Source organism: Acrocarpospora pleiomorpha (assembly GCF_009687885.1).
Classification (GTDB): Bacteria; Actinomycetota; Actinomycetes; order Streptosporangiales; family Streptosporangiaceae; genus Acrocarpospora; species Acrocarpospora pleiomorpha.
This window is the reverse complement of the sequence record NZ_BLAF01000006.1, coordinates 207,529-265,199: the sequence shown is the minus strand read 5'-3', so window position 1 is coordinate 265,199 and position 57,671 is coordinate 207,529. Positions and strand designations below refer to the sequence as shown.

Genomic DNA, 57,671 nt, shown 5'->3' with positions numbered 1-57,671 from the left:
TGCACCCGTTCGCCGCGCTCGTACGACCGGATGAAGAGCGCGCCCGCCGATTTGGCCAGGATCGGGGCCTGCCGGATGTCCCTGGCCTGGAAGCCGCGCGACTCGCGGGCGACCTTCATCCGCCGCATGGCGTCGAGCACCACGTCCAGGTAGCGGAGCATGAACGTGGCGATCTGCACGAGCAGCTGGGGCATGCGCAGCCGCTGGGCGCCCAGCAGCATGCTGCGGGGTTCGGTGGTGGCCGCGAGCAGGATGGAGGCGATCACGCCGAGGGTGGCCTTGGCGAGGATGTTCCAGCTCGCCCACAGGCCGTCCACGCTGAGCGAGACGCCCCAGATCGTGATGCGCTCGCCCAGGCCGATGACCGGGATCGCGAACGCGAACAGCACGAACGGCAGCTCGACCACCATGCGCCGGAGCACGAACCCGGGCGACACCCTGGCGACCACGGCGACCGCCGCCAATAGCAGGAGATATCCGCCGAAGGCGAGGAATCGTTCTCTTGGCGTGGCCACGACGACGATCGCGAACGCGGCCACCGCCAGCAGTTTGCACTGCGGCGGCAGCCGGTGCACGAGGGTGTCCCCCGGGCGGTAGAGCTGGTGGTGGTGTCCGGTGCCCACTTACGTGGTGACCTTCCGCCTTCGCCGGACGAGGTGGGCGATGCCCAGGCCGACGGCGAGCGTGATCAGCACGCCGAGCACGCCCGCGACCCCGACCGGGATGCCGCCGACGTCGCCGTAGTCGGCCAGCGCGAATCCGCCGAACAGGTGGTCGCTGGCCTGGCCGAGGAAGCCCTTGTCCTCGGCGACCCTCTCCAGACCGTCGGGGGAACTCGACGCGAAGAAGCTGACGATCCCCGCCAGCAGTAGCGAGACGATTCCCGCGCCCACCAGGAACGGCCGGATCGGCTTGGCCTCAGGCCCCTGCGGCGCTTCCACGACTCGCTCGCCGTCCGCCGTTCTGAGGACGAGGGGCCTGGTCAGGCCGCGTGCGCCGTACACAAGATCGGGGCGGACGGCCAGCACGCTGCTGACCGTCACGGCGGTGATCAGCCCCTCGCCGATGCCGATGAGCACGTGCGTGCCGCCCATGGCGGCGGCCACGGCGCCCGCGTCGATCGGCGCGGTCCCGCCGATCGCGAACAGCGCCGCGAAGGCCAGCGCCGAGACCGGCACCGACACCAACGCCGCCACGAACGAGCCGGCCACGATGGCCGCCCGGTTGGGCGCCACCCGCACGATCAGCCGGAAGATCCCCCACGCGACGGCGGCCGTCACGATCCCCATCAGGGTGATGTTGATGCCGAGCGCGGTCAGCCCGCCGTCGGCGAAGAAGAATCCCTGCACGAGCAGGACAACCGCCACGCAGAGGACCGCGGTATACGGCCCGACCAATATCGCGGCCAGCGCACCCCCGAGGAGGTGACCGCTGGTCCCCGCCGCGACCGGGAAGTTGAGCATCTGGACGGCGAAAATGAACGCGGCTACCAGCCCCGCCATCGGCGCGGTGCGATCGTCAAGCTCCTGCTTGGCGTTGCGCAGCGCGACACTCACCCCGGCGGCGGCCACCACGGCCGCCCCTATCGACACGGATGCGGTAAAGAACCCATCGGGCACATGCACGGCCATACCTCCGCGTACTTCTGAACCTTGCCCCCACAAGGTTAGAGCAGTTGCAAATAATTCGCATTAACGACGGACGTACGTACGGTTCACAGGCGGATTCTTCGGAAGGCGCGGCGGGCGAGGGTGAAGAGGGTGGCGCGGCGGACCGAGGTGCTCAGGCGGTGGCTGACCGCGGTCGCGTAGGGGCGGGTGGTCCAGCGCGTGGTGCCCTGCCACCAGGTGCGAGCGCGCTCCAAGCTTTTCGGTTCGACGACTTTGACGGGAAATCTCGCCATCGGTCCGCCCATGTCGAGTTCGAGGTAGGCGTCCCAGATCCCCCGGCCGAGCGGGCTGGTCTCGGCGGCGAAGGCCCGGGAACCGGTCGCGACGGCTTCCTCGTAGCGTTCCCTGCCGGTCCGGCGTTCCCGCCAGACCAGGCGCCGTACGGCTGCCGCCCCCGCCCGCCCACCCACCATGACCTGCCCTTCGATCCGAAACCTCCGCTCCACCCACTCGGTCCGGGTCAACCGCACCGACGCGGGCACCCGAACGACATGTCCCCCCACGTCCAGGCTCAGATTGCCGTACGGCCGGGTCAGGTACGGCAATGCCACCACCCCACCAGTGAATCGCGGCACGGGCCGGGTCGACCGCCGGTCCCGATCGGCGCCGAGCCGGCCGAGGCGGCGGATGCCCTCGCATTCGACGGCGACGAAGACGTCCCAGATGCCGGTAGCCAGGTCGGCCACGTCGATGGTGGCGCTGAACAGATCGGCGACCCGGGTGACGGGGATCCGGCATTCGGCCCGCTGGGAGCGTTCTTTCAGCAGCAGCCCGACGGTTCCCTCGAACCCGGACAGTTTCACGCTGCCGGAGATCTGCAGGCGGTCGCCGGTCCACTCCAGGGACGTCAGGCGGCGGCGGAGGGGGGCGGCCTGCACGCGCGCGAGCCGTACCAGCCGGTCGGGGTCGGTCAGCGAGGCGAGGCGGGTGTTGTCGGCGGCGCTCAGCCGGGCGCGGACGCCGTCGGTCAGCCATTCCTGGCAGAGGTCGGCCACCTCGACGGCGATCTTCTCGCGCGCGGACTCGTCGGCGGCCAGGAACGGCTCCCCCAGCTGGGCGAGCACGTCAAAGGTGAAATGCCGCAACAGCAGGTGATCGCGGAGCGGCCCTGGCGGCACATGCTGGATCATGCGCGCGATCGGGATCCTGGCCATCCGCAACCAGGCGAGCGGCTCCCGGCTGCCCGGCTCCTGCATGACGCTGGAACCGTCCTCCCGGTCCATCAGGTGATAGCAGTCGTAGTCGGCGACAATGGAGATCACGTCGGCATGGCAGTACGCGTGCACCGCGAACTCCATGTCCTCCCCGACCCGCAACGACTCGTCGAAACGGATGCGATGCCGGTCCAGCATCGTCCGGCGGAAGAGTTTGAAGACGTTCAAGCTGTTGTAGACCGTGCTGCCCTGCAACGTCACCCGGTCGGCGTTGGCCCGGAACATGGACGCCGGAGCCTTCCGGCCATGCCCGACGACCTTCCCCAGCACGATGTCCGACCCGTTCCGGTCCGCCGTCGCGAGCATCTTCTCCAGGGCGAACGGCCCCAGGTAGTCGTCGGCATCGCAGAAGAACACGTAGCGCCCGCGGGCCCGCGCCAGCGCACGGTTACGAGCCGAGCCCGGCATGCCCGTATGGTCCTGATGGACGACAGTGATGGCGGGATGATGCCGCGCGTACAGCTCCAGCAGCGACCGGGTGTCGTCCGTGGAACCGTCATCCACCACGATGATCTCTTTGCTGACCCGCTGGACCAGCAACGAGGTCAGGCAACGATCAAGAAAAGCCCGGCAGTTGTACGCAGGGACGAGCACACTGACATCAACGGGGTAGTCACTTAGCGCATCCATTGCGTTTCATTATGTAACCCATCGCAGCTCAGCAGGGCCGTCTTGACGATTTCCACACGCGAGGCGCTCCCGCTCAGCCCTCCTGGCGGTCCCCCGTCACGCCAGGGATGTCGAGAACGTGCCGCCCGTTCCGACATCCTCCATGAGAGGCCCATCGAGGGCCCGCCGACGAGGAGCCATCCATGAAGTATCTGCTGCTGATCCATGTCAACCCCGCCGCCCTGGACGCGCTCTCCGAGGAGGAGAGAACCGCCATCTTCGCCGAACACGACGCTTTCACCGCTCTCACCAAGGAGTCCGGCGAACTGGTCGGTTTCACCGCTCTCGCCGACCCTTCCAGCACCACCACCGTCCGGGTGCGGGACGGCGTTCCCGCCGTGACCGACGGCCCGTACGTGGAGGCCAAGGAGTTTCTAGCGGGTTACTACGTGATCGACTGCGACAAACCCGAACGCGCGACGGAACTGGCCGCCATGATCCCCGACGCCCGGCTGACCGCGATCGAAGTCCGCCCGGTCATGAACACCGGCGGCACCGAGATGTGACCGGCCGCGGGCCCCTGACACCCTGGTCAGGGGCCGCATCGTCGCGGATGGTCAGAGGCGCATATTTCCGGACATGTCGTCTCGAGGGGCCTCGGACGCCGTCTTCCGCCGGAGCCGTCGCCGGCCCACGATTCCTCCCGAAACCGCCAGCAGCACCAGGATTCCCGCGATCGTGTACCAGAGCCCGGCGCCGGACTCCTCGCTCTCGATCGGCAATCCCAAGGTCTCCAGCCGGTCGGAGTGGGCCGCGCAGACCACCGGCCGGTCGCTGCTCTTGTTCGAGGCGCAGGCCACGACCGTCAGCCGTTGCATCTGCGGGGCCTGCGGTCCCACCTGGGCGGTCACGCTGAACTCGGCCTCCTCCCTCCCCGACAGTTTCTTGCTCCACTCGATCCGCTTCGTCGAGGCCGTGGCCTCAGGAGTCGTGGAGAGCACTTCGAGCCCTGGCACCGTGGTCTGGAAGACCCGCAGTTCCGGCGTTTCGGTGTCTCCGGTGTTGCTGATCTTGATCGTGTAGGTGAGCCGGTCGCCCTGGCGCACGCTGGTTTGCCCGTTGTCGATGGAGATGTTCAGCGGGAGCGTGGCCTCGGGCTCACGCGCCACGGACGCGTGGGCCGCGCCCATCCCGGACTGGGCGGCGATCAGCGTGACCGCCACCGCGACGTGGGCGCGGGACACGCGCCGGCGCGAATCCCGTGTGCCGGCTCTCCGGACACAACTGACCCGAAAGACCATTTAAACAATACCTTTGACTAGAAATACTCTCGCACATCGGCGCCGCCGTGCGCGAATAGGACGGGCCAATAATAGGCCGGTGGATGAGAATCCACCGGCCCTGAAGAACGCCTTCGATTAAAGAGTGTTCGTGACGTAGTTGAGCGTGACGGTGTAGGTGTCCGGGCGGACGAACGGAATGGTCATCCGGTAGTTATTGGTGATCGCATCGCCCCCCTCGGCCGACGCCGACGCCTTGCTGGCCACCACGAGCGGCGTTCCAAAGGTCAGCGGCGCGAAGGTTCCCGCCTGGGCCGGGCCGTCGACCTGAAGGAGGTTCGCCGGGATGGTGTCGGTGTTGCCGACGATCCCCCCGGTGAGGTTGGCGGCGGCCGGAGCGACGGTGACGTTGTAGCCCGCGAAGTTGTTGGTGGTCACCTCCATGGAGACCGGAGTCCCGCCGGTTGTGGGTGTCTGGCCTGGCGATCCCGTCAGGGTGAACGATGCGGTGAGGTCGGTCAGCGTGATCGAGGAGGAGACCTCGATGTTGGCCGTCGTGTTCCCCGTGTCGGTGTCCGCCAGGGCGGGGGACACTACCGACTCCAGCGCTCCCACGGTCAGCACGCCGGTCAGAGCCAGAGAAAGGCACACAATACGCGCATTCCGCATTGTTGACATATCGACTCTCCTTAGAGTTTTCATTCCAGCCGGGATGATCACCGTACCGAGTGCCAGGCAAACCTCTTTTATGAAGACGTTAAGGCGGCAATATCAGTCATATCGCTACATGGAGAATCTCTGTCATTGTGTGCTGGTGATGTAGTCGAGGCTCGCCGAATAATTCCCGGATGGGACGAATGGGATATCGATCTCATAATCGGTGCTCAGCGGATCGCCGTGTGGTGCCGATGGGGTGGACTGATCGTGCACGGAGACCGGCTCGGTGCTGGAAAGCGGGCTGAAGGGGGTCGTCCCGCTCTTCCGTACCTTCAGCGCTGAGATGGGGATCGTGGCGGCGATTCCGGGCGCGGTGAATTCCGGCGAGGCGGCGCTCACGGCGACGTTGTAACCGCCGGGGCTGTTGGTGATCACGGTCATGGTCACGGCGCCGTCCCCGCGCACGGTGGCGGCCGGGACGCCCGTCAGGGTGAAACCGCTGGTGAGGTCGGCCAGCGCGAGGCTCTGCGCGATGACGGGGACGCTGCTGGCGCAGCGGGGGTCGGTGCCTTCGTCCGGGCAGGTGCTCCCCCGGGTGTCCGAGCTGACGGTGTTGACCAGGGTGGCGTTCCCGCCGCTGGGGCTGGTGGTGACGCTGTAGGTGATGGTCGCGGTGGCTCCGACGGCGAGGTCGCCGGTCCAGGTCAGGGTGGGCGCGTCGTAGTCGACCGTGCCGCTGGTGGCCGACGCGTCGTTGTTGTACGTGGCGTCGTCCAGCACCCCGCCCAGCGCGTCGGTGAAATCGGCCCCGGTATAAGGGGCTTGTCCGGTGTTGGCGACCGTCACCGTGTAGGCGACCCTGCCGCCCGCGACGATTGTCCCGACGTCCGCCGTCTTGATGATCGTGAGCGCGGGGACCAGGATCGCGACCGTGGCCGTACACGCGGCCGGGCAGGTGTTGCCGGGCGTGGTGGAGGTCACCGTGTTGAAGATGAACGCGTCGCCTGGATAAGGATCGCGGATGGTGACGGAGTAGGTGATCGTGGCGGCGGCGCCGATGCCCAGGTCTCCCGTCCAGGTCAGGTTGGGACTGGTGTAGTCGACATCGCCGACGTTGGTGGCCGCGTCGTTGTTGTAGGCGGCATCGTTGAGCACACCCGTGAGCGAGTCGGTGAATTCCGCCCCCGTGTACGGCGTCTGCCCCGAATTGGTGACTGTCACCGTATAAGTCACGACATCACCCGGCTCAGCCGTCGCCACATCCGCCGTCTTGACGATCGTCAGCTGCGGCTCAAGGATCTCCACTGTCGTCACACACGACGGATCACCAGGACAGTTGCTCCCCTCCGTCGTGGAAGTGACCGAACTGGTCAAATTCCCGCTCGCCGGATCGTTCACCGTCACCGACGCGGTCGCGGTCATCGTCTCCCCCACCGCCAGCGCACCCGACCAGGTCACCAATCCGGCCTCGTCGAACGCCAAACCTCCCGAACTCGCCACCGCGTCATTGTTATAGGTCGCCTTCTCCAACGCCTCCGCCAGCGAGAACGTGAAGCCCGCCCCCGAATACGGCACCTCACCCGAGTTCGTCGCCGTCACCGTGTACCGCACCACACCTGTCGGAATCGTCGTGGTGGCATCCGCCGTACTCGTCAGGGCCAGGGTGGAGACCGGCACGGTGCGCGTGCAGCGAGGGTCGGAACCAGCGGCCGGGCAGTTGCTGCCCGCGCTGGTCGAGGACACCGTGTTGATCAGGCGTTTGTCGCCCGGGTCCGGCGATCGCACGGTCACCGAGTAGGTGATGGTCGAGGAGCCGCCGGGGGCGAGCGCGCCGGTCCAGTTGAGGTCCGAACCGGAGGGTGAGACGGCTCCGGTCGTCGCGGCGGCGTCGCCGGTGTAGACGGCGTCGTCCAGCACGCCGGAGAGCGAGTCGGTCAGCGTCGCCGCCGGATAGGAGGTCTGCCCGGTGTTGGTCACCGTGATCGTGTAGCCCACGGTGGCGCCTGGCGTCGTCGTGGCGGCGTTCGCGTTCTTCACGATGGTCAGCGCGGGCGTCAGGACGGCGACCGTGACCGTGCAGGCCGAGTCGGGGCAGTTGTTCCCGGCGGCCGTCGAGGAGATCACGTTGATCATGATCTTGTCCCCGGGGTCCGGATCGCGGACCGTGACCGAGTAGTTGATCGTCACCGTCGCGCCGACGGCGATGTCGCCGGTCCAGGTCAGGATCGGGCTGTCGAAGGAGAGGCTTCCGGTGGTCGCGGTGGCGTCGTCGTTGTACACGGCGTCGTCGAGCAGGCCCGCGAGCTGGTCGGTCACGCTGATCCCGGTGTACGGCGTCTCGCCGGTGTTCTCAAGCGTGACCGTGTACGCGACCGTCCCGCCGGGAACCGTCGTCGGCGCGGCGGCGGCCTTGGTGATCGTGAGCCCGGGGATCAGGACCTGCACGCTGGCGGAACACCGCGGATCGGAGTTACCGGTCGGACAGTTACTCCCGGGCGTGTCGGAGATAGAGGCGACGACTACGTCCCGGTTGCCGTCGTCAGGATTCTTGACGGTGAAGGAGGATGTCAGCGTGACCGTGGCGCCGACCGGGATGTTGCCCGTCCACACCAGTCCGGTGGGACTGATCGACAAGGTCCCGGAGGTGACCGTCTCGTCCCCATTGGGGATGACATCGTCCAGCAGATCGTCGCCGTTGTAGGCGACGCTGATTCCCATGTACGGGGTCTGGCCGGTGTTGGTGAACGTGCTGGTGAACTCGATCACTCCGGCCGGCGTGGTGGTCGTGACGTTCGCGCTGTTGTCGATGGTCAGGTCGGAGACGGTGACCGTGTCCGTACAGCGCGGGTCATCGCCGCCCGAGGGGCAGTTACTCTGCGGCGACGTCGAGGTCAGCACGTTGGTCAGGATCTCGTCTCCGGTCGCCGCGGTCTTCACGGTCACCGAGTAGGTGATCGTGACCGAGCCCTCGGCCGGAACGTCGCCGGTCCAGGTGAGGTCGGGCGCGGTGTAGCCCACAGTTCCCGCGCCAGCGGCGGCGTCGTTGTTGTAGTCGGCGTCGTCGAGCACCCCGGTCAGCGGGTCGGTCAACGTCGCGCCGAGATAGGGCGTGGCAGCGGAGTTGACGACGGTGATCGTGTAGCTGACGACGCCGCCCCGGACGGTCGAGGTCACATCGGACGTCTTGCGGAAGGTCAGAGCGGCCGCGTCGGCGACGGCGACGGTCACCGTACACCGGGAATCGGACGACCCCGACGGGCAGTTGCTGCCCGGAGTGGTGGAGACGGCCGTGTTCGCGAGGTTCCTGTCACCGAGGTCGGGATTGTTGACGGTAACCGTGTAGGTAATGGTCGCGACCGCGCCAAGCGCCAGGTTCCCGCTCCAGGTCAGCGTGGGAGCCGTGTAGCCGACCGTGCCCACGTCGGCGGCGGCGTCGCCGTTGTAGACGGCGTCGTCGAGAATGCCGGACAGGTCGTCGGAGACGTTGGCGGCGGTGTAGGCGGTCTGCCCGCTGTTGGTGACCTTGAGGGTGTAGGTGATGGTGTCGCCGTCCACCGCCGTCTCCTGGTCCGCGGTCTTGACGATGGTGAGCGCCGGCGTGAGGACGGTGACACTCGCCGAACAGGCCGGGTTGCCCTGTCCCGGCGGGCAGGTGCTACCGTCCGCGTCCGAGCTGACCGTGTTGAACACCAGCTTGTTGCCCGGATCAGGGTCGCGCACGGTCGCGCTGTAGGTGATGACTGCGGTGCCGCCCACCGGCAGGTCGCCGGTCCAGGTCAGGATCGGGCTGGTGAAGTCGAGGGAGCCGACGGTGGCGCTCGCGTCGTTGTTGTACGTGGCGTCGTCGAGCAGCCCCGACAGGTCGTCCCTGGTCACGGCCCCGCTGTACGGCGTCTGCCCCGTGTTCTCCACGGTCACCGTGTAGTTGATTGTTCCGCCGGGAACCTGGGTGGCCGTGTCCGCGGCCTTGCTGATGGACAGCTCGGGTTGCAGGACGTCCAGCCGGGCGGTACAGCGGGGATCGGAGCCGCCGCTGGGGCAGTTGTTCCCCGGGGCGGCGGAGACGAGCGTGCCGGTGAGGACCTTGTTCCCCGGGTCCGGATCCTGCACGGTGAGGCCGCCGGTGACGGTGACGACGCCGCCTACCGGGATGTTCCCGGTCCAGGTGATACCGGTGGGCCCCAGCGTGAGCGTGCCCGTGCTGGCGACCTGGTCGCCCAGGGGGACGGCGTCGTCCAGAACGTCACCGCTCGCGGCGAAGACAGTGATTCCGGTGTACGGCGTCTGCCCGGTGTTGGTGAAGGTTGCGTTGAGCCGTACCACCGAGTCGGGGGTGGCGGTGGGTTCGGCGAAGCTCTGCTCCAGGATCAGCCGGGACAGTCTGACCGTGGTCTGGCAGCGGGTGTCGGTGCTTCCCGCCTGGCAGTTGTTGCCTTGCGCGGTCGAGGTGAGGGTGTTGGTGAGCAGCCCGTCGCCCGGATCCAGAGCGCGAACGGTCACGGTGTAAGTGATGGTCGACGAGTCCCCGACGGCCAGGTCGCCGGTCCAGGTGAGCGTGGGCGCGTTGTAGTCGACCGTGCCGCTGGTGGCCGCCGCGTCGTTGTTGTACGTGGCGTCGTCCAGCACCCCGGCCAGCGGGTCGGTGAAACTCGCTCCGGTGTAGGGGACCTGTCCGGCGTTGGTGACCGTGACGGTGTATTCGACGGTGCCGCCTTCCGTGACCGTCGAGGTGTCTGCCGTTTTGGTGAGGGTGAGAGCCGGGACCAGGACGGTGACGAAAACCGTGCACCGGCTGTCGCTACTCCCGGCCGGGCAGGTGTTGCCTGGCGTGGTGGAAGTCACCGTGTTGGAGATGAACGCGTCACCCGGATAGGGATCACGGATGGTCACGGTGTAGGTGATCGTGGCGACCGCGCCGATGCCCAGGTCGCCGGTCCAGGTCAGGGTAGGCGCGCTGTAGTCGACCGAGCCGCTGGTAGCCGCTGCGTCGTTGTTGTAGACCGCGTCGGTCAGCACCCCGGTGAGCGAGTCGGTGAAAGCAGCCCCCGTGTACGGCGTCTGCCCCGAGTTGGTGACCGTCACCGTATAAGCCACGACATCACCCGGCTCAGCTGTGGCGACATCTGCCGTTTTTTCGATCGTCAGCTGCGGAACAAGGATCCCCACCGTCGTCGCGCACGCCGGATCACTGCTACCTACCGGACAGTTGTTCCCTGTCGTCGTCGAGGTGAGCAAAGTGGTCAAATTCCCGGTCGCCGGGTTGTTCACCGTCACCGACGCCGTCATGGTGGCCGTCTCCCCCACGGCCAGCGCACCCGACCACGTCAGCGACCCGGCGTCGAACGTCAAACCCCCCGAAGTCGCCACCGCGTCATTGTCATAGGTCGCATTCCCCAACGCCCCCGCCAGCGAGAACGTGAAACCCGCCCCCGAATAGGCCGCCTCACCCGAGTTCGTCGCCGTCACCGTGTACCGCACCACACCTGCCGGAACCGTGGTGCTGGAATCCACCGCGCTCGTGAGCGTCAGTTGCGGGACGCGCACCGGGACGGTTCTGGTGCAACGCGGGTCGGTGGGGCAGTTGCTGCCCTCGCTGGTCGAGGTCACCGTGTTGGCCAGGCTCTTGTCGCCCGGATCCGGGGATCGGACCGTGACCGAGTACGTGATGATCGCGGATGCGCCCGCCGACAGGTTTCCGTTCCAGCTGAGGATCGGGGCGCTGTAGGAGGCCGTACCCGAGGTGGCGGCGGCGTCGGCGTTGTAGGTCGCGTCGTCGAGCACGCCGGACAGCGGATCGGAGAAGTCGGCCGCCGGGTAGGCGGCGCCGCCTGTGTTGGTGACCGTGATGGTGTATTCGACGGTGTCACCTGGGGACGCTGTCGACGGGTTCGACGTCTTCACGATGGTCAGTTCGAGCAGGCCGACGCTCGCCCGGCAGCGGGAGTCGGTGCTGCCGGACGTGCAGTTCGCCCCGAGCGTGGGCGAGGTGACCGTGTTGGCGAGAGTGCCGTCTCCTCCGGATTCCACCGTCACGGAGTAGGTGATGGTGGCGACGGCGCCCGGGGCGAGGGTGCCCGTCCAGGTCACGTTCGGGTCGTCGTACGCGGCCGAACCCTGCGTGGCGGCCACGTCGCCGTTGTAGGTGGCGTCGTCGAGCACGCCCGTCAGCGGATCGGTGAAGGTCGCCCCCGTGAACGTGCTCGGCCCGGTGTTGTTGACCGTGATCGTGTAGTTGACGGTGGTGCCCGCCGCAGCCGCCGTCTTGTCGGCCGTCTTGGTGATGATCAGCGGACCGACCCCGACGACCAGGGTGACCGCCTTGGTGTCGCTCTGGTCGTTGGCATCGGTGACCCTGACCGTGAAGGGGTAACTCCCGGCGGTCGTGGGTGTGCCCGACAGCAACCCTGTCGCCGAGTTCAGCGTGAGACCGGGCGGCAACGTGCCCGAACTCACCGACCACACGAACGGCGCCGTACCCCCCGAAACGGTCAGCTGATCGTTGTACGGCACGCCCACTTGCCCGCCCGGCGGCGCGGGAAAGTTCAGCGTCGGGCTGGCGACGACGACGAGCGTCACCGCTCTCGTGTCGGCCTGGTTGCCGGAGTCGGTGATCTTGACCGTGAAGGGGTAGCCTCCGGCGGTCGTCGGAGTGCCGGAAAGCAGCCCTGTCGCCGAGTTCAGCGTGAGACCGGGCGGCAACGTGCCCGAACTCACCGACCACACGAAAGGTGCCGTACCTCCAGAAAAGGTCAACTGGTCGCTGTAGGACACGCCAGCTTGCCCGCCCGGCGGTGGGGGAAAGGTCAGCGTCGGATTGGCGTTGGGGGTCACCGCGCCGGACGGTAGCGAGGCGGGGCCGGGACCGGCCAGGTTCACGGCTGTCACCGTGAAGGTGTAGGCGGTTCCGGGGGTCAGGCCGGTGATGGGCTCGGTCGTGGCGGTGCCGGAGAAGGTCTGCGTCGGCTGGGCCACCGCGCCGATGTAGGGCGTGACCACGTACGAGGTGATCGGGCTGCTGCCGTTGGCCGGAGCCGTCCAGGTCAGAGTGGCCGAGGCGTCCCCGGCGGTGGCGGCGGTGATGGTCGGCCTGCCTGGAACCGTATAGGGGACGACGGCGTTGGACTGCGCGCTCGCCGTGCTCGTGCCGATGGCGTTGGTGGCCTCCACGGTGAAGGTATACGAGCCGCCTGCCGTCAATCCGGTCAAGGTCCGGGTGGTCGTGGAGGCGTCGAAGGACTGCGGCGCCTGCGCGACCCCGCCGAGGTAGGGCGTCACGATGTAGCCGGTGATCGGGCTGCCGTGGCTGCTGGGAGCCACCCAGTTCACGGTGGCGCTGGTGACGCCCGCCGTCGCCGTGGGGGCGGCCGGGGTGGCGGGTTTGTCGGTGTAGACGAAGTTCGCGGCCCCCGCGACGCCCTGCGTCACCATGGTCACGGTCACCGTGTCCGCCGACGCGCGGGCCGGCATCGAGGAGATGTTCAGGGTGCCGTTGGGATTTACAGTGAAACATCCGGCCGCGGGACCGGAGGGGCAGGGCAGCAGGGTGACGGGCGTGCCGACGCGCTGCTCGGCCACGGTGCCGATCTCGATGGCGGTCGCGCCGGTGATGTTGGAGCCGCCGACCGTGACGGCGATCCCGCCCGCGATCGTGCTGGTGGCGGGGGTGACGGTGATGCCGGACGGGGTGGCCGGAATCGTCCCGGCGGTCGTCGTCTGCGCGATGGCGGGGTTGGCGTCGTTGGAGGACGCGACCGCGATGGAGGAGGACTGGATCAGTGTGGGCGTGACGCTGCTGCCGGTGACGATGCCGACCACGGTGATGGCGGGCAGGGTCGTCCCGGCGGCGAACGGGGTGGAATTGTTCGTACAGGTGATCTTCTGCCCGGCCGGGGCCTGGCACGTCCAGCCGCTCCCGAACGCGCCCACCGGCACGACACCCGTCGGCAACGTCTCCGTCACCGAGATCGGGGACGTCTCGTTCTCGCCGGAGGCGCCCACCCCGGCGACGACCGTGTAGGTCACCGGATCGCCCGGCTGCGGAGACGATCCGTTGTAGCTCGTCTGGGCGACGGTGAGCCCGGGGACGGGGTTGAAGCTGACCACCTTGGCGCTGTCGATCTCGTGGAAGTCGGTGAGAGAACCCGTCGAGGCCACCCAGCCGAACGCGAGCTGGCGGGGAATGCCGGCGGAGGTGGTCCAGGTGGAGGACGGGTAGAGGGAGGGCGGGACGGAGGGGAGAGCGCCGTCCAGCGTCCTGGTGCTCCCGCCTACGGGCGTGAACACCACCTTGTACATGCCGGAGGCGACGGTGAGGCCCGACGCGGTGACGATGCTGGCCGCGGTCGGATTGATGACGATCTCGACGGGCACCTGGGCGGCGGCCCGGTTGGCGCCGCGCAGGGCGACCGCCGGGGAACTGGTGGTGGTCGCGGTGCTGTTGATCGCGCAGTAGCCGACCGTGCCCGCTCCCGGGCCGCGCACGACCACCTGGCCCGGGACCCGTTCGCCTGTCGTGCTGATGTACGCCGGATTGGTGCAGCCGCTCCCTTGATAGACGCTGTTGCTGAAATTTCCGTACACGTCGAAGCCGAAGCCGAGGTAGGCGTTCGCCAGACCGGGGCCGCCCGCGTACGACGAGTAGCCCAGCGCGCCGCCGCTGCGGCCGATATTGGCCGGAGACAGGGGGTTGGCGGGATCCACGGCCGCGACCATGAACGTGAGCCCTTCGGCGGAGGTGCCGCCGTACTGGTAGGCGTTGAACGTCACATCCAGGCCCGCCGAGGTCGGCATGCTGATCGCGCCGAAGAGGCCGCCCTCCTGGTTCGTCGAGTTGCCGGTGAGGCGCAGCGTGCCATGCCCGGTCGCGTCGGTGTTGGTCGTGCAGCTGTGCAGGCCGGAACCGGTGTTCCCGGTCGCGGTCAGGCAGGCCACATTCGTGCCGCTCTGGCCCGTGGGCAGGGCGGGCAACGACACCGGGAAGGCGGGGACCGGCGTGTTGGTCTTGAACGGCTGGTTGAACAGCATGGTTCCCGCCGCGTACGCGACGCGGTCCGGCAGGTCGGCGAGGGTCGCGAGCAGACCCACGGTGAGCGCCTGGGCGGCCAGGCGGCGGAGGCGGTACCTAGACATGGGTGTCGTTGTCAGTCCCGTTCAGGGCGATCGCGGCGGCGAGTACCCGGGCTCGGTAGCGGCGCCGTACGAACCAGGCGAGCAGGAACGCGGCCAGCAGGGCGGCGAGGCCGATGCCCAGCAGGTGCAGCGGGAGCACGATGATCCGCACCGTGCGGGTGGAGTCACCGGCGGACAGGGTGGCGTGGCAGACGCACATCAGCAGGGGGTCCCAGCGGGTGGCCACCTCGCGGGTCGCGCCGCGCACCACGGTGAAGTCGGGGAACGGCACGGCGGAGCCGCCGACCTGGGCGTGCAGGCGGGAGGACGCGCGGAAATCCCGGTGTACGGTGCCGGTGCTGCGAATCCTCGCGGTGAGGGGCACGGGGCCGCCCAGCACGAACTCCGGCGCCTGGAGTCCCGCGATCTCGACCGAACTGTCGACAGGGCCGGGGACGGTGACGAAGACCGGGGTGGCGATGCCGCGGTTGATTCTGATGTTCGCCGCGTTCTGGGCCGCGGGGACTTTGAAGATCAGCGCGAACTGGTGGTCGCCCGGTTCGGGGTCTGGGGGCATCTTGACCCGGACGGTCACCGTCCGGGTCGTGCCCGCGGCCATCCGGAAGTTCGCCGGCTCGGCGGCCGCCCAGGCGGCGGCCGCGTAGGACGCGTTCGGCTGGAAGTTCAGCGCGCCGTTCTCGCCCGCGGTGAAGTCGGCTTTCTCGACGGTGACGTCGAACGCTGAGCGGCCCTTGTTGGTGAGCTGGAAACGCTGGGCGGTGGTGGTCGTGCCCGCCGGGATGACCAGGCGGGTGGGGCTCACCTGCAGGGAGAAGTTCGGCTGAGGTGGGGTGTGGGCGAGGGCTGGGGCCTCAGCCCAGAAGAGGCAGAGGACGCCGCCCATCGCCAGCCAGCGCCCGGCACATCGAACGGTGCGGTTCAAATTAGACGCTCCAGAGAGTGATCAGCTCTAGAACGTAGCTATTTGATCACCAAGGGGCTTGCTCGGGTGCGGTCGTGGATTCCCTTTGGTGTCTCTCGAAAGGGTATGGGGGCGGGAACTTTTCGCTCTAAAGGCCGTGGATCGGGCGTGGGGGTTCCGCGTGAATGGCAACTGGCTGTGACATCTACCACCAACTGGGTAAATCCACCTGGAAACGAATTATCCGTTGATGGATTACGAACGTGGACAGTCGTTTATTTGGGGGAATAATGGGTGGGTGGAGGATATCTTCGGCGGTTGGTGTGGGGATGGTGCTGCTGTTCTGGGTGCCTGTGGCGTATGCCTCCGTCGCCGAGGGAGGACCGGACGGCGGGCAGGAATCGTTCTCGACTTCCACGGAGGTCTCAGTACGCGTCCTCCCGCCCGGCGGCGCTTCACCCTCGCCTGGCCCTCCACCGACCGGCCGCGATTCGCACGATCCTTCGACCTCACGAGACCTTTCGCCTACTGACTCGACCTCACGTGACAGTTCGTCCACCGGTGGCAACTCGACCTCACGTGACGCTACGTCCGCCGGTGGCGATTCGACCTCGCCTGATCGTCGATCACCTGGGGGCGGTGCATCCCGCCATGATCCGGACTCACCGCACAGCGGTCCTGGCAGTTCGCGATCATCTGGATCCGGCCTGCTGCCATTCACCGGCACACATGGCCTCACGGTCCTGATCTCAGGCGGAATCCTAACCGTCCTGGCAGGAGCCCTGCTCGCCTTGATCTCGATACGCCGAAACGGCGCCGAATAACGGCGAGCAACCATTCATTCCGCTAGGCGTTAATGGGAACGCCCACGACGGCGTTCCCATTAACCTAGAACGGCCAGCCGGCCGAATTTCCCCGCTCCAGCAGGGGGATCAGCTTGAAGGTCGCGTCCGACATTCCACCGAACTCGTGCCTGTTGGCCTTACCCGTGGGCATCGCCGCGTGGCGGTAACCCTGGAGGTTGAAACCGTACATCGGGATGTGCTTCGGAACGGCTTCGGTGACATTGCCGCCGTACCCGTTCATGGTCTGCATGTCGGACAGGATCACGACGCGGTCGTGGCCCTGGTAGGTGCGGCGGATCGACTCGGCGATCTGGGTGCCGTGCCCCACCTCGCCGATACGACCGCAGAACCTGCCGACTTCCTTGAGCACGGACGCGCCCGCGTTGATCTTGTGCAGGAACACGCCGTCGGCGAACCCGCACAGGTCCACCTGCTCGCCCTTCGCCGCCAGCGTGACACCGAACAGGGCCGCCGCCTGGACCGGAGTCACGGTCGACCTGGCCGAGATCGCGCCACCGCTCATCGACGCGGACGTGTCCACCAGCACGAGCGTACGCCCGCCGAACGTCGGCACATTCTGGGTGGCCAGCGACAGCGCCTTGTCCAGCGCGTAACCCCAACGCAGCGACGGAGCCGCCTGGTAGGCCGAGTAGAACCGGAACGGCAGCTGCCGCGACCGCGCCACCTCATCCGGGTCGGAGAGCTTCGCGATCACCCCGTTGGCGACCTCATCACTGATCCCCGCTTCGTCGAAATTGCGCAGGTTACGCAGATTGGCCATGTAGCCCATGGACGGCAGAATCGCCTCCCATGCCTGGGCGTCCATCGGCCCCTGCAGCCAGCCCGCCAGCGCCTCCCAGGTGATGCCCGCCGCCGCGAGCCGCTCCGGCTCGGAGAGCACCGCTCGCCGCTCCCCCACCGGCAGAGCAAGCAGCTCGGCACGGGCGCGGAGCATGCGCAGCGCCTCCGGAATCGGCTTGTCACGGCCATGCCGGCGGTCGAGCGCGTGCGCGAACAGGTCGCCCTGCCAGCTCACCTTGTCGGCGTGCGGAGCCGGGTGCACCAAATCGACGACGTCACCGAACCGGAAACCCTTGGAGTCGCTGTCGTACTTCGCCAGGTTCCGCTCGGAGTAGAGCCGCCGCACCGCGTCGGCGACGCCGCGCTTGACCGGCTTCGGGATGGTACGGCCATAGCGGGACGTCCAGTAAGCGAGCGCCTCACCCGGCTCGTCCGCTCGCTGGAGCACGCCATCGACCAGCTCCCGGTTACCCCCGTGCAGACCGGCCGCCAGGCGCGCCCGTACCGACTCCAGCGCCGCGACCACCGGCGCGGACCGCATGTTCGCGGTGCCACGCAGCCACGGCAGGAACCGCGACATCCAGTCCACGTCCTCCACGGCAACCTGGTGGACCAGCGCGCGGAACCGCTCGTCACGGGCGCCCGCCTTCTCGTAGAAGGTGTCCTCGCCGACCATGTTCGAAATCGCGAGAAGGAAGAGCTCGCCCTTGGCGTCACGTACGTATCCGGGCGCGCCCTCGTGCGTGAGACCGGTCGGATTGGCCTCCGTGGTAACCGGACTGAACACGGCCGCCTGGGCCTTGCCGGAATTGAACTTTGACATGAAAGGGCCCCTTCCTTAAAATGGGGAGAGGCCCAATCTTCAGAAGTCGTGCCCGAGATCAAGGCGGCGACGGACACTAAGCGCTCTACCAAACTGAGCTACGTCCGGCGGGAGGGCCGGGCGGCAGGATTCGAACCTACAACCTCTCGATCTCGAATCGAAGGAACCGTAGCCTGCGCACCGGGCACGCTGCTGAGATTGTGCCTCTCCGAGATCAGAGTGCCAGCGGTTGTCCGGGTTCTTCACACCCCTCGGCCAGACCCGAAATCCGGATCCACCCGAGCGGGCGTGAAGAAGTAACCGCAAACGACGCACCGGAGAGGTGCATATGAAGTTGTTCACCACGCCAATATCGGCGCGATGAGCTCCGCCAGCTCTTGGCAGGAATAAGCAACCGGAACTTTCGCGCCTGAAGCATTTCCTACGTTATCCGGTTCCCTGCGACATCACATCTGAATATTGCGCCACCCTTTGGAGGCGCTGCGACAGTGCGCCTTTCATGCTCTACAGCTTCAGGTCGAGCCAGACGAGGCGGTGGTCGGAGCTGGGGAAGGGGAAGACGCCGGAGAGGCGGGACAGCGGGTCGGTTGAGACCGGCCAGAAGACGCCTCCGCCTGTTGTCTTCAGCCACTTGGCGGGGAGCACGTAGTCGGCCCGGAGGTTGCCTGGCGCCGTGTCCGCGAAGTCCGCCGTGTCGTACTTGGGGTCGCCGGTGTGGGTCGCGTTCGCTCCGCCCTGCAGGGCCGACGCCTCCGCGGCCCCATCGCTGGAGGGCGTGAAGCGACTGTTGATCTTCGGGTGCTCGAGCAGCTGCTGGATCGCCTGGCCGTAGCTGTCGCCGTCGTTGGGGTCGGCGTTCTCGTCGCCCGCGATCACGAAGGCCTCGCCGGGCTTGAGCCCGCCGCGCCGGCCGCGGTCGTCGTAGATGTAACTGTGCCCGGGACGCACGTAGTCGGCCCAGAACCGGATCTCGTCGTGGTTACGCCGGCCGTTGCGGTCCTCCGCCCCGTCGAAGGTGGGCGGCGTCGGGTGGCTGACCAGGAAGTGCACCGACTGCTTGCCGATCCGGATGGGCAGGTCCCAGTGGGTCTTGGAGGACAGGCGGAACACCGCGAGCTCCTCCGCCGAATACCAGTCGGCGGGTGCGGCGGTCGCGGCGTCGTCCGGCAGGAGGGCGCCGGGCATGTCCTTCCAGAGGAACTTCTGGAAGGTCCGGGCGTTCCGGAGGTCGATCGGGTACTTCGAGTAGACCACCAGGCCGTACTGGCCGGGGAAGTTGCCGAAGCCGAGGGCGTCGTCGCCGTAGCCGGGGGCGCCGGGCGTGGTGACGGTCGCGCCGTTGTTGTTGAGGTCGAAGCCGGAGGCGATGCCGGTGTTGCTCGGCGCGGTGAAGCGGTACCGGTACGAGATGGGTTTCGCGCCGCCCTGCCCGACCGACAGGTAGTTCTGCTCGAAGAGCCGCGCGGCCGTGCCGTTCTCGTCGTAGTCGAACTCGTTGATGAGGACCACGTCGGGCCGCGCGCGCTGGATGATCTCGGCGATCACCTTCGCCTGGGTGTTCGCCGGCGTGGACAGGTCGCGGACCAGGTCGCCTTCCGCGTTCCGGTTGAGAGACGCGTTGAAGGTGGCGAAGCGCACCTTCTCCGAACCTTTGGTGCGGTGGCCATTGTCCGCGGTGGCCGTACCTGCCCACAGGGGGGCGATAGCCACTGCCGCGGCGACGGCCAGGACACGCCGGAAGATCATGATTACTCCTACGATTGGATTCAGGCGGATCATGGCATTTATGGCCATAGGCACCTATGGCCCGAATCCTCAACAACCCCCGTGACAAATTGGCAACCGTATGGCAACCGCCAGCCTGCGAGTTCCTTGCCGGTCGCCCTTCGCCACGACTACAGCGAGAGATCAGAGCACCACAGAGACAGTTTTTTGTAGCGCTGGACGAAGGATTTCATCTTGCTGAAACCTAAGGTGGGAGCGTGCTGGGTAGAGTCCCGACATCCTCGACAACGTTGATCCATTCATCGGCATCGCGGCCACCGACCTGCCTGAAGCGCGCGGTCTGGCCGCTACTTGGTGGTGGCCGAAACCTCAGGTAGGCAACACCCATCCGGGTGCTACGTCGCCGCTGGGCATGGTTTCGGCCTGCGCCTATTCGGGTGCGTACCCAACCGGATACGGGCGGTACCGGAAGAACACCGAGGGCGTGCCCGAGGAGATGTTCGAGAAGCTGCAGGCGTCCGGGTTCACCCATTTCCAGCAGTCCGGCACCGGCGCGATCCGCAAGTACTACAACTACGTCCGGGTCACCCCGATGGTGCAGCCGCTGGACGTGCTGGGCGAAGCCTGGCCGCTGCGCGACGAGGTGGCGGAGGCGGGCTACTACGCGGCCACGCTCGACACCGGGGTTCGCTGCGAGCTCACCGTGGGCACCAAGGTCGCCGTGCATCGGTACACGTTTCCGGAGCACAGCAGCGCTCGGGTCGTGATCGACCTGTCCTGTGGTGGCTTGGCCATCGAACTCGGCCGGACGGTGCCGTTGCGGGCACAGGTGGAGAACATGGGTCACGGCCGGGCCCAGGGCACGGTGGTGATGGAGGGTGTCCCGCTGTCGGTGTACGTGGAGGTCGACAGCCCGGGCTGGCGGCAGATGCTCTGGTACGACCGGCGGCTCATCGACGGCGGCACCCGCCTGGACTTCGACAGCATCCGGCACACCACGCTGCGACCTTTCGGCATGCTCTTCATGGGCCCGGCCGTAGCGGGGCAGACCATCGAGGTGCGGCTCGGGTTCTCGCTGCGCGGGTGCGACCAGGCGCGAGAGAACCTGGAACGCGAGTGCGGGCACGCGCGCCCGGCGTTCAACGCGGTACGTTCCCAGACCCAGGTTCGCTGGGGCGATCACCTCGACCGCGTCCGGGTCGAGGGTGGCACGCCGGCCCGCCGCACCGTGTACGCGACGGCGCTCTACCACGCGCTGATCAAGCCGTGCTTCGGCGACGACGAGAGCCCGTTCTGGCCGACCCCTGGACCGTACGCGTTCGACGTGTGCACCATGTGGGACATCTACAAGACGCAGCTGCCGCTCCTCGCGGCCATCGTCCCGGACCGGGCCGCAGACCTGCTGGAGTCGCTGATCAGGGTCTGCGAGGAGGAAGGCAACTTTCCCATCGGCTACCGGATGGCTCGCGGCGCCGACCGGTTCTTCCGCCAAGGCAGCGCGCTCGCGCACACCGCGCTCGCGGACGCCCACGCGCTCGGCCTGCCCGGCCTGGACTGGAACTGGGCGCTCGTGCACATGGCCGATGACCTGCGCCGCATGTACGGCGAGGACTTCTTCGAGCACGGCGTGGTGCACCCGATCACCCACACCCTCGACCTCGCCTACGGCCACCACTGCACCGCACAGGTAGCCCGGGCGCTGAACGACAAGCGCCTGGCCAACGACCTCGAGGATCGCAGCCGCCAGTGGACCAACGCCTTCGACCCGAGCACGGGACTGCTGCGCGACTCGGAGTTCTACGAGGGCGGCAAGTGGAACTACTCGTTCCGGCTGCTGCACGACATGGCCGCGCGGATCGCCCTGGCCGGCGGCGACCAGGCCTTCATCGACAAGCTGGACAAGTTCTTCGGCTTCGGCGCCGCCCCGGTGAAGCAGCCCGGCCAGCGCCCGCACCCGGCGGAGATGGCGGCCGGATACGCCCTGAACCGGTTCGAGGGCTTGAACAACGAGCCCGACATGGAGGCGCCGTGGGCCTACCACTACTCGGGCCGCCCCGACCGCACGGCCGAGATAGTACAGTCGGCATTGACCTGGCAGTTCGGTACGGGACCTGGCGGTCTGCCCGGCAACGACGACTCCGGCGGCCTGAGCTCGTGGTATGTCTGGGCGTCGCTGGGGCTGTTCCCGATCGCCGGGCAGAACCTGTTCCTGATCAACGCGCCCGCGTTCGAGCGGGCCGTGCTCCGGGCCGGCGGCAACGAGTTCGTCATCGAGACCAGCGGCCACCGCGAAACACCGATCGGTGTCGACGGCATCGATCGTGACCCACCCGCGCAGTACGTCCAGTCGGCGACCCTCAACGGCAAACCCCTGCACGCGACGCACCTGAGCGCCACCACCGTGCACCGTGGCGGCCGGTTGCACCTGCGCCTGGGCCCGGAGCCCTCGGCGTGGGGACGGCAGGTCCGGCCCCCGTCCCTTTCCGATCCGCCCGCGACATAGGAGGAAGCACGATGACCACCCCCCGTCGCCGTCTCGTCATCGCGGTCAGAGCTGACCCGGTCATCTGCGGCCACTCCGGCGAAGCCCGTAACCTCGCCGAGGTGGCGCTGACCCGCGGGTTCGATGACGTACGGCTGCTGACCTGGCCTATTTCGACGCTGCAGGCGGCCGGGCTGCCGCTCAAACCGCTGGACCGGCTGCTGCCGTACAGCCCTGGGATCACCGTGGAGCGGCCCGAGGCGGTCGGCGACTACCGGGTGCCGGACGGCCGCCACCAGGCGGGCCTCACCGGCCGCCTCGTCGAGCTGCTCGCCGAACCGGTGCCCACGACCTGCCTGTCCATGTATCTCATGCCGCACGCCGCGGTGGTCATGGACGCGGTCGCGTCCGCGCGCGCGGCCGGGTTCGCGCCCAACGTCCGCACCATCGTGAAAGCGGTCGGCTCCGACGTGACCAACGTGATCCGGTCGTGCCTGCGGGAGGACAGGTTCGGCGCGGCGACCCTGCTGTTCACCACATTCCTGGCCAACGACGAGGTCGTCGCGGTCTCCGAGTACACCCGCGAGGAGATCATTGCCTCGGCCGAGCAGGTGGACGCTCGCTGCGGCACCACGTTCGCCGATCAATGCCGTCGCCGCGTGACCGTCAGCTACCCCCCGATCGACTCCGCCGCCTTTCTCGACCTGGATCCGGCGCACGTGGACGCCGCGCTCGCGAGACGCGGTCTGGAGCGTGACGGGTACATCCTGTTCCTGTCCCGGGTGACTCCGGCCAAGGGGATCTACGACCTGCTGACCGCCTTCGGCCGGATGCGCTGCCGGTCACGCGTGAAACTGGTCGTCGCCGGCACCGGGCCGTCGCTGGAGCAGGTCCAGGCGCTGGCCAACCAGGACGACCGGGTGGTCGTCCTCACCGATGTCGACGATCACGAGAAGCCGCTGCTCATGCGCGGCTGCGCGGCCTACGCCCTGCCGACCAAGCCCGAGCCCGACTTCGTCGAGACGTTCGGCATCGCCCTGGCCGAGAAGATGCTGGCCGGCGGTGGACCGATCATCACCACCATGACGGGCGGGACCCTCGAGGCGGTCGGCGACACCGCCGTCATCGTCGAGCCCGGCGACATCGGCGCGCTGGCCGCGACCGTGGACCGGGTGGTCCTGGACATGTCCGCCGCCGAGCGGCAGGACCTGGAACTACGCGCGCGCACCCGCGCGATGGCATTCGACCGGGCCGCGGTCTTCGACGACCTGTTCCCCCAGGAGGCACTCGCCGCCGGGGTTCGCTGACGACCGGCCCGTGGCTACGCGGGCTCTCCGTGCTTAGCATGGGCGAGATGGACGGGCTGTTCGAACGCGGACGTGAACTCGACGAACTCGACGCCCACTTCGCGCGGGCCGCCGCCGGAGCGGGGCGTCTGGTGGTGGTCGAGGGACCCGCCGGGATCGGCAAGAGCCGGCTGCTGGCCGAGATCCGGCGTCGCGCGGAGGGGTCCATGCGCGTGCTCTGGGCCCGTGGCAGTGGGCTCGAAGGGGAGTTCGCGTTCGGTGTGGTCCGGCAGCTGTTCGAGGCGGAGCTGGCGGGGCCGGAGCGCAGGGAGGCGTTGCTCGCCGGTGCGGCGGTCTCAGCGGCGGCGGTATTCGGCGAGCCGGACTCCGGCGCGGATGGTGGGGGCGCTACCTTCGCCTCCCTGCACGGGCTGTACTGGCTTGTTCTCAACCTGGCGGAGGATGCTCCGCTGCTGCTGGCCGTCGATGACCTGCACTGGTGCGACCGGCCGTCGCTGCTGTTCCTCGCGTACCTGGCCCGGCGACTGGAAAGCCAGCCCATCCTGCTGCTCATGGGCCTGCGAGACGCCGAACCCGGCACCGACCCCGCGTTACTCGGGGAGATCACGCATGACCCGGCCGCGATCAGCGTCCGTCCCAGGCCGCTGAGCGGGGCGGGCGTGGCGGAGTTCATCAAGGAGCGCCTGGGAATGGCTCCGGACGGGGGGTTCTTGGCCGCCTGCCACGAGTCCACGGGGGGCAACCCGCTCCTGCTCAGCCAGCTTGTCACGGCGCTGCGCAGCGAGGGCGTGCGCCCGGATGCCGGGCACGTCGGGCGCGTCAAGGCCATCGGCCCCCAGGCGGTGTCGCGTACGGTCCTGCTGCGGCTTGCCCGCCTGCCGGCCGAGGCCCGGGCGGTCGCCCAGGCGGTCGCGGTGCTGGGCGACGGGGCTGGAATCCCCACGGTGGCCAAGCTGGCCGACGTCGCGGAAGGGCGCCTGGCCGCAGCGACGCGCGGCCTCGCCCATGCCGACATCCTGCGCCCGGAGCTGCCACTCTCCTTCGTCCACCCGCTGGTGCGCGACGCGATCTACCATGAGCTGTCCCCCGGGGAGCGCGAGCTGCAGCACGCGCGGGCGGCGGCGCTCCTTCGGGACCGCGGTGCACCCGCCGAGCAGGTGGCTGCGCAGCTGCTGCACACCTCACCGCGCGGTGAGCGCTGGGCCGCCGAGTTGCTGCGGGAGGCGGGGCGCGACGCGATGCACGCCGGAGCGGTGGACAGCGCCGTCGCCTACCTGCGGCGTGCGCTGGATGACACCCCTGCGGACACCGACCGGGGGCGGCTGTTGCTGGAACTGGGCGCGGCGGAAGTGTTCACGAGCGGCCAGGCTGCGGCGAAGCACCTGGCCCTCGCCTACGAGGAGTTGGCCGAACCCGCCTCCCGCGCCGCGGCGGCCGGGCTGCTGGGCAGGGCGCTGCTGTTCCTGGGATCAGCCGAGGAGGCCGCGTCGATCGCGCGGCGGGCGGCGACGGAACTCCCGGACGAGTTGGACGACCTTCGCATGGGACTCGAGGCGTTCGAGTTCATGACCATCATCTTCAGGGCGGGCGACCCGCGACACCTGTCTCGTCTCCGCGAGTACCGCCGCCTCCCCGGCGGAGGCCCCGGTTCGCGAATGCTCGCCGCCATGGCCGCGTGGGAGGCGGTCTGCACCGATGGCAACGCCGCGGAGTGCGCCGCGCTGGCCCTCGCGGCGCTCGCGGGCGACCACCTCAGGGCGGCCGATCCCGCCCTGATCGTGTTCGCGGCGATCGTCACCCTCGTCGTCACAGACCGTCCCGAGGTGGTCGAGGTCTGGCAGCCGGTCATCGCGGACACGCACCGGCGCGGGTCGCTCTTATCGGCGGCATCGATTCATATCTGGCACGGCTTCAGCAACCTGCGGCGCGGTGACCTGGCCGCGGCCGAGGAGTCACTCCGGACCGCCGAGAGCGAGTTCGCACTCTGGGGTCACGCCGACTCCTCCGTCAGCATCTGCCGCACCTTCCTGGCCGAGACCCTGCATGAGCGTGGCCGCTCCGATGTGTCCGGCCTGCTGGTACGCCTTGGAACGATCGATCCCGGCGAGAACACGACGGGCTGGTGGCTGGGGACGCGGGTGGTGCTGCTCACCGCCGCCGGCCGTGCGGTGGAGGCTGTGGCCACGGCCGACGAACTGGCGGCGCACTGCGCGGCCATTCCCGATCCCGCGAGGCTCTGGTGGCGGTCGCTGAAGGCCGAGGCGCTCGACCGGCTGGACCGCCGCGCGGAGGCGATCGAGCTGACCAGGCAGGAGCTTGAGGTCACGCGGGAGTTCGGCGCGCCGTGGTCGCTCGGGCGGACGTTACGGGTGCTGGGCGTGTTGGAGCGCGACGAAGACAGGCTGCGGGAGGCCGTGTCCGTACTCGAAGGATCCACCGCGCGGCTGGAGCACGCGAAGGCGCTGGCCGCACTCGGCTTCGCGCTCAGACGGGACAGGAAGCCGACCGAGGCGCGTGAGCCGCTGCGGCGGGCCCTGGAGGTGGCCAGTGCCTGCGGCGCGGAACGCCTCGCCGAACAGGTCCGCTCGGAGCTGCACGCCAGCGGCGCCCGCCCGCGGCGCGACGCGCTCAGCGGCGTCCAGTCGCTCACGCCCGGAGAGCGCCGCGTCGTGGACCTCGCGGCCGCCGGGCGCACCAATCGCGACATCGCCCAGGAGTTGTACGTGACTCCCGGGACGGTGGAGGTCCATCTCTCCAACGCGTACCGCAAACTCGGGATCCGCTCGCGGTCCGAACTTGAGCGCGTGCTCGCCGCGATCACTTAGGGATTCCTAGGGGTCCCCACTCGAAATCCTTGGGGCGGTTGTATGGGATCCGCCTCGATGCCCGCCGGGCCGCCATCGCCGGATGCTGGCGGGGACATCGAGTGAAGGGATCTTCAGATGACAATCGTCGACATCGCGAGCGACCTGGGCCGCATCGTCCACCCCGACTACCCCGAATGGGATGCCGCCCGCGGGACCTTCAACCTGCTGATCGACCAGCGCCCCGAGGCGATCGCCTTCCCCGCCGACGATCGCGAGGTGGCCACCGTGATCGCCTACGCGCGCCGGCGCGGTCTCCGCATCGCCGCCCAGGCCACGGGACACAACCCCGGCCCGCTCGGCTCGCTGGCGGGCACGCTGATCCTGAACACATCGGCGCTGACCGGAGTCTCGATCGACGCCGACGCCCGCCGGGTCCGCGTCGGCGCCGCGACCAAATGGGAGAAGGTGACACCACGCCTGTCCGAGCTCGGGCTCGCGGGTCTGCACGGCTCCTCGCCGGACGTGGGAATCGTCGGCTACTCGCTCGGCGGCGGGATCGGCTGGCTCGCCCGCAAGTACGGCATGCAGGCGAACGCGGTGACCGCGATCGAGCTCGTCACGGCCGAGGGCCATCTCATCCGCACCGACCCGGCACACGAGCCCGAGCTGTTCTGGGCGCTGCGCGGCGGAGGGGGCAACTTCGGCATCGTGACCGCGATCGAGTTCGCCGTTCACCCGGTACGCGAGCTCTACTCCGGCGCGATGTTCTTCCCGATCGAGCGGACCTCCGAGATCCTCCACGCATGGACCGACCTGCTGCCGGCTCTGCCCGAGGAGATCACCACGTGGGCCACCATCCTGCACTTCCCGCCGCTGCCATCCGTCCCCGAGATGTTTCGCGGACGCTCCTTCATCATCGTCATGGCGGCGTTCCTGGGCACCGAGCCCGACGGGCGCGAACTGCTGCGACCGTTACGCCTGCTCGGCCCCGAGATGGACACGTTCGCGACCCAGCCGCCGGCCGCCCTCAGCGAGCTCGCGATGGACCCGCCCGACCCGCTGCCGTACTGGACCACGACCGCTCTGATCGACGAGATGCCGTCCGCCGCGATCGAGAACGTGGCGCGGATCGCCGGCCCCGGCTCGCCACTCACGATGGTGCAGTTCCGCCACATGGGCGGCGCTTTGGCCCGGCACGAGCCGGGCGCGGGAGCGCGCGCGACGCTCCCCGGCCACATCGCGGTGTTCGGCCTCGGAGTCGTCCCCGAGGCGGCCGCGAAGCCGGCAGTCCTGGCGGAGCTCGAAGCCTTGTCCGCCGTCTTCGCGCCCCACCGCGTCGGCGATTACCTGAACTTCGTCGAGGAACCGGCGGACGGGAGCGCCTTCTTCGACACCGACACCTGGAATCGGCTTCGTCGTGTCAAGGCCCTGTACGACCCGGACGACTTGTTCCGCGGCAACCACCACATACCACCGGCGTAGCTGTCACCTTTTGCCGTGCGGGTCAGATGCGTTGAGCGTCTCGACCACCTGGTCGTAGTCGCCGCGCATCTCGCCGTAGCGCAGGAACTTCACGCGCTCGACCTGGATCTCCTTCGCGTCGGGCTGCGCCCGGAGCAGCGCGACGACCTCGGCGACGAACTCGTCGAGCGGCATCGCGAACTCGCTGTCCTCCTGGCCGGGAAGCAGCGAGGTGCGGACCGACGGCGGCTCGAGTTCCACGACCTTCACGCTCGTGTCGGCGAGCTGCAGCCGGATCGACTCGCTGAGCATGTGGATCGCGGCCTTCGACGCGTTGTAGCTCGGTGTGATCTTGAGCGGTGCGAACGCCAGGCCCGACGAGACCGTGACGATGGTGGCGTCGGGCTGTGCCCGCAGGTGCTGGATGAACGCGGCGATGAGGCGGATCGGGCCGAGCACATTGGTCGTGATGACCGATTCGGCCGAGGCGAGGAACGACTCGGGCTGGTGCCAGTCCTCGATGCGCATGATGCCGGCCATGGTGACCAGGATGTTGAGGTCCGGGTGTCTGGCCAGCACGTCCTTCGCGGCGGCGTCGATGCTCGCGGCGTCGGCGGTGTCAATCCGTACGGTGTCGATGCCGGGGTGCTCCACCGCGATCCGGTCGAGCAGTTCGGTGCGGCGGCCTCCGACGATGACGGTGTTGCCCTCGGCCCGCAGGGCGAGGGCAAGGGCCAGGCCGATGCCGCTCGTGGCCCCCGGGATGAAGATCGTGTTTCCTGAGATTTTCATGCTTGCAGTCTGAGCGGCGGGCGGCCACCGGTGCAGAGAGCGCTTATCGGGGGATCGGCGATCCCTGGCTGGCGGTCGTGAGCTTTCGGGCGCGGGGCGGATACTGAACGCATGGACCGCAGAGCACTCGCCGACTTCCTGCGCCGTCGCCGTGAGGCGCTGCGGCCGGAGGATGTCGGGCTCCCCGCGGGCGCGCGCCGCCGGACCCCGGGACTGCGACGCGAGGAGGTGGCGGCTCTCGCCGCGATGTCGGCCGACTACTACACGCGGCTTGAGCAGCACCGCAGTCCGCAGCCCAGCGAGCAGATGCTCGCCTCGCTTGCCCGCGCGCTACGGCTGACGGGCGACGAGCGCGACTACCTGTTCCGGATAGCCGGACATAACGCCCCAGAGTCAGTGACGACCGCGACGCACGTCGCCCCCGCGCTGCTTCGGGTGCTTGACCGGCTCCACGACACCCCGGCGCTCATCCTGTCCAACCTGGGCGAGACTCTGGTGCAGAACCGGATGGCCGACGCTCTGTTCGGCGACAAGTCCCGCTATACGGGCCTGGCCGGCAGCGAGATCTATCGTTGGTTCACCGATCCGTCCGAGCGGCTGCGCTATCCCGAGGACGACCGCGACAGGCAAAGCCGCGCCCAGGTCGCGAACCTGCGCGCCGCCTACGGATCCATGGGCCCTCAGTCCCGGGCTGGCGAGCTCGTACGGGCGCTGCAGAAGGCGAGCGCGGAGTTCGCCGAGATATGGGATCGGCACGAGGTCGCGAAGCGTTTCGAGGACCATAAGACGCTCATCCATCCCGAGATCGGCCCGATCGAGCTGGACTGCCAGGTGCTGTTCACCGAGGACCAGTCTCAGGCGCTGCTCGTGCTCACCGCTCCCCCGCGTACCGAGGGGTACGAGAAGCTGCAGCTACTCGCCATACTGGGCCAAGAGCACTTCGTCAAGAGCGGCTAGCCGCTCCGGATCCGTCGGCCGCCACGCCAAGGAAACCACGAAGCGTGACCATAAGAGCCCACAGAGTGATAATTGTGCATGCATTCCGTGAACAAGGCTCCTCTGAAGGACGGCATAGAGATCATGATGAGAACAATGATCATTGCGGCCGCGGCGATGGCGCCCGTGCTCGCGCTCACCGGCACCGCCCTCGCTGACCCCGTCGCCCCATACGCTCAGGCGGTGGTCCGGGTCACCAAGACCGGCGCAGTCGTGAGCTCCAAAGGCGTGATCAAGGTCACCAGAGTCAACGTCGGCAAGTACTGCATCTACCTGGACCGGCGCATCTCCGCCGCCCGGTCGGTTCCGATCGCCACCCTGCAAGCAGGCGCGGACCGGGGCAGCGAGATCTACGCCAGCACCGACAGCATCTATTGCGGTGCCGGCTCGAACACGGTCCTGGTTTACACCGGCACCAACGGCCAAGCCGCCAATCAGCCCTTCTTCGTCCAGGTTCCCTAAGCCCTCACCGGCAGCCTGGCCGACAAGGCACGGACGCCCGCCCCGCGATCTCGGGGGGCGGGCGTTTCGCGTGCGTCTATCGAACTGCTCGGCAGATGATGCCGTCGGAAGGGCCGCGGAGGGCGGCCATGATGACGTCGGCGGTGAGGTGCTTGCAGGCCAGGTAGGGGTCTCCGGTGCCCCGGAAGATCAGGCCGGAGGAGCCCGACGGGGTGTAGCACCTGAGGCCAGAGGCCTCGTAGAAGCCGATCCAGGCATCGGGGTGGATCTTGGCGGTGCAGTATTCGCCGATCGACAAGGGCCCGAACGGGATGTCGACGATGGCGGCCTGGGCCGGGGTGGCGGCGGAGAGGAAGCCGACCGAGGCGAGAGCGGCGGTGGCGATGAAGGCGAACACACGGCGGAGCATGGGAACCTCCCGGGTTCTACGTCGTCACCCGCGAGTATTTATTAGGAAACTTTCCTATGCAAGACCGATTTGTAGTGCGAAAACAACTGCCTTTATGCGAGTCACGAACCCGACGTGACGGGATCATCCACTGACCCGCGAAGGCCTTGAACCCCGCTCCACGGCCGGTCAGGACGGCTCGACCGAGGTTGCTGTCGTCTGGGGGGCGGGCTCGGGAAGACATCCCGCGTTCTCGCGTGCACGGCCACCCACCAAGGGCTGCTGCCCTTCAGCTGCGGAGCCAGACGCCTGGTGCCGACGTGCCTCGAATCGAGATATACCGTTGCTGGATGGTTTACACCGAGGAGCGGGTGACCACGCGGGCGCGAGCCGCGTACGAACACGGGCGGGCGTCGTTCACGTTCTAAGGCCCGACCGCCCGGCGTCACGGGATCGCCCAAAGCTACTGGAACTGGGCTCACGTTCGTGAGAAGACCCCTGCCCGGCCGACCACCCACGCCGCCGCTTCCCGGCGCGTGCGAGCAAGGAGCACGACCATGAGCGAGTACGGTTCTCCCCCGGCCACTCACACCTCCACACGCAACGCGCGAGCATGGGCATACGCGTTGGGGGCGTCGCTGACCGGGGGCCTCGCTCTGGGCGTGCTCACCAATCTTGCCCAAGGCTGGTTGCCCGGAGCCTGGAACCAGGTGGCCAACTCCGGCGCGGTCTGGTCTGTCGCCGCGTTCGCCGCCGGCGCCCTGCTTGCCGGTCGATCCTCCCTGCCCATCGCGGCCTTCGGCGGCCTGTGCGCCGAAGCCGGACTGGTCATCGGCTACTACGGCTACGCGGAGTTCGGCAGGGACGGCATGGGCAGCCTGTTCTTTCCGCTCGTGTGGCTGGCGATAGCGTTCGTCGCCGGACCGATCTTCGGTATCGCGGGCCTCTGGTGGCGGCGGGGATCCAGCGGGCAGCGCGTCACCGCTCTGGCCGCGCTCGCGGGTGTCTTCGGCATGGAGGCCATCTACTATGCCTGGGTCCTGAACTACACCCCCCAGGCGTTGGCCAGCCTGGCAGTTTTCCTCCTCGTACCGCTGCTGATGGCCCGCACACACAAGGAGCGGGCACTGGCCCTCCTGGTCGCCGTTCCCTTCTCACTCCTCGCCTACGCGATCGTTGAACTGCCCCTCCAGCTCATCTCCGAGTGAACGGGACGGCCCCCGGCCGGGTGTGGCCGGGAGCCGTCGGGCTATCGGGGATGCGGCTGGGTCGCGGGACCGCGGGTGGTGAAAGCTCCCCCGCCTTGGGTCCGGTGCCGGCCCCGCCCGTCTCGCGTCGTCCGCGAACACGTCCTGCCCTGGCCTGTCTCGTCCGAGGGATCAGGACGACGTCATGACACGGTGATCTTCGGAACGCTCGTCGCCATCAGCCGTATGTTCCTGAAGTAGACATCGACGCCGGCCCCGGTGAGGGTGTAGCACCTGAGAGTCACCGAGCCGGACACCTGAGTGGTAGTGGCCACCTGGAAGGACAGGGCACCGTGACCACCAGGGCCGAATGTGGCGTACTGCCCTCCTACGAGACGCCGGTTATCCGGAACCTGGGTGTAGATGTCGCACCGGACCGTGTAGCGCTGGTCGGTTCCGCCCACATCCGATCCGTTCATCTGCGTGAAGGTCACGTCCCCGTGAATCACGTACGAGGCGGGAGCGATCGGGGCGAGCTTGGCCACATCGACCGCCTCCTGCCCGGCCCGATAGATGGCACTAGCCGGTTCTGTCAGGAATGTCTCCCCGTAGCTCACGCCAGGGTCGCCCTTCTCCCCCTTCTCCCCCTTGGCCCCCGCCGGACCGGTCGGCCCCACCGGACCTTCCGGACCGGCCGGCCCCACACGGCCTGCTGGACCCACGGGGCCAGTGGAGCCTGCGGGTCCGGTGGGCCCGACCGGTCCGGCCGGGCCGCGGACGTTCCAGGTGATCTGATGTTCGCCTTGCGCGCAGCCGAGGCCGGACAGGATGCGGGTCGCGCCGGTCTTGTCGTCGACGCACGCGTTGATTTCGCCGGGTAACGATATCGCGGCAACCGCCACACCCGCCGCGCCGAGGGTCAGTGCAAGGGCGGTACCTGCCGCTATAGCGGCGTTTCGCCCGAAGTTCTTCTTCATAGTGAGCCTTCCGTAGTCGTGCCCTGAATGTTGGGCTGGATGGGTGAGGAGACATAAGGACAGGACGTTGCTGCGGACCAGGCCATGCGCGCCTGACCGCAACGCCCCCGGCCGACTTCACGCGGCTCACGACGGCTGCGGCATCTGCCGCCTCCTCGACGCCCGCAACCACGCGGACCCCTGACCCACGCGACGGTTCCAGGCAACCGGACCTGCCCTCCCAGGACGACCACCTGGCCACGTACGACGTGCCGCAAAGCCAGATCGTCGGTCATCGTCTTCCCTCTCTGTTCCTGTCGCTCCAAATGCTGGGGCAGGGCTCTGAAGAAGGACTTGGCCGCGACTAGTGATCGGCTTGGCATCGAATCCACCGACCGCGCTCCCGACACGAAGCGGGCTCAAGCTATGACCGGGATGTTGATCAGTGCTGGGGACGAACATGCTGGCGAAGTTCGAATAGGTACGCCACCGGCCATCGTCACCGGACCAACGAAGATGCCAACGACGGGACAGACCGATTACCCTCCGGGAGTAGAGCTTCGAGACAACGCGGACCCCGTACGTCACGTTCATCTACGAGCGCTCGGCGACCACGGCGGAGTCGTGGCCAACCTGGTCGACACCCTGCGCGACGGGATCCACTCCGGCGAGGGACTCACCCTCGTGGCCGAGCACGCCGGACAGGTCGTCGGGCACGTCATGTTCACCCGCAGCCTGCTCGACGCCCCAAGGCGGCTGGTCAACGTGCAAGCGCTCAGCCCACTAGGCGTGCTACCCGAGCACCAGCGACAGGGCATCGGCTCGGCCCTGGTCCGCGCCGGGCTCTCAACTCTCAGCCAATCGGACTCCGCGACCCTCAACACCTGACGGCGTCAACGACGCAGGATCAGGCCCGGCCACGCTCCTGCGCAAGCTCGTCTTGGGTCTAGTCGGCCGTGCGCTGCTTCCTAGCCGCCAACAGGGCCGCAGCGCGGGCGGGGACCGCGTCAACGTCATCCAGAGTGTGTACCGCCGCGCCAAGACCGCTGAAGACCTGCTGGGCCTCTTCGTATGCGATTCCTTGATGGGCTGTTTTGGGGGGCACCACGACAATCTGAAGGTCCACGTCCGAGGACACTCCACTAACCGAATCTTGCGCATCGACCAAGCGGGCCGCATCGCCTCGCCTCAGCCGTTCGATGGCATAGCCCCATGCCTTCACTCGGGTTGAGAGGTCATCGATCACAGTGACCTGGAAAGACCATGCTTGCGTGAGTTGCACGACCGTGCCGTTGGCGACTGCGAAGTCGATGGGAGAGTGCAGCCGTTCGCCTACGAAGACCCGCACCCTCGGCTTCAATAGCGATCCTGGGATCTCTGCTCTGTTGTAGGCATCTCGCAGGTCTTGGATCGCCCTGTTCCGGCTGACCGTCTCTTGTCGCGGTTGCATAGCCGGATCGATCATCATGCTGCGGAAGATCAGCTCTAGCGCGGCCTCCGCATGGCCGGCCAGCACGGGTGCCGGTGCGCTGAGCTGGACGGTGTTACGGTGATCGCGGCAGAGCCGGTTAAGCCAAGCTTCTCCGAGCGGCTCCCCCGTGTCCGCCTCGGCAGCCGCGCGCGCATCGTCGATCTCACCGGTGATGCGCGCAATGAATCGATCAGAGACTTCCAGTGCCGCCTGTGAAGCGAACTTACGGATGCGTTCGATGTTGCTCAGGCGGCGGATGGCCCAGTCGCCGGTGTCCGGGTCACCAGCTATCACCCCGACGTTGACGAACTCACCCGTTTGCGGATCGGGGAGGCAGCGGATGATTGAGTACAGATAGCGGCTCATCGGATCTCTATCTCTCCCTTCGGATCAGATCGCGTACTCGGGCTGCTACAGCGGTGGCGCGATATTCGAGGAACCAGCCCAGCGTGGCTAGCTCCTCGTCGGCCGCTGGCCACGATGCTGGCACGCCGCACAGGATGTTGACGAGGGCTTCACGTTCAATCTTCTCAAGGGCATCTGCCACCGAGGAAACCGACTCGGGGCTTAAGCCATTCCTGAGGTCTGGGAGTTCGTTCGGCTCGTCCTTGGCCATGCGCAGGATGTCGGGCGAGATCGTCCCGGTATTTGGCGGAAAGTACAGCCCGTGGTCGTGGGAATAGACGGCGTAGTCGTCGTTCAGGTCGTGCAGCCACTGGGCATCGTCGCCGTAGCACCAGTCGTAGAGGGCGTAGAGGCCGACGTGTCGGCTGCGGTTATCGTCACGCCGCCTGCGGTTCAAGATGTCGCGCTGCTCATCCGCGTGCCTGATGGTTCTGCTGGCGTGCCCGATACCCGGCTTGAGGATCAGGCCCTTGGCGACTTCGTAGCCGCAAAGTTCCTCAGGGATCCGGATCAGGCTGCTGGGGCAGACGGGCGCGCCGATCAGCGCCCCGACCTGGCTGACGACATACTCGGCTACCAGGGCGCCGCGTGCCCAGTCTCGGGAGCAGCCTTCAAGGGTCTTCACGAAGTAGTCGCTGCCATCACTCCCCAGCGCCTGGAAAGGCGACCCCCACGAAGCCCGGCCAGGTTCCAGGACGGCCACCGCTTGAAGCCGGTCGAAGTCATCGGTACGCCCGCTAACGAGCCCTGCCCAGTCGACCTCGGCGACCATTCAGCCACCTCCCGTGTATCCCCCTGGCCGTGTGAGCGTACCGACGAATGATCCAAGCCCTGGCTCCTACGGCATTCCAGTCGGGTGCTTCGGCCCGCCACGATCACCAAGCTCTACCGTGATTTCCTGACCAAAGGCACCTGCAGAACAACGGTCTATCACAACGGGGTTGGGCTGCCCGGTCTTTCAAAACACTGGCACCCTGATCAGGTCCGGCTTCGCAAACGATCTCCAGCGGCGTCCGAATCGGTTCGCGGCGCTGGTCGTCAATACCGCGGCTGTTCATACCCATGCGGCTCGACCTCCGGTGGCGCCCAGAGTGGCTCCCAAATCAGGCGGTAGGTCATCATGTCCGTATGGGCGAACAGAGGGCGGGACTCGTTGTCGGTGTCCAGTTGCGTTTGTTCACCACAGAAGAAGGTGGACGCAAGTCCGGAGTGTCCGGCGAACCGTATTCCTATCGGCCGAACTGGGACGTGGCAGGGCGCAAGGATCCTTTAAGCCAAACCGGGGCACCCGTGCTCTGCCTCGATCGACTATGGCTCCATCCGGGCGAATCCACTAGAGCCGTTCTGGTTCCCCTGTCTCCTGAGGCATGGCACGCGGTCGGTGAAGGAGATCGCATCTATCTTTATGAAGGTCCACGCCTATGCGGAGATGCAGTGGTGACCATCATCCGCCCAGCTTTCCTCCCGCTCAGTGACGACGAGGAGAACTCCTGGCGTGACTGGGCACTAGGAACACTGTCAGCTTGGGAATCGGCTAGATGAGCGCTGATACGTCCGGGTCACCGCAAGAGCGAGCCCTACGCCATGTCGCGGCCCTGTCGTCAGGTGGCCCTCTCGAGCCCCACCTGCGGGTGACGCTGAACTTCCATCCGGACCGACGGGAGGGCGACCGGCTAATTTTGCTCAGGCTCGCGGACGACGGCCTCTACCACTCGCAGTTCATCACGGGTACGAGCAATGGCGGTCTGACCGCTCATCCAGGCGGGGACCGGTGGCGCTGGGAGAGCAGGATCTTCGGCGGCGCATACGACCACGCACCTGCTCACGATCGCCCTGTCTACGGCGCACTGAACTTCCGCCGTAAGCCCATCGGTGCGGCGGCGCGATTCGGATCCGCCCACTTCAGGCTGACAGCAGAGGCCCTTTCACGAGCCACGTTCTGTTATCCGGACAGCTTCTTTGAACCGTCGACCTTCGGCGTCGTCTCCCGCATGGCACTCATCGAGTTGGCTACGGCCGATAATCCGGATGCCCTGGATGACTACATCGAGGCCCAGGTGCACGGACCGGTCAGGCTCGACCGTGACGTGGAGGCATTGGTCCTGGATCCGAGTTATCGCGGAACAGCCGTGCAAGCCGCCGCCCACCGGCTTCCATGCCCAATTGAATGGCATGCGGGATTTCGGCTCGCCATTGATCAACTGCGGCGCTATCCGGACTATCGCGGGCAGGAATATGTTGACCTGGCTACCGAGATCGCCGTGGACGGTCATCTCGATCCGCGAATCATCGGCGATGCGGCCTGCGCGGGCCGCTATGACCCGCAGGCGCTCAAGAAGGTCTGGCACTATCTGGCGCGTTTCGGCTCGCCGTTCGATACAGGCCAGGGTGAGGGCTCGTTGCAGTGTTATCAGCTTGGGAATTGCAGGGAACATGCCTCGTGACGGCCTGGCGGTTGCGCTCGATCCTGAGTAGCCGTGAGTGCCCTGTTCTTACCGGGTCAATGGCACCACCGAGACGGACCGGGAGAACCTGCTGCTGCCAAGCGACCCGACGCCCGACCAGCTGGGCCCGGGGGATGATCGGCAGAGATGGGACACTATGGCTGCACGAGGACGGCGATCCGCACCGTTGGTACCGCTATGAGATGAATACCTAAGCAAGCCAAATCCAGGGCTGTCGCCAACAAGACTGCTGGCACCAGATTGCTGCGAGAAACAGGAATGTTTGTTGGTCGGCTTGAGCAACGTGTGCTGGGGCCTGCGGTGCGGGCCCGACGCAGGCTCATCCCGGTAGCGGCCAAGGCGCGGTGCGGACGGGCAAGCGCAGTACGAACCGGGCGCCGCGGGGGCTGTCCTCGGCGGTTAGGGTGCCGCCGTGGGCCTGGGCGAGTTGCCGGGCGATCGGCAAGCCGAGCCCGGTGCCGCCAGGGTCCCTGGCTCGGGAGGCCTCCAGGCGCGTGAACCGCTGGAATATGGCCTCCCGCTGGTCGGGGGCGATGCCCTCGCCGTCATCGCGCACCTCCAGCACCGCGACGCCGGCATCCAGCGTCAGGGTGACGGTGACGGCGGAGGTGGCGTGCCGTTCGGCGTTGTCCAGCAGGTTGTTCAGCAGCCGGGTCAGCTCGATCCGCGAGCCGTTCACCGTCACACCGGGCGTGAGGCGGTGGCGCAGGTCGACCTTGGCCGGGCGGCGCTCCAGTTCACCGGTCACCAGATTGGTCAGGTCGATCGGCTCGTGGTGGCCGATGACGCCGGCGTCCAGCCGGGCCACCTGCAGCAGGTCGCCGATCAGAGCCTGCATGCGTTCCACGCTGTCCAGCAGCGCGTCGGCGGTTCGTGGCCAGTCGGCCTGGTACGGGTCGATCAGCGCCTCCTCGATTTGGGTACGTATGGCGGTCAGGGGGCTGCGCAAGTCGTGTGAGGCGTCAGAGGCGAAACGAAGCTGCTGCTCCACCGCCGACTGGGCGCGTTCCAGCGTCCGGTTCGCGGTCTCGGCCAGTTCCCGCAGCTCATCGCGGTACTTCGACACGGGCACACGGTGCTTCAGGTCGCTGGCAGTGATCTGGGCGAGGTTGCCGCTGATGGCGCCCACCGGCTGCAGCGTCTTGCCCACGATCCGATAGCTGCCCGCTGCGGTCGCTGCGACCAGCAGCACGCTGCCGGTGGCGAGCGGGACGATCAGCTTCGAGCCGACGTACCAGGGGACGTCGGGGGCGGCTATGTTGAGCTGCCAGACGCTGTCCTCGCGGTGGAAAGGGTAGGCGAGCACGATCATGCACCGGCCAGGGAAGACGTTCCCGTCGCAGACGGTGGTGGTGGCGTAGGCGTCGGGATCGGGGCGCAGGTTCGTCATCGGCGGCTTGCCCACCATGTCAAGGCTGGCCGTGACCATGGTGCCGGCCGGGTTGAACACCTGGACCGCCTGCCCTGGACCGCCCTCGATCACATCGGGGACGCGCCGGCGCATCTGAGCGCCCAGGATCACGGCGTTGGCGAAGAGCTGCTCGGTCCGGTCGTCGATGGCCGCCTGCCGGACCATCACCACGATGAACACCGCCACAGCGGTGCACAGCAGCGCCATGACGGCACTGGCCACCACAGCCAGGCGGGTCCGGATCGAGCGACGACGCCACCAGCTCACTCTGACCATCCCCTCGTGATCAGAGGCACCGCGATATCTCCTATGTCGATCCTTACCGGTTCTGGGAAGAGCAACGACCAAAAGGCGGCAAACGTCAGCACCGCCGCATGAAATGCCCATCGCATAACATCGCGGACAGCGGCCGCCACGGTCACCGTTCCAGCCGGTCCTGGCCTGCCTCCCGCGCACGGGGCGGGTCTGTGCTACCGGAGACGGCGGGCAGCGGGATCGTGCTCGGCTGTGACGCGGGCAGCGGTCTCTTCCCCCTACCTGCACGGATTCGCTCTGAACCACAGGCAACCTGCGAAAACACTTCCGTTCTTTGCCACCGCTTGCCACCAGTTTCCACTGCGATGTGGCCCCCAGTGCACCCCAAACAAGCGCCCTACGGGGAAGCGGGCAGGCCGAGAGGACTCACTGCATGTTCTCCAGATGCGGGTGGTCGAACGACACCGGGCAGATGTAGATCTGCATGTTGTAGCCGCGGCCGATGGAGACCATCGGAGGGTCGGAGGGCTCGCGGAGGCCAACTGGTCCAGCCGGCGGTACGCGGTCTTCGAGGGGAATCCAGCTTCCGCTCCCACCGTCCCATTCACCGGAGCTGACGGTCAGTAGCGGTCGGCATTCGGTCTTGCAGGTGGCGCAGAGCATGGGCCATGGGTCGCTGAAGCTCCATGGCCCCCATCCGCCGAGCTTCCATCCGGGGGCAACCGACAGCTCATACTGGTAGTAAGCGTCGCCACTTCCATGGTCTTCATCCTCCGGGTGGCTCTTGGTCCATTCCGCGCGGGCCCAGACAGCGAGACGGTCCAGGAGGTCTTCTGGCAACTCGTGCGGAGCCGGATACTCGATGACGGGCTCCGGGTGAAGGATGCAAGGTTCGGGGACGTAGTTGCCGTAGTGATCGACATCGGCCGGCTCGGGCGGGCTGACCAGAGGATCGACGACGCTCGCTGCGTCCCGCCACACCAGGTAGGCCGCAGGCAGTGAGGTTTCGTGGTCGAGGGGACACCACAACACCTGGAGCAGATCCGCCCCATCGGGGCAGGGCAGCCCTGGGATGTCGCGCAGATAGAGCTGCGCGACGGGCAGTAGGGCGTTCGGCTCGCCGTCCGAAGGGTGACCTGCTTGCAATGTGTCCAATAGGGCCCGCTCCTCCTGGGAGAGCAGGTTCTCCTTAGGGCCACGGGGGCGAAGCCATGCTGCTTCCAGCAGGGCACGACGCCTACGCACGTCGTCCAGCGACACCGGCAGTTCCGAATCATCGTGCATTTCCGTGCAGACCGGCCACTTCTCGTTCGCGGGCCAGAGCAGCGGGCCACCGATGGAACTCTCGTAAGGCGTCGGTATTCCGGGGCGTGGGTGCAGCCGAACCGCCTGCCTTGCCAGCGGGGCCAACTCGGGGAATATGGAAGCGATGTCAACCGGTCGCAGCGGGGTAGTCCGTACCATCAGAGCTCCTTCTACAGTCACCCGCGCGTCGGCGGCGTGGTGCAATCGACTGCGGCCATGCGCACCGCGCGCTCACGAAGCTCGGGAGGGTACGGACGGACGTGCCATGACTCGATCCTCTCAAGGAATCGAGCGGTTCACCTGCCCCGCACGACCTCGGTGGTCGGTCAGATGACGCCCAGGGCCAGCATGGCTTCGGCGACCTGGGTGAAACCGGCGATGTTGGCTCCGGCGATGTAGCTACCGGGGGTGCCGTACTCGTCGGCGGTCTGCAGGCAGCGGTCGTGGATGCCGCGCATGATGTGGGCGAGGCGCTCCTCGGTGTGCTCGAAGGTCCAGGAGTCGCGGGAGGCGTTCTGCTGCATCTCCAGGGCGCTGGTGGCGACCCCGCCGGCGTTGGCGGCCTTGCCGGGGGCGAAGCGCACGCCGGCTTCGGCGAACAGTTTGACGGCGTCGGGGGTGGTGGGCATGTTGGCGCCTTCCGCGACGATCTGGCACCCATTCTTGATCAGGGTGAGCGCGTCCGCGCCATTGAGTTCGTTCTGGGTGGCGGAGGGTAGGGCGATGTCGCAGTGGACGCCCCAGACGGTGCGAGCCGATACGAACTGGGCGTCGTCGCGGGCTTCCGCGTACTCCTGGATTCGCCCGCGCCGCACCTGCTTGATCTCCTTGAGCAGGTCGAGGTCGATGCCTTTGTCGTCGACGACGTACCCGCTGGAGTCGGAGCAGGCGACGACGGCGCCGCCGAGCTGGTGGACCTTCTCGATGGCGTAGATGGCCACGTTGCCCGAGCCGGAGACGACGACCCGCTTGCCGTCGAAGGACCGGCCGTCGGTCTTGAGCATCTCGTCGACGAAGTAGACGGTGCCGTAGCCGGTGGCCTCGGTACGGACCTGGGAGCCGCCCCAGGCCAGGCCCTTACCGGTGAGGACGCCCGACTCGTACCGGTTGGTGATTCGCTTGTACTGGCCGAACAGGTAGCCGATCTCACGGCCGCCGACGCCGATGTCGCCCGCCGGGACGTCGGTGTACTCGCCGATGTGCCGGTACAGCTCAGTCATGAATGACTGGCAGAAGCGCATGACCTCGCCGTCGGAGCGGCCCTTGGGGTCGAAGTCGGAGCCGCCCTTTCCGCCGCCGATCGGCATCCCGGTGAGCGCGTTCTTGAAGATCTGCTCGAAGCCGAGGAACTTGACGATCCCGAGGTAGACGCTGGGGTGGAACCGCAGACCTCCCTTGTACGGCCCGAGAGCCGAGTTGAACTCGACCCGAAACCCCCGGTTGATGTTGACCCGACCGGCGTCATCCACCCACGGAACCCGGAAGATGATCTGCCGCTCGGGTTCGCACAGGCGCTGGATGACGGCCGCGTCCGCGTACTGCGGGTGCTTGGCGACGACTGGCCCGAGACTGTCCAGCACCTCATGTACGGCCTGGTGGAACTCGGTTTCCCCGGGGTTGCGGCGCAGCACCTCGTCGTAGATGTCGTACAGCTTCTCGCCAAGGACCGGCACGCGGTCACTCCTTCAATCGGGGGATCGACCATGACAAGTGCCGACAACGCTGGCGGCGTCCCACCCGAGGATATCGGTCACCGTTTGATGCCATGTTAGAGAAGGCCCGAAACAAGCTGGAAACATGCGACTCGCACGGTCCTGCTGACCGCGACCCGCAACGTCCAACTCAGCCATGCCGCAGTACCGGCGGGCCAGACGGCGTCGCAATGAGAACGAACAGGGCGCTGTTTCGCTGGAGGGGGCAACGCGGACGGGTATGGCAACGCCTCCGTGGGCCGGCGCAAAGACTCGCCAGAGATGGTGAAGTGCGGTTGAGTCAACTTTAGTTCGGTCAAGTATACTTCGAGCATGCAGAAGCCCCAGCATGTGTTCGACCGTGAGCGAGAGTGGGCGGGCCTGGTCTCGTTCGCCTCGGAAGTGAGCCCTGGAGCTCGGCTCGGTGTGGTGAGCGGCCGCCGCCGCCAAGGGAAGAGTTATCTCCTGCAGGCATTGGCGAGCAGCATGGGCGGCATCTACTTCCCCGCGCTTGAGGTGACGGAGGCAGTGGCGTTGCGCCTCTTCGCGGACGAACTGATCAGATTCACCGGCGCGCCTGTTCCGGCCTTCCGCGATTGGATCGACGCCATCCCTTACCTCTTCGGTGTCGTGCGCGATCGGGCGGTGCCTGTCGTTCTTGACGAGTTTCCATATCTTGTCAAGGCATCCCCGGAGCTTCCCTCGATCATCCAGCGGGAGCTGGGTCCTGGCGGCTCCGGAGCCACCAGCACGGCCAGGGTGCTGCTCTGCGGTTCAGCGATGTCGGTGATGGGCGGGTTGTTGTCCGGTACGGCTCCGCTACGCGGACGCGCGGGACTGGAAATGCTCATCAGGCCCTTCGACTACCGCCAGGCCGCCCGCTTTTGGGGGATCAGCGACCCGCGTCTGGCAGCCCAGGTCCACGCGGTGGTGGGTGGGACACCGGCCTACCGGAAGGAGTTCGTCCGTGGCGATATCCCGGCCGGACCGGCGGATTTCGACGACTGGGTGATCAGATCCGTGCTGAACGCCGAGGTCCCGTTGTTCAGGGAGGCGCGCTACCTGTTGGCGGAGGAGACCGAGATCCGCGACCCGTCGCTCTACCACTCCGTCCTCGCCGCCGTCGCCGACGGCAACACGACGTCGGGAGGGATCGCCGGCTACGTGGGGCGGAAGTCCAACGAGATCGCGCACCCGCTCCGCGTCCTGGAAGACAGCCATCTCCTGGTCAAAGAGCGCGATCTCTTCCGGCCGAACCGGAGCTACTACCGGGTGGCCGAACCGCTCATCACCTTCTATCAGGCGATCATGGTCAGGGAGTGGGCGCGACTGGAGCGCGGGGACGCGGCGACGGTGTGGCGGGGAAGCAGGGCACGCTTCCTGTCTCAGGTCGTCGGCCCCCATGTCGAGGTGCTCTGCCGCGAGTACGCCCTGCATGCCGATGCAGCGGCCGGTGAGGTGGGGAGCGGAGTCGTACCCGATCCCGCCAACCGCACGCAGATCCAGGTCGATGTCGCTGTTCTGGCGCCCGCGGATCACGGACGCCCGCGACGGGTTCTCTCACTGGGCGAGGTCAAGTGGGACAGGCTCATGGGAGCCGAGCATGTGGCCCGGCTCCGGCGTGCGCGCGACCTGCTCACGGCCAAGGGATACGACACCCGCGACACGGCGCTCACGTGTTATTCGGGCGCTGGATTCACCCCGGAACTCGGCGCCGAACCAGGGAACGACGTGCGCCTGATCACACTTGACGACCTCTACGCTTGATCACTTGTCCTCCAGCTCGCCCTTGGTCTCCTTGAACTCCACGTCGGCGTCGATGAAGACCAGGTGGTCACCGTGGGCTGCGGCGGCACCCGTGTTACGCAGGCTTATTCGCTGGGAAGACAAGCAGCAGGCGTGGTCCTCTGACCTGGACAAGGCATGCCGCGAGTGCGCCGACATTGCCAGGAATTCCTAGAGCAGCTCCTGGTCCTTACCGACGCCCGCTCGGCGTGAAGGCCCCGGGTCGGCTTCCCCCCGCCCAGGGCCGTGGATCACCGTAGCGCCATCCGAACGCGGGTATTCATCGGCGGGGCGGTCATGACGAGGCCGGTGCTGCCGCGCCAGACGTCAGAGCCGCCTGTACGATGCGGAGCGCTTCGGCCGCGTCGATGCCGACGCTCGCGATCACGGCGGCGTAGTCGGCGGCGGCCCGGCGGGCCCGCTCCCGGCCTTCCTCGCCGGCGGCCGACACGAACGAGCCCGCCCGCCCGCGCGTCTCGATCAGCCCCGCCTCCTCCAGTTCCCGGTAGGCCCGGCCGACCGTGTTGACGGCCAGGCCGAGGTCGGCCGCCAGGTGGCGGATGGTCGGCAGCCGGGCGCCCACGGCCAGCGTGCGGTCCTGGATCTGCCGGGCGAGCTGGGCCCGCAGCTGCTCGAACGGCGGTACCGGCGAGGCCGCATCGATGATGATCATCGGGCGCTCATGGCCCGCTGGGCCACCGTCGCGATCGACGGCGTTCTGGCATGGAGCGCGATGCACGCGGCCAGGCTCAGGATTATGTAGGCGAACGCGGCGGCGTTCCACCAGCCGGGCGCGGTGCCGAACAGCACCACCGGCAGCGACCACTGCACGTTCGGCGTGGTGAGCTCGCGGGCGTCTTCGACGCGCATGATGAGGTCGGCGGTCAGCGACTCCTCGTCCTCCGCCACGACCGGGTGCCTGAGCAGGTGGCGCAGCTGCATGGCGGTGATGGCCGTAGCGCCGAGCAGGCCGATCAGCACGACGACGGCCAGCTGCCGCACGGTGGGGTCGGGTACGGCCAGGGCGCTTGCGGCCAGCACCATCGCGCCGACGGACGTGACAACCGCGAAGACCGCGTACGGCCGGCCGAGCACGGCCCGCCAGCCGGGCTGGATCAGATGGGCGGCCCTGCGGGACAGCGTCGCGCCCGCCCGCTGGTCGACGCGTCGCACCCACCGGTCGAGCAGGGACTGTGCCAGCAGTAGCCCGGCAACCGACGCGGTCAGGGCGAGCAGCGGCAGCGGGTGATGCGGCTGGAGGCCGCCGAAGGCGGAAGTGGCGGCGAGGGCGCTCACGATGATCAGCGCGGCCAGGATGACGTAAGTGGCCAGGCGGGCGCGTCTGCGGACCGCCAGCCGGCTGGCGAGCAGCGGGGTCGGGTGGGTGTCGGCCAGGTCGTGGTGGGCCAGCCACTCGCCCGCCATGCGCAGATCGGTCGTGCGCGTCGGCGGGCCGGTGTCCGGTAGCGGTTCGCGGGTCATAGCGCCTCCTTTGTCGCAAGCTTTGTAGCAATAGAATGCGTCATTCCTTGCGACAAAGTCAACGCCCCGTGGACTCTCGTCGTCCCGGTGGCCCGAGCCCCAGCTCCGCGGCGGCCGTCACGGTGGACTCATCAAGTGGACAACAGCCAGCGCCGACCACGGCTCCTCCCCGGGATGCGCACCCGAACGGCCGAGCCCCGCGAGCATCGCGCCGAACGGCGGCCTCGACCGCCGGGAACACCCGCTGATGGCGTTGCTGTATTTCGCTGCTGCATGAAGATCGAAAGACCCATTGCGGTGATCGCAATGGGCCTCTGACCTGCGGAGCCGCCTTGGGGAATCGAACCCCAGACCTTCTGTTTACAAGAGAGAGGCGCGGCCCAGGTCAAGCCCTTGATGTCCTGCTCAGACGTCGTTTCTGGACAGTTCCTGTCAGGCTATAAGAGCGGGCGTTGCTGTATCGGTTGCTGTACAGCAACCCTCCACCAAGCCCCAATACGCGGGGCTACTCTGGCGGCGAGTGAGTACGCGGAGCCGTTCTTGCACTCGACTTTTCGAGCTCTCCCTGGCCACGAAGGGCCCGATGCTGGTCCCAGCCAGGAGTGCGCGGCCCGATACCGTTCCCCGATAGCGGGCGTCATCCGGTCGTGGCGGCTCTCCCGTCGAGGAACACCGGCTGGGTCCAGGCGCGGCGGCCGTCGCCGTCGGTGATGGTGGCCCGGACGTAGCCCTCGTCGCCGCGGATCTCGTACCGGGGGGCGGCACCGTGCCCTTCCGCCAGGAGGCGGCCGCCCGCGCCGGTGAACCGGGTGGTGAAGCGGGTCAGTGCGGGGAACTTGACCCCGCGCCAGCTGGGAAGAGGCGCCAGGGTGATCTCCATCGCGCCGGGATCCGCGCGGTAGCCGTCAATCACGATTCCGGTGGAGGCGTAGAAGTCGCCGCGCAGCAGTGCGCCCATGATGGACTCGCGGCTGAGGGAGGCCGCCCGGACGACGATCCAGGCCTTGCCGGGAGTGGGCGCGTCGCGGTTGCCGAGATCCTCGTACTCGTGGACGTCGTCGCTCGCCACAGCCCACACCACCTTGCCGGCGCTCAGCAGTTCGTCCCACAGGCATTCGGTGGAGGGCGCGCGGTGGCCCGAATCGCTCACGCCGCCGAGGTTTCCGGCGATGGAGAAGGCATTCCAGACCTCCATCAGGTACGGATCCGGCAGGTCCATCAGGTCGGACAGGCGTACCGACCAGTGCAGGTTGGGGTGGTTGATCTGGGGGATGCCGCCCGCAGCACGGATCTCGGCGACGTTGCGGTGAAAGGTCGACGCCAGCGAATGGCCCCCGGCCGGATAGGTCGCGAAGACGGCGGCGATGTCGGGCCTGCGCTCGAAGAGTGCCTCCCGGCCGCCGGGCGGGCACGCGCGCCAGAGCGCGTCCAGGTCCGGGGGGAGTTCTGGGTAGCCCACCGGCAGGATGACGCGGTCGGTGCCGAGCCCGTTGATGTGGCTTTGCCGCACGCCGTGGGGGTGGGTCTCGTCGCGGATCATCTGGGTGATCTCCTGACCGGGCAGCACGAGGAAATCGCCATCGCCGGATGGGGAGTTGAGCGCGGAGACGTCGGTGAGGTGCTCGTGATCCGTGATGAACAGGAAGTCGTACCCGCGCCGGCGGTACCAGTCGGCCGCGAACCGCGGGCTTCCGTTGGCGTCCGACGCGGGCGGGGCGCTGGTGTGCGTGTGGGTGTTGCCGCGGTACCAGCGCTCGGGGGGTTCGGGGGAGGTCATCGCAGTCGCCTTCCTGAGTGGGGTGCGCCACACAATTTAGGCGGTATGAAATTTCATTACGGCATGTCGGACGGAAATTTCGTTCACCGTTCGGTCTCCGGTTCCCCCGGGTTCATAACCGGTCCTTAGCGTCGGTCCCGTGACTGGCATGCCGCTGGAGGCGGCTTCCCCGACCGCCGGGCGTACCGCGCCGATCCTGGAACGGCTGCGCGCGGCGCTCGGCAGGCTGAGCCCTGCCGAGCGGCGCGTTGCGGACGCGATCCTGCGCGACCCGCTCGGCGTCATCCACCAATCGGTCTCCCAACTGGCCCAGAGCGCGGACGCCTCCGCGGCCACCGTCGTACGGCTCTGCACGGGCCTCGGGCTGCGCGGCTACCAGGAGCTGAAGATCACGCTCGCCAGTCAGTCCATCCCGGCGCCCGCGCGGATGCACAGCGACATCGCCAAGGACGACGACGCGCACGCGATCGTCCGGAAGATCCTTGGCGGCACGTCCACCGCGCTGCTGCGTACCGCGGAGGCCCTCGACTCGGACGTGCTCGCCGCGATCGCCCGCCGCGTCATGGACGCCGACCGGGTGCTGCTGGGGGCGGTCGGCACGTCGGCGCCCCTCGCGCAGGACATCGCCTACCGGCTGACCACGCTCGGCATCCCGGCCACGTACGTGGCCGACGTGCACATCCAGCACGTGACCGCGCGTATGCTCGGGCCGCGGGACCTGCTGTTCGCGATCAGCCACACCGGCTCGACCTTCGAGACGCTTGCCGTGGCGCGCGCCGCCAAGGACTCCGGCGCCGCGACCGTGGCGCTCACCAGCTTCGCGTCCTCGCCGCTGACCGAACTCGTCGATCTCAGCCTGGTCGCCGGCAGCGCCGAGACGTCGTACCGGGTGGAGGCCATGGCCAGCAGGATCGTGCACCTGGCCGTGCTCGACGCGCTCTACGTGGCGATCGCGCTGCAGCATCCGCGCAGCGCGGCGGGGCTGGCCATGACCGAGGACGTCCTCATCGAGCATCGGATCTAGCGATGAGGGTGAACGTGAAACGGAGCCCCGGCGACGGCACCCGGCGCTCGATGCGGCGCGAGGGGCTCGTCCCGATGCTGCTGATGGCCCCGGCCGCCGCGGGCGTCACGCTGTTCGTCCTGATCCCCGCGGTGCTGTCGCTGGTCGCGAGCCTGTTCCGGGTGCCGCTCACCGGCGGGGCGTGGACCTTCGTCGGCCTGGACAACTTCGGCCGCGCACTCGACGACCCGGCCGTGCGACAGGCCATCGGGAACACCATCGTCTACAGCGCGATCACCATCGTGCCGAGCCTGGTACTCGGGCTCGGGCTGGCGCTGCTCACCAACGCCGCCGGGCGGAGGAGGCCGCTGGTCCGGACCGCGCTGCTGCTGCCCATGACGGCCAACCTGGTCGCGATCTCGGTGGTGTACGCCTGGATGTTCAGCTATCCCGGAGGGTTCGTCAACCAGGTGCTCGCCGTCGTGGGAGTGGCACCGGTGAACTGGCTCGGGGAGCCGGGGACCGCCCTGTACGTCGTCGCGCTGGTCGGGGTGTGGCGTACCGCGTCGCTGACCATGCTGGTCTTCGTCGCCGGGCTGGCCACCCTGCCCGCCACCATCGACGAGGCGGCGCGGGCCGAGGGGATCCGGGGGCTGCGCAAGCTCGTGCTGATCACCTTGCCGATGATCCGGCCGACGGCCGTGTTCGCGGCGGTGCTGGCGATCCTCAACTCCGTACAGGTCTTCGACACCGTCAGCGTCATGACCGGGGGCGGGCCGCTCGGGTCCACAGAGACCGTCCTGACCATGACCTGGCGGATCGGCTTCGGGTACTTCGACCTCGGCACGGCCTCCGCGCTGGCGTTCCTGCTGCTCGTCGTGCTGATCGCGGTCGGTGTGCTGCAGCGCCGGACCCTGTCGGGGTGGGGGCGATGAGGATTCTGTCGCGCGCGGCCGTGATCGTGGCCATCTGCGGGGCCGTCGCCGTGTCGCTGTTTCCGTTCTACTGGATGGTGCGCACCTCGGTCGCGCCGGCCGACGAGACCTTCTCGCAGGGGATCTCGTGGGTGCCGACGCGCATCGATCTGTCGGGGTACGGGCGGGCCTGGACGTCCGGCGAGCTGGGGCGGGCCATGGTCGTCGGCCTGGTCCAGACGCTCGGCATCCTCGCGCTGCAACTGGTGACCTGCGTGCCCGCCGCGTACGTGCTGGCCAAGGTGCGTAACCGCGCGACCGGCGTCGCGCTGACCCTGGTGCTGGGCGGGCTGCTGGTGCCGAGCCAGGTGACGCTGATCCCGCTGTTCGTCGGCGTGAACGTGCTGGGGATCGCCGACTCGATCTCGGGCCTGATCCTCCCGTTCTGCACCAGCACCTTCGGGATCTACCTGATCAGGCAGCAGATCATGTCGATTCCCGACGCTCTGCTCGACGCCGCCCGCGCCGACGGGCTCGGCCACGTACGCAGGCTGACCAGCGTCGTGATCCCGATCGCGGCCCCGGGGATCGCGGCGTTCAGCGTGTTCTCGGTGTTCGCGCACTGGAACGAGTACCTGTGGCCGCTGCTCGCGGTGCGCAGCGCGGAGCTGCGTACCCCGCCGCTGGCGCTGGCCGCCTTCCAGCAGGCCGACGTTGGCTACGACTACCCCGCCCTGACCGCCGGCGCGGTGATCGTCACCGCGCCCATCGTCGTGCTGTTCCTGCTCGCCCAGCGGCAGTTCGTCCACGGGATGAGCGGTACCGAGATCACCGAATGACCGGCCACTCCTCCACCCCACCGCCCCGCGATCGTTCAGACCGTTCAGACAAGAAAGAACTCGCCATGCGCAGACGCCTCTTACCCGCCCTGTCGGCGCTCACCGCCGGATCGCTGCTGCTCGCCGGCTGCGGTTCGGGGTCCGGACCGGCTGCGACGCAGGTGGCGGCCCCGACGGACGTCGCCAAGTGCGACCCGGCGAAGTCCACCCTCACGATCAGCCACCAGCCGCCCGCCACCGAGGCGGTCGCCGTCGCCAAGCAGCGCATGGCAGCGCGGTACCCGAACCTCAAAATCAATGTCAATGCGCTTCAGACCAAGACATACGACGAGTTCACCCGGGCTGTGGTGGCCGACATCGCGGTGGGCAAGCGTCCCGACCTGATCATCTCGGGGCTCGGCCAGATCCGGTTCTGGACGGAGCAGTACAAGCCCGCGCCGATCGACGCCGCCGCGCTTCCGGCCACATATCGCAAGCAGTTCCTGAGCGCGGGCACCCTCGACGGCAAGGTGTACGTGGCTCCGGCCCAGGTCTCGGTGCCGATGATGGCCGTCAACCAGACACTGCTCCGCAAGGCGGGCGCGGGCGACGCCGCCGGCATCCGCACCTACGACGACCTGATCGCGGCCGCCCGCAAGGTGACCGCCATGACCCGCCGTCCGTCGGTGACCGTGGCGACGTACAACATCCCGGACTGGCTGAGCCAGGGGTTCGTCCAGGGTGCGGGCGGAACGTTCGTCACCGGCGACGGCCGCCCCGCGTTCGGGGACAAGCTCGGCGGTGACGCGATCTCCCTGTGGAGCCGGCTCAAGCGAGAGGGCCTCGAACTGGGGATCGTCATGGACGCCGACAGCCAGGCGGCGTTCGCGGGCGGGACCGCGGCGTTCCTGATGACGTCGAGCGCCGGCATCGCGGGGCTGCAGAAGAGCATCGGCGACTCGTTCGAGTGGATGCCGGTGGACCTGCCCACCGTCAACGGGCAGCGTGGTCCCATGCCCGCCGGGGGCAACGGGTGGCTCGTGCTCAGCGACGACCCGTGCCGGGCCGCGTTCGCCAACACCATGATCGGAGACCTGCTGTCCACCGACGGGGTGATGGCGGCGAGCGGCACGGCCTACAGCTACATCCCGGTCGACTCGGCCGCCGCCGAACGGCTGCTCGCCAGCGACGCGGCGACCCCTCAGACCAAGTACGCCTGGGGCTACGACCGCGAGCTGACGCCCTGGGGCGGATGGCGGCGCGGCGAGGTGACCGGCCAGATCGTGGACGCCTTCCGCACGATGGCGCAGCGGCTGCAGTCCGGGGCCGACGCGGGGCCGACGATCCAGACCGCGGTACGGGCCATCGACAGCCTGGTCTCGGGGTAGCCATGCCCACGGTCGAGATCACCGCGATCCGCAAAACCTTCGGCGAGGTCCTGGCCCTCGACGGCATCGGCCTCACCGTCCAGGACGGCGAGAACGTCGCCGTCCTGGGCCCGTCGGGCTCGGGGAAGTCCACGCTGCTGCGAATCATCGCCGGCCTGGAGACGCCGGACGCCGGCGACGTGGCGTTCGGCGGCGTCTCCCAACGCGGGATCCCGGCCCACCGGCGGGACTGCGCGATCGTCTTCCAGCAGTTCGCGCTGTACCCGCACATGACGGCGATGGGCAACATCACCACCGGCCTCCGGTACGGGCTCGGCCTGTCCAAGAGCGCCGCCGAGGCGCGGGCCCGCGAGGTCGCCACCGTGATGCGAGTGGAGCACCTGCTCGCCCGCAAGCCGCGCCAGATGTCCGGCGGCCAGCGGCAGCGCATCGCCCTGGCCCGTGCCCTGGCTCGGCGCAGCGGCGTCGTCCTGCTCGACGAGCCGCTGTCCGGCCTGGACGCGCAGCTGCATGCCGCGCTTCGGGTGGAGATCGCGGCCATGCTGCGGCAGGTGGGCGCCACGGCCCTCAACGTGACCCACGACCAGCTCGACGCGATGGCGATGGCCGACCGGATCGCTGTGATCAACGAGGGGAAGATCGAACAGGTCGGCACACCGGACGATCTCTACGACCACCCGGACTCGCTGTTCGTCGCCGGGTTCGTCGGCAGCCCGCCGATGAACCTGCTGCCCGTCGAGTCCGAGGGCGAGTCCTCGTTCGACGCGGTCCAAGTCAAGGCGAGCGAGAGTGTCACCCTGGGGGTACGCGCCGAGCACCTGACCCTCGCCGAGCCGGCCGCCGACGCGTGGCCGGTGAGCGGGCTCGTCGTGCTCGTCGAGCCCACTGGGGTCGACCGGGTCGTACGGATGAGGACCGATCGGGGCGAGGCGATCGCGATCCGCTGCCCCGCCGGCACCGCCACCCCGGCGCCGGGGACGCGGATCACCGCATCGGCGCCGCCAGGGGCCGTGCGCGTGTTCTCCCAGCGGACCGGCCGACACCTGGGGGGACTGGACGACGCGGGGGTCGTGGTGTGCCGCCGATGACCGAGCCGCCCGCGCCCGTCCCTACGCCTGTACCCGCGGCTGGGCTACTGGTGCTGTTCGACTGGAACGGGACGCTGGTGCTCGACACCGCGCGAGCCCGCGACGCGCTCAACGACGTGCTGCGCGCGCGAGGGCTGGCGGCCCTGAGTCCGGGCGACTTCGCCGTACGATTCCGGCTACCGATGGCCGAAATGTTCGCCGCGCTCGGGGTCCGGCGGTCGGAGGCGGCCGACGCGGAGTCGGAGTGGAACGCCGCGGTCGCCCGGCGGGTGGCGCGGCCGCGCGACGGCCTCGTGGAAGGGCTCGGGCAGTTGGCCTCCCGGGGCGCCACCCTGGGGATCGTGTCCGCGGCCGCCGCCCAGGTGATCGAGACGGATCTGCTGCGGATCGGCGTGCCCACGCCGTTCGCCACGATCGACACCGCGGTGCCGGACAAGGCCCGCGCGCTGCGCGCACGGCGGGGGACGGCCCAGCGGGCGTACTACGTGGGCGACACCGTTCACGACATTCATAGCGCGCTCGCCACCGGCTACGTCCCGATCGGCGTGGCCGACGGATACACCGGCGTCTCGCGGCTGGTGGCGGCTGGCGCGACCGCGATCGTCGGCGACCTGCGCGAACTCATCGGCCTGATCTTCCGCGATCCTGGCGGTGCGGCGGAAGGCGGCGCGGCGCGCTAGCGCTAGGCCGCCAGCGCGCTTCACGGAAAACTCGGACAACTCGCTCCCGCTGATCGGCCTTTGTGTGACGGCGCTCAAACATCGTCTGCTCGTTCAGGAAACGGCCAGGGAAGCGGCGGGCGAGAAATGGCACGCTTCGGATCTCGTCTTCACCACAAAGAATGGAAAGCCGATCGAGCCGCGCAATCTCAATCGCGCTTTCGAGGCTCACTGTCGAAAGGCCGCCGTTCCTCGAATCAGGGTTCACGACACCCGGCACACCTGCGCCTCGCTGCTGGCCGCCCTCGACGTGCACCCGCGCGTGGCGATGCGCATCCTCCGCCACTCGCAGATCTCGGTGACGATGGGCGTCTACACCCAGATCGCCAGCCCAGAGACCCGCAGGGCGCTCGAACCGCTGAACCAGAGCATTGACTCCGGCTGATGGCGTTGCTGTATTTCGCTGCTGTATGAAGATCGAAGGAGCCCATTGCGATGATCGCAATGGGCCTCTGACCTGCGGAGCCGCCTTGGGGAATCGAACCCCAGACCTTCTGTTTACAAGGCGTTTCCGGGCTTCTTGTTGATCAGTAGCAATGGTATCCGGCCTGTTCAGCGGGCATACGTGAGACTCGCTGAGACGAGTGGAGCGCATCCCAGACGGCTCGCGATCACCCACTCATCACCCAAAACGAGGAGCCCGGCAATGCGAGAGCCCCGGACGCTTCTCGCGCCCGAGGCTCTCGATGATCATGCGTGAGGGCTCACGGAGTGGCGGCGGTCAGGATCCATGAGGCTCGTCGCTCGGATCAGCAGGAACTTGCGCTGATCCGAGCTGATTCCCGCAGTTCCAACACGAGGGTGCGCTAGCCGTCACGAAGTGTGTACCGCAATGCGGGCACCCTCCAGGACGTAGCTCGACTGGTTCGCCGAACGAGACAACGTCACTTTCCTCCGAGTCGGCCATCCTCACATGGTCCGTCAGCTGGGCCGGTCCATCAAGTAGCGGAGCTCGTACCTGTCCGTGGGGATCACGATGTCCGCGCCCTCAACGGGCACGAGGTTGTCGGTCCCGTCCTGGATAGCGCGGACGGTCTGCCTGATCTCTATGACCTGCACGCCGTCCGGGATGATGAGGGCGGCAGTCTCCTCCGGCGTGGGAACCCTGAAGATCAGGTGCTCCTCGACCTGTGCGATGGTCCAACCAATGGCTGCGAACCGCGCGTTTAGGCCGCTCTCGGCATGCTCGCCCTCGTGGGGGTGCTCGATCAGCGTCCCGCTGGTGATGGAGAGCGGTTCCCACGACGTAGACATGCTCATGGGCCGGCCCTCAGCGAAGACCCGGTAGTCGGTGGTCATGACGGGCTCGCCGGGGGCGATGTCGAGCCGCTGCGCGACCCAATCCGACGCGTCCATGATCCGGCTTTCGTGCTCCGCCTCCGGCACCAGGCCCGCGCGCTCGGCCTCGTGAACGTAAGTGCGCGCCCGCCCTTCGAAATACCTGTGCGGCGCGGTCCGGATCATTTTGCGGATGCGCGCGACGTAGGTGCCCTTCCCGGGGATGCCGTAGACGAGCCCTTCGGTCCTGAGCAGGTTGAGCGCGCTCTTGGCCGTGATCATGCTGACGTCGTACTTGTCGCAGATCGCCGCCGCGCTGGGCACGGGATCCTCAGCAGACAGCGTCCCCGCCTTGATCTTCTCGCGGAGCTCGCTGGCGATCCGCACGTACGCGGGCACCTTTCGAGCTGCGGCCTCGCCGTTGCCCCGTGCCATAGCTGCCCCTCCAGAATCACGCTCTAGTTGGTATGCATTGACATACCAGGTTCGGATTCACATACTTGGTATGCCATTTGAGTCTAGGCTAACAGCGATCGGCGGATTGGAAAGGCTGTGCCCGTGAACACTCCCGCCCGCCCCTTAACTTCGTCCCACCTGGGGCTCCAGCCCTGGTGCACCCGGCCCAACCGCCCGCTTATTGCCACCCCCGGACGGGAGCCAGCGTGAGCGAACTGACCCGCGAGCAAGTGATCGAACGCAACCAGCGCACACTGGCCGACCTACACCCCGACTGGGCCATCACCCCCGGTCGGCCGTGGGCTGGCCAGCCGTGGACCGCCCGCAAGGGCGGCGCTAAGGTGACAGCCGCCGACGCCATTGACATGCACGACCGGCTTCGGGAGCGGCCGTGACCGTCGCCCCGGCCGCCCCTGACGCACAGCCCATCACTTGGATGAACCCCCGCCATGGCCAGGCCCATATCCGTGCCCGCGCCGTCGACGGCGGTGGCATGGAGTACGAGCTGTGTGTCTCCGGCGACACCTACGTTGTGCGCCGCCTCACCTACGTTCAGGGCCGACTTCGGGAGGTCCACGAGAGCCCCGACGCTGTCCGGGACGTCGCCGAGCGGTTGTGGGCGGACCTCTTGGCGGGGAGGGCGCGATGAGGCTCCCCAAACTGGTGCTCGGGCGCCCTGAGCATGCCGAATTCGGGATCGACGAAGTGCTGCACGATCTGGGCCACGGTGACTGCGGCGGCTGGTCTGAACGAGGCGGGGTCGTCACTTGCGCTGAGGGCCTGGACATCCTTCAGGTGATCATCGACGGCCGGCGGCAGCGCCAGGCTCCCCTATGACCGGGGCACGGTCCGTGTGCCCCCGCCGCGGATCGTGCCCCATCCAACCCGCCCGCCGCTGCTGGGGGGTACCGGCGGACGGGTGGGCAGCCCTTGCTTGAGACATATCGGCAGGGCAAGGGCTGCCCGTCCCCCCACTTCCCCACACGGCCGTCCGGAAGATCCACCCCGGCAGTGCGGGGATGGCCCTCGCCTCCCTCACCGCGTGCCGGGGGCGAGGGCACCCCACCCCCAAGGAATGCGGCGGATACGCGTGTATCCGCCACCGGGTACGTGTACTGTCGGCCGAGCCGATCCCGTCCGGGCGCACTCCGGGGATCTGGCCCGCAGCTGCGGAACGTATCCGGCTGCTGAGTATGTGTGTCCGCCGATGGTGAGGCGGCGGATACGCCCCCACCCACCCGAACGACTTGCTCCACCCCCGGAGATCCTTATGCCTGACCTCACGCTCCCGACGATCCCGGCCGCCGTGTGGCTGCCCGGCCTCGCCGTCGTCCTCCTCCTGGTCCTCGCCGTGGTGCTGCTGGCCCGGGCGGTCGCGGCCGCGCGGCGGGTGGCCCGGATGGCGCAGTCCCGCGCCGCCGAGCTCGCGGCCGCCGATCTGGCCCGGGCCCGCGCCGCGATGTCGGCGGCCGCCGACGTGGCGGCCGAGGAAGCCGGCGACGCGATCGCCACCCTGCACGCCGCGCTGGCCGCCCGGACCGCACCGGCCGCGACTACGGATGTATCCGGGGTGCCCCGCGCCGGGGTACGTCGCCGGCTACGCGTGGACCCGCAGCGGCGCCGTGTGCCTGTGATCTACCGCCAGGCCGCGGCTACCTTCCGCCCGCTCCTGGACCGGGGCGAGCTCCCGACCTTCCGGGCGGTGATGAAGGCCCTGGGATGCGGCCAGGGCACGGCCAACACGGTACGCGCGTATCTGGCCGCGAAGCTCGCCGGCGACGAGACGACGGCGCGAAGGGTGATAGTTGAAATTTCAACTGCCGTCCGGGCTGCATAGACCGGCCGCCGTCGCGGCGCAACAGAACGGGGTCCCCGCTCCCCACCGGGAGCGGGGACCATCGGGGATTTAGACAAGCGTCTACTACGCCTCGGCCGACGGCGTGACCTTGCCGGTCCGCTCCAGCCAGGGCGCGATGGCCGTCGACCACAGCCAGGCCGGCGACCCGTTGACCGCCGGTATGGCCGGGTCGGGGAGCGGCTCGTGGCTGGGACGGGCCGCGCTGCGCTGCAGGCGACCGCCCTTGTCCCAGGCCGCGCGCCGCTTCTCCCAGGAGCGCACCGTCTCGATGGGGATGTCGACGCCGTACTGGTCGCGCGCCCGGGCCGCGATCTCGACGTAGCCCACGATGTCGGTCAGGTCTGCTTGCATGAGATGACTGTACCGAATTCTGTGCAGTTAGGCAACCCATTTCCCGAATATCACAGCATCGTAACGGTTGCCCTCAATGCACAGAAAACGGTACCGCTAGTGCACGGAATCGGGTACAGTTGTCTCAACAGCAAGGAACGAAACGAAACGGAGCCAGACATGAACACCACCGCCACCACCGCCCAGATCCCCGCCGAGCGCATCCTCCCCGGCATCGGCCGCCAGATCGTCAACCTGCACCGCAACGGCGAGTTCCTCCGCCAGGTCTCCTACCGCGGGACGGTCGAGCAGGCCAGGGCGTACGCCGAGCTCTTCATCACCCACGACACCGACCCCCGCTGGGCGGAACTGCGCGCGATCGTCCTGGGCGGCTGACCGCCAGGGCCCGGCCCCACCCCGGGGCCGGGCCTCGCCCCACCGGCAATGATGTTGAAACTTCAACTATCCACTTTCATTTCATTCGTTTCGTTTCGTTCCATTCATTTCGTTCGCACCGCAGCGAATGAAATCCCCCGAGGAGATCCCGATGAGCACCCCCGCCCCCGAAACCGTCGACGGGGTGACGCCGCTACCCCGGATGCGAGAACGCGCCCGAGCCCGGCTCGGGCACGGGCCGCCGACCGGCCTACTGCGCCGACCCAGGGCACACCGCGCAGACCGCGCTGAGCCGCCGCCGCGCGCTGGCCGGCCAGCCTGCCCTGCCCGACGATTCCGGCCGTGCCGTGACCATGAGCAAGGCGCGCGCCGCCGACCTGCTCGCCGGCGCGCAGCAGACGGCCGAGCGGCTGATCGACCAGATGACCCGCGTGGTGAACGAGCTGACCACCGTGGCGGACCCGGAGGTGGCCGAGGCCGAGGTGGAGGCCGTGCACGCGACCGCGGCCGAGCAGATCGCGGCCGCAGAGTCCCGCGCCGTTCAGGCCGAACGCCTCACGCGCTCGGCCACCGCGGCCGCCGCCGAGGCCCACGCCCAGGCCGAGGAGGCCGACCAGGTCGCCGAAGACGCGATCACCCGCGCCGAGGCGGCCGAGGCCGCCCGCGCCCAGGCCGTCGACGAGCTCGCCGCGGCGCGCGAGCAGCTGCGCGTCGAGGCCGATCAGATCCGGGCCGAGGCGGCGGCCGCGATCGAGCAGGCCCGCGCCGAGCGGGACGCCGGCATCGGCCAGGCGCACCGGGACGCCGAGCAGCTGATCGCCGCCGCACACGCCGATGCTGCGGCCGCGATCGAGCAGGCGCGTACGGAGGCGGCGGCCGCGGTG

General features: G+C 68.1%; 46 protein-coding genes, 1 tRNA gene and 1 pseudogene (1 of these 48 running past the window's edge). 24 read left to right on the top strand and 24 right to left on the bottom strand.

The features are described 5' to 3' along the window. The 3 genes from cbiQ to Aple_RS05595 all read right to left on the bottom strand — a co-directional run. A protein-coding gene (gene cbiQ, locus Aple_RS05605) for a cobalt ECF transporter T component CbiQ (protein ID WP_155343376.1) crosses the window boundary here: on the bottom strand, positions 1-623 show its 5' portion. It extends 130 nt beyond the left edge of the window; 623 of the gene's 753 nt are visible here — the first part of the coding sequence; the start codon lies at positions 621-623; its stop codon lies beyond the left edge, outside the window. Continuing rightward, the gene (locus tag Aple_RS05600; RefSeq protein ID WP_246264150.1) at positions 624-1,631 is read right to left on the bottom strand and encodes an energy-coupling factor ABC transporter permease; all 1,008 of its coding nucleotides are present in this window, start codon (positions 1,629-1,631) and stop codon (positions 624-626) included. 83 nt (positions 1,632-1,714) lie between these two features. Next, on the bottom strand, positions 1,715-3,514 hold the full coding sequence (locus tag Aple_RS05595) for a glycosyltransferase (RefSeq protein WP_155343375.1): 1,800 nt from the start codon (positions 3,512-3,514) through the stop codon (positions 1,715-1,717). Between the two features lie 182 nt (positions 3,515-3,696). Between Aple_RS05595 and Aple_RS05590 the strand changes: the two genes are divergently transcribed. Then, positions 3,697-4,059: a YciI family protein gene (locus Aple_RS05590; protein WP_155343374.1), complete on the top strand. Its 363-nt coding sequence runs from the start codon at positions 3,697-3,699 to the stop codon at positions 4,057-4,059. Positions 4,060-4,110: 51 nt separating this feature from the next. Here Aple_RS05590 and Aple_RS05585 read toward each other — a convergent pair whose 3' ends face one another. The 7 genes from Aple_RS05585 to Aple_RS05555 all read right to left on the bottom strand — a co-directional run bounded on the left by Aple_RS05585 (position 4,111) and on the right by Aple_RS05555 (position 19,675). Next, a complete protein-coding gene (locus Aple_RS05585) occupies positions 4,111-4,737 on the bottom strand; it encodes a DUF11 domain-containing protein (protein WP_170321298.1) in 627 nt (208 codons plus the stop codon). A gap of 174 nt (positions 4,738-4,911) precedes the next feature. Further along, a complete protein-coding gene (locus Aple_RS05580; RefSeq protein ID WP_218038125.1) occupies positions 4,912-5,451 on the bottom strand; it encodes a hypothetical protein in 540 nt (179 codons plus the stop codon). Positions 5,452-5,574: 123 nt separating this feature from the next. After that, positions 5,575-14,559: a DUF7927 domain-containing protein gene (locus Aple_RS05575; RefSeq protein WP_155343372.1), complete on the bottom strand. Its 8,985-nt coding sequence runs from the start codon at positions 14,557-14,559 to the stop codon at positions 5,575-5,577. Then, positions 14,552-15,481 (bottom strand): COG1361 family protein, encoded by a 930-nt coding sequence (locus Aple_RS05570; protein WP_155343371.1) that lies wholly within the window; start codon positions 15,479-15,481, stop codon positions 14,552-14,554. The genes Aple_RS05575 and Aple_RS05570 overlap by 8 nt, the downstream gene beginning before the upstream one ends. A gap of 867 nt (positions 15,482-16,348) precedes the next feature. Continuing rightward, positions 16,349-17,929: a TROVE domain-containing protein gene (locus Aple_RS05565; protein ID WP_155343370.1), complete on the bottom strand. Its 1,581-nt coding sequence runs from the start codon at positions 17,927-17,929 to the stop codon at positions 16,349-16,351. Positions 17,930-18,044: 115 nt separating this feature from the next. Beyond that, a tRNA-OTHER gene (locus Aple_RS05560) sits at positions 18,045-18,113 on the bottom strand. Between the two features lie 320 nt (positions 18,114-18,433). Next, positions 18,434-19,675 (bottom strand): endonuclease/exonuclease/phosphatase family protein, encoded by a 1,242-nt coding sequence (locus tag Aple_RS05555; protein ID WP_155343369.1) that lies wholly within the window; start codon positions 19,673-19,675, stop codon positions 18,434-18,436. Positions 19,676-19,931: 256 nt separating this feature from the next. On the opposite strand from Aple_RS05555, the gene Aple_RS05550 reads away from it, so the two are divergent. The 4 genes from Aple_RS05550 (at position 19,932) to Aple_RS05535 (ending at position 27,732) form a co-directional block, all read left to right on the top strand. Further along, positions 19,932-22,157: a GH92 family glycosyl hydrolase gene (locus Aple_RS05550; protein WP_155343368.1), complete on the top strand. Its 2,226-nt coding sequence runs from the start codon at positions 19,932-19,934 to the stop codon at positions 22,155-22,157. Between the two features lie 11 nt (positions 22,158-22,168). Further along, positions 22,169-23,443: a glycosyltransferase gene (locus Aple_RS05545; protein ID WP_155343367.1), complete on the top strand. Its 1,275-nt coding sequence runs from the start codon at positions 22,169-22,171 to the stop codon at positions 23,441-23,443. Between the two features lie 47 nt (positions 23,444-23,490). Next, positions 23,491-26,268, top strand: coding sequence for a helix-turn-helix transcriptional regulator (locus tag Aple_RS05540; protein ID WP_170321297.1), 2,778 nt, complete (start codon positions 23,491-23,493; stop codon positions 26,266-26,268). A 117-nt stretch (positions 26,269-26,385) separates the two neighbouring features. Then, on the top strand, positions 26,386-27,732 hold the full coding sequence (locus Aple_RS05535; RefSeq protein WP_155343365.1) for an FAD-binding oxidoreductase: 1,347 nt from the start codon (positions 26,386-26,388) through the stop codon (positions 27,730-27,732). Between the two features lie 3 nt (positions 27,733-27,735). Here Aple_RS05535 and Aple_RS05530 read toward each other — a convergent pair whose 3' ends face one another. Beyond that, positions 27,736-28,503, bottom strand: coding sequence for an SDR family oxidoreductase (locus Aple_RS05530; protein ID WP_155343364.1), 768 nt, complete (start codon positions 28,501-28,503; stop codon positions 27,736-27,738). A gap of 111 nt (positions 28,504-28,614) precedes the next feature. Between Aple_RS05530 and Aple_RS05525 the strand changes: the two genes are divergently transcribed. Both Aple_RS05525 and Aple_RS05520 read left to right on the top strand, forming a co-directional pair. Continuing rightward, positions 28,615-29,460, top strand: coding sequence for a helix-turn-helix transcriptional regulator (locus Aple_RS05525; protein WP_155343363.1), 846 nt, complete (start codon positions 28,615-28,617; stop codon positions 29,458-29,460). Positions 29,461-29,595: 135 nt separating this feature from the next. Further along, on the top strand, positions 29,596-29,961 hold the full coding sequence (locus Aple_RS05520; protein ID WP_155343362.1) for a hypothetical protein: 366 nt from the start codon (positions 29,596-29,598) through the stop codon (positions 29,959-29,961). Positions 29,962-30,037: 76 nt separating this feature from the next. On the opposite strand, the gene Aple_RS05515 is transcribed toward Aple_RS05520, so the two are convergent. Beyond that, positions 30,038-30,370, bottom strand: a complete 333-nt coding sequence (locus Aple_RS05515) for a hypothetical protein (RefSeq protein WP_155343361.1) — start codon at positions 30,368-30,370, stop codon at positions 30,038-30,040. A 536-nt stretch (positions 30,371-30,906) separates the two neighbouring features. On the opposite strand from Aple_RS05515, the gene Aple_RS05510 reads away from it, so the two are divergent. Further along, positions 30,907-31,557, top strand: a complete 651-nt coding sequence (locus tag Aple_RS05510; protein WP_218038124.1) for a DUF6518 family protein — start codon at positions 30,907-30,909, stop codon at positions 31,555-31,557. Between the two features lie 182 nt (positions 31,558-31,739). Here Aple_RS05510 and Aple_RS55455 read toward each other — a convergent pair whose 3' ends face one another. Further along, positions 31,740-32,513 carry a collagen-like protein gene (locus Aple_RS55455; RefSeq protein WP_155343360.1) on the bottom strand — a complete coding sequence of 258 codons (774 nt, stop codon included), beginning with the start codon at positions 32,511-32,513 and terminating at the stop codon, positions 31,740-31,742. 603 nt (positions 32,514-33,116) lie between these two features. Between Aple_RS55455 and Aple_RS05500 the strand changes: the two genes are divergently transcribed. Next, positions 33,117-33,380 carry a GNAT family N-acetyltransferase gene (locus Aple_RS05500; protein WP_218038123.1) on the top strand — a complete coding sequence of 88 codons (264 nt, stop codon included), beginning with the start codon at positions 33,117-33,119 and terminating at the stop codon, positions 33,378-33,380. A 58-nt stretch (positions 33,381-33,438) separates the two neighbouring features. Here Aple_RS05500 and Aple_RS05495 read toward each other — a convergent pair whose 3' ends face one another. Both Aple_RS05495 and Aple_RS05490 read right to left on the bottom strand, forming a co-directional pair. Continuing rightward, positions 33,439-34,329 (bottom strand): DUF3037 domain-containing protein, encoded by an 891-nt coding sequence (locus Aple_RS05495; RefSeq protein WP_155343358.1) that lies wholly within the window; start codon positions 34,327-34,329, stop codon positions 33,439-33,441. 7 nt (positions 34,330-34,336) lie between these two features. Beyond that, entirely contained in the window at positions 34,337-35,140 is an 804-nt protein-coding gene (locus Aple_RS05490; protein ID WP_155343357.1) for a HipA family kinase, read from the bottom strand. 859 nt (positions 35,141-35,999) lie between these two features. Here Aple_RS05490 and Aple_RS05485 point away from each other — a divergent pair. Next, complete coding sequence (locus Aple_RS05485; RefSeq protein WP_246264148.1) at positions 36,000-36,812, top strand: DUF3626 domain-containing protein; 813 nt, start codon at positions 36,000-36,002, stop codon at positions 36,810-36,812. A 340-nt stretch (positions 36,813-37,152) separates the two neighbouring features. Here the strand turns inward: Aple_RS05485 and Aple_RS05480 are convergent, their stop codons facing one another. The 3 genes from Aple_RS05480 to gdhA all read right to left on the bottom strand — a co-directional run bounded on the left by Aple_RS05480 (position 37,153) and on the right by gdhA (position 41,477). After that, complete coding sequence (locus Aple_RS05480) at positions 37,153-38,511, bottom strand: sensor histidine kinase (RefSeq protein WP_170321296.1); 1,359 nt, start codon at positions 38,509-38,511, stop codon at positions 37,153-37,155. A 414-nt stretch (positions 38,512-38,925) separates the two neighbouring features. After that, positions 38,926-39,783: a hypothetical protein gene (locus Aple_RS05475; protein WP_218038122.1), complete on the bottom strand. Its 858-nt coding sequence runs from the start codon at positions 39,781-39,783 to the stop codon at positions 38,926-38,928. Positions 39,784-40,130: 347 nt separating this feature from the next. Continuing rightward, positions 40,131-41,477, bottom strand: a complete 1,347-nt coding sequence (gdhA, locus tag Aple_RS05470) for an NADP-specific glutamate dehydrogenase (RefSeq protein ID WP_155343353.1) — start codon at positions 41,475-41,477, stop codon at positions 40,131-40,133. A 351-nt stretch (positions 41,478-41,828) separates the two neighbouring features. On the opposite strand from gdhA, the gene Aple_RS05465 reads away from it, so the two are divergent. Next, a complete protein-coding gene (locus Aple_RS05465; RefSeq protein WP_155343352.1) occupies positions 41,829-43,262 on the top strand; it encodes an AAA family ATPase in 1,434 nt (477 codons plus the stop codon). Here Aple_RS05465 and Aple_RS55450 read toward each other — a convergent pair whose 3' ends face one another. The 4 genes from Aple_RS55450 to Aple_RS05450 form a co-directional block, all read right to left on the bottom strand. Further along, on the bottom strand, positions 43,263-43,385 hold the full coding sequence (locus Aple_RS55450) for a hypothetical protein (RefSeq protein WP_281361525.1): 123 nt from the start codon (positions 43,383-43,385) through the stop codon (positions 43,263-43,265). Between the two features lie 190 nt (positions 43,386-43,575). Continuing rightward, positions 43,576-43,953 (bottom strand): GntR family transcriptional regulator, encoded by a 378-nt coding sequence (locus tag Aple_RS05460; protein ID WP_155343351.1) that lies wholly within the window; start codon positions 43,951-43,953, stop codon positions 43,576-43,578. Further along, positions 43,950-44,762: a hypothetical protein gene (locus tag Aple_RS05455; protein ID WP_155343350.1), complete on the bottom strand. Its 813-nt coding sequence runs from the start codon at positions 44,760-44,762 to the stop codon at positions 43,950-43,952. Before Aple_RS05455 ends, Aple_RS05460 begins: the two co-directional genes overlap by 4 nt. Before the next feature lie 637 nt (positions 44,763-45,399). After that, the gene (locus tag Aple_RS05450; protein ID WP_155343349.1) at positions 45,400-46,539 is read right to left on the bottom strand and encodes a CehA/McbA family metallohydrolase domain-containing protein; all 1,140 of its coding nucleotides are present in this window, start codon (positions 46,537-46,539) and stop codon (positions 45,400-45,402) included. A gap of 148 nt (positions 46,540-46,687) precedes the next feature. Here Aple_RS05450 and Aple_RS05445 point away from each other — a divergent pair, with 148 nt between their 5' ends. From Aple_RS05445 to Aple_RS05415, 7 genes are all read left to right on the top strand, one after another. Next, the gene (locus Aple_RS05445) at positions 46,688-47,563 is read left to right on the top strand and encodes a MurR/RpiR family transcriptional regulator (RefSeq protein ID WP_155343442.1); all 876 of its coding nucleotides are present in this window, start codon (positions 46,688-46,690) and stop codon (positions 47,561-47,563) included. Positions 47,564-47,577: 14 nt separating this feature from the next. Further along, positions 47,578-48,477 carry a carbohydrate ABC transporter permease gene (locus tag Aple_RS05440; protein WP_218038120.1) on the top strand — a complete coding sequence of 300 codons (900 nt, stop codon included), beginning with the start codon at positions 47,578-47,580 and terminating at the stop codon, positions 48,475-48,477. After that, the gene (locus Aple_RS05435; RefSeq protein WP_218038119.1) at positions 48,474-49,295 is read left to right on the top strand and encodes a carbohydrate ABC transporter permease; all 822 of its coding nucleotides are present in this window, start codon (positions 48,474-48,476) and stop codon (positions 49,293-49,295) included. The genes Aple_RS05440 and Aple_RS05435 overlap by 4 nt, the downstream gene beginning before the upstream one ends. Before the next feature lie 65 nt (positions 49,296-49,360). Next, positions 49,361-50,662 carry an extracellular solute-binding protein gene (locus tag Aple_RS05430; protein WP_170321295.1) on the top strand — a complete coding sequence of 434 codons (1,302 nt, stop codon included), beginning with the start codon at positions 49,361-49,363 and terminating at the stop codon, positions 50,660-50,662. Between the two features lie 2 nt (positions 50,663-50,664). Further along, complete coding sequence (locus Aple_RS05425; protein ID WP_155343346.1) at positions 50,665-51,750, top strand: ABC transporter ATP-binding protein; 1,086 nt, start codon at positions 50,665-50,667, stop codon at positions 51,748-51,750. Beyond that, complete coding sequence (locus Aple_RS05420; RefSeq protein ID WP_155343345.1) at positions 51,747-52,430, top strand: HAD family hydrolase; 684 nt, start codon at positions 51,747-51,749, stop codon at positions 52,428-52,430. Before Aple_RS05425 ends, Aple_RS05420 begins: the two co-directional genes overlap by 4 nt. A gap of 64 nt (positions 52,431-52,494) precedes the next feature. Next, complete coding sequence (locus Aple_RS05415; RefSeq protein ID WP_218038118.1) at positions 52,495-52,854, top strand: site-specific integrase; 360 nt, start codon at positions 52,495-52,497, stop codon at positions 52,852-52,854. Positions 52,855-53,390: 536 nt separating this feature from the next. Here Aple_RS05415 and Aple_RS05410 read toward each other — a convergent pair. Continuing rightward, positions 53,391-54,182 (bottom strand): GntR family transcriptional regulator, encoded by a 792-nt coding sequence (locus Aple_RS05410; RefSeq protein ID WP_155343343.1) that lies wholly within the window; start codon positions 54,180-54,182, stop codon positions 53,391-53,393. Between the two features lie 227 nt (positions 54,183-54,409). On the opposite strand from Aple_RS05410, the gene Aple_RS05405 reads away from it, so the two are divergent. From Aple_RS05405 to Aple_RS05390, 4 genes are all read left to right on the top strand, one after another. Further along, positions 54,410-54,598: a hypothetical protein gene (locus tag Aple_RS05405; protein WP_155343342.1), complete on the top strand. Its 189-nt coding sequence runs from the start codon at positions 54,410-54,412 to the stop codon at positions 54,596-54,598. 41 nt (positions 54,599-54,639) lie between these two features. Further along, the gene (locus Aple_RS05400; RefSeq protein ID WP_155343341.1) at positions 54,640-54,852 is read left to right on the top strand and encodes a hypothetical protein; all 213 of its coding nucleotides are present in this window, start codon (positions 54,640-54,642) and stop codon (positions 54,850-54,852) included. Then, positions 54,849-55,040, top strand: a complete 192-nt coding sequence (locus Aple_RS05395; protein ID WP_155343340.1) for a hypothetical protein — start codon at positions 54,849-54,851, stop codon at positions 55,038-55,040. Before Aple_RS05400 ends, Aple_RS05395 begins: the two co-directional genes overlap by 4 nt. A gap of 433 nt (positions 55,041-55,473) precedes the next feature. Beyond that, positions 55,474-56,040, top strand: a complete 567-nt coding sequence (locus Aple_RS05390) for a hypothetical protein (RefSeq protein WP_155343339.1) — start codon at positions 55,474-55,476, stop codon at positions 56,038-56,040. Between the two features lie 84 nt (positions 56,041-56,124). Here the strand turns inward: Aple_RS05390 and Aple_RS05385 are convergent, their stop codons facing one another. Next, positions 56,125-56,412: a hypothetical protein gene (locus tag Aple_RS05385; protein WP_155343338.1), complete on the bottom strand. Its 288-nt coding sequence runs from the start codon at positions 56,410-56,412 to the stop codon at positions 56,125-56,127. Between the two features lie 159 nt (positions 56,413-56,571). Here Aple_RS05385 and Aple_RS05380 point away from each other — a divergent pair, with 159 nt between their 5' ends. Further along, entirely contained in the window at positions 56,572-56,787 is a 216-nt protein-coding gene (locus Aple_RS05380) for a hypothetical protein (RefSeq protein WP_155343337.1), read from the top strand. Positions 56,788-57,140: 353 nt separating this feature from the next. Continuing rightward, positions 57,141-57,671 (top strand): annotated as a pseudogene (locus tag Aple_RS51850) (hypothetical protein); the annotation flags it as partial.

What these genes read in the sequence shown, in the direction of transcription:
- Aple_RS05600 (WP_246264150.1), bottom strand. Translation starts at nt 1,631, where the DNA reads ATGGCCGTGCATGTGCCCGATGGGTTCTTTACCGCATCCGTGTCGATA.
- Aple_RS05595 (WP_155343375.1), bottom strand. Translation starts at nt 3,514, where the DNA reads ATGGATGCGCTAAGTGACTACCCCGTTGATGTCAGTGTGCTCGTCCCT.
- Aple_RS05590 (WP_155343374.1), top strand. Translation starts at nt 3,697, where the DNA reads ATGAAGTATCTGCTGCTGATCCATGTCAACCCCGCCGCCCTGGACGCG.
- Aple_RS05580 (WP_218038125.1), bottom strand. Translation starts at nt 5,451, where the DNA reads ATGTCAACAATGCGGAATGCGCGTATTGTGTGCCTTTCTCTGGCTCTG.
- Aple_RS05575 (WP_155343372.1), bottom strand. Translation starts at nt 14,559, where the DNA reads ATGTCTAGGTACCGCCTCCGCCGCCTGGCCGCCCAGGCGCTCACCGTG.
- Aple_RS05565 (WP_155343370.1), bottom strand. Translation starts at nt 17,929, where the DNA reads ATGTCAAAGTTCAATTCCGGCAAGGCCCAGGCGGCCGTGTTCAGTCCG.
- Aple_RS05555 (WP_155343369.1), bottom strand. Translation starts at nt 19,675, where the DNA reads ATGATCTTCCGGCGTGTCCTGGCCGTCGCCGCGGCAGTGGCTATCGCC.
- Aple_RS05545 (WP_155343367.1), top strand. Translation starts at nt 22,169, where the DNA reads ATGACCACCCCCCGTCGCCGTCTCGTCATCGCGGTCAGAGCTGACCCG.
- Aple_RS05540 (WP_170321297.1), top strand. Translation starts at nt 23,491, where the DNA reads ATGGACGGGCTGTTCGAACGCGGACGTGAACTCGACGAACTCGACGCC.
- Aple_RS05535 (WP_155343365.1), top strand. Translation starts at nt 26,386, where the DNA reads ATGACAATCGTCGACATCGCGAGCGACCTGGGCCGCATCGTCCACCCC.
- Aple_RS05530 (WP_155343364.1), bottom strand. Translation starts at nt 28,503, where the DNA reads ATGAAAATCTCAGGAAACACGATCTTCATCCCGGGGGCCACGAGCGGC.
- Aple_RS05525 (WP_155343363.1), top strand. Translation starts at nt 28,615, where the DNA reads ATGGACCGCAGAGCACTCGCCGACTTCCTGCGCCGTCGCCGTGAGGCG.
- Aple_RS05520 (WP_155343362.1), top strand. Translation starts at nt 29,596, where the DNA reads ATGATCATTGCGGCCGCGGCGATGGCGCCCGTGCTCGCGCTCACCGGC.
- Aple_RS05515 (WP_155343361.1), bottom strand. Translation starts at nt 30,370, where the DNA reads ATGCTCCGCCGTGTGTTCGCCTTCATCGCCACCGCCGCTCTCGCCTCG.
- Aple_RS05510 (WP_218038124.1), top strand. Translation starts at nt 30,907, where the DNA reads ATGAGCGAGTACGGTTCTCCCCCGGCCACTCACACCTCCACACGCAAC.
- Aple_RS55455 (WP_155343360.1), bottom strand. Translation starts at nt 32,513, where the DNA reads ATGAAGAAGAACTTCGGGCGAAACGCCGCTATAGCGGCAGGTACCGCC.
- Aple_RS05495 (WP_155343358.1), bottom strand. Translation starts at nt 34,329, where the DNA reads ATGAGCCGCTATCTGTACTCAATCATCCGCTGCCTCCCCGATCCGCAA.
- Aple_RS05490 (WP_155343357.1), bottom strand. Translation starts at nt 35,140, where the DNA reads ATGGTCGCCGAGGTCGACTGGGCAGGGCTCGTTAGCGGGCGTACCGAT.
- Aple_RS05475 (WP_218038122.1), bottom strand. Translation starts at nt 39,783, where the DNA reads ATGCACGATGATTCGGAACTGCCGGTGTCGCTGGACGACGTGCGTAGG.
- Aple_RS05465 (WP_155343352.1), top strand. Translation starts at nt 41,829, where the DNA reads ATGCAGAAGCCCCAGCATGTGTTCGACCGTGAGCGAGAGTGGGCGGGC.
- Aple_RS05460 (WP_155343351.1), bottom strand. Translation starts at nt 43,953, where the DNA reads ATGATCATCATCGATGCGGCCTCGCCGGTACCGCCGTTCGAGCAGCTG.
- Aple_RS05455 (WP_155343350.1), bottom strand. Translation starts at nt 44,762, where the DNA reads ATGACCCGCGAACCGCTACCGGACACCGGCCCGCCGACGCGCACGACC.
- Aple_RS05450 (WP_155343349.1), bottom strand. Translation starts at nt 46,539, where the DNA reads ATGACCTCCCCCGAACCCCCCGAGCGCTGGTACCGCGGCAACACCCAC.
- Aple_RS05445 (WP_155343442.1), top strand. Translation starts at nt 46,688, where the DNA reads ATGCCGCTGGAGGCGGCTTCCCCGACCGCCGGGCGTACCGCGCCGATC.
- Aple_RS05435 (WP_218038119.1), top strand. Translation starts at nt 48,474, where the DNA reads ATGAGGATTCTGTCGCGCGCGGCCGTGATCGTGGCCATCTGCGGGGCC.
- Aple_RS05430 (WP_170321295.1), top strand. Translation starts at nt 49,361, where the DNA reads ATGCGCAGACGCCTCTTACCCGCCCTGTCGGCGCTCACCGCCGGATCG.
- Aple_RS05425 (WP_155343346.1), top strand. Translation starts at nt 50,665, where the DNA reads ATGCCCACGGTCGAGATCACCGCGATCCGCAAAACCTTCGGCGAGGTC.
- Aple_RS05420 (WP_155343345.1), top strand. Translation starts at nt 51,747, where the DNA reads ATGACCGAGCCGCCCGCGCCCGTCCCTACGCCTGTACCCGCGGCTGGG.
- Aple_RS05410 (WP_155343343.1), bottom strand. Translation starts at nt 54,182, where the DNA reads ATGGCACGGGGCAACGGCGAGGCCGCAGCTCGAAAGGTGCCCGCGTAC.
- Aple_RS05400 (WP_155343341.1), top strand. Translation starts at nt 54,640, where the DNA reads ATGAACCCCCGCCATGGCCAGGCCCATATCCGTGCCCGCGCCGTCGAC.
- Aple_RS05395 (WP_155343340.1), top strand. Translation starts at nt 54,849, where the DNA reads ATGAGGCTCCCCAAACTGGTGCTCGGGCGCCCTGAGCATGCCGAATTC.
- Aple_RS05390 (WP_155343339.1), top strand. Translation starts at nt 55,474, where the DNA reads ATGCCTGACCTCACGCTCCCGACGATCCCGGCCGCCGTGTGGCTGCCC.
- Aple_RS05385 (WP_155343338.1), bottom strand. Translation starts at nt 56,412, where the DNA reads ATGCAAGCAGACCTGACCGACATCGTGGGCTACGTCGAGATCGCGGCC.
- Aple_RS05380 (WP_155343337.1), top strand. Translation starts at nt 56,572, where the DNA reads ATGAACACCACCGCCACCACCGCCCAGATCCCCGCCGAGCGCATCCTC.